This window comes from Acutalibacter muris, from assembly GCF_002201475.1.
In the GTDB taxonomy this organism is placed as follows: domain Bacteria; phylum Bacillota; class Clostridia; order Oscillospirales; family Acutalibacteraceae; genus Acutalibacter; species Acutalibacter muris.
The window spans coordinates 114402-169174 of record NZ_CP021422.1 but is presented as its reverse complement, the minus strand read 5'-3'; the positions used below and the strand labels follow the sequence as shown (position 1 = coordinate 169174).

At 58.5% G+C, this 54773-nt stretch carries 59 protein-coding genes (2 of these 59 cut by a window edge); 22 read left to right on the top strand and 37 right to left on the bottom strand.

The window, feature by feature from the left end:
• Both ADH66_RS00845 and ADH66_RS00840 read left to right on the top strand, forming a co-directional pair.
• Nucleotides 1-797: the 3' portion of a recombinase family protein gene (locus tag ADH66_RS00845; RefSeq protein ID WP_066536876.1), read on the top strand. 739 nt of this gene lie to the left of the window's left edge; the window shows 797 of its 1536 coding nt (coding positions 740-1536); the start codon falls outside the window, past its left edge; its stop codon occupies nt 795-797.
• Complete coding sequence (locus tag ADH66_RS00840; protein WP_084384326.1) at nt 790-933, top strand: sporulation transcriptional regulator SpoIIID; 144 nt, start codon at nt 790-792, stop codon at nt 931-933. Before ADH66_RS00845 ends, ADH66_RS00840 begins: the two co-directional genes overlap by 8 nt.
• 70 nt (nt 934-1003) lie before the next feature.
• Here ADH66_RS00840 and ADH66_RS00835 read toward each other — a convergent pair whose 3' ends face one another.
• Genes ADH66_RS00835 through ADH66_RS00825 form a run of 3 tightly spaced genes read right to left on the bottom strand, consistent with a single transcriptional unit; the run spans nt 1004 to nt 2934 of the window.
• Nucleotides 1004-1204 (bottom strand): hypothetical protein, encoded by a 201-nt coding sequence (locus tag ADH66_RS00835; RefSeq protein WP_066536879.1) that lies wholly within the window; start codon nt 1202-1204, stop codon nt 1004-1006.
• 47 nt (nt 1205-1251) lie between these two features.
• Nucleotides 1252-2454: an alanine racemase gene (gene alr, locus ADH66_RS00830; protein ID WP_066536884.1), complete on the bottom strand. Its 1203-nt coding sequence runs from the start codon at nt 2452-2454 to the stop codon at nt 1252-1254.
• 12 nt (nt 2455-2466) lie between these two features.
• Nucleotides 2467-2934, bottom strand: a complete 468-nt coding sequence (locus ADH66_RS00825; protein ID WP_066536885.1) for a methylated-DNA--[protein]-cysteine S-methyltransferase — start codon at nt 2932-2934, stop codon at nt 2467-2469.
• Nucleotides 2935-3027: 93 nt separating this feature from the next.
• Between ADH66_RS00825 and yfcE the strand changes: the two genes are divergently transcribed.
• Nucleotides 3028-3573, top strand: a complete 546-nt coding sequence (yfcE, locus tag ADH66_RS00820; protein WP_066536886.1) for a phosphodiesterase — start codon at nt 3028-3030, stop codon at nt 3571-3573.
• 2 nt (nt 3574-3575) lie between these two features.
• On the opposite strand, the gene ADH66_RS00815 is transcribed toward yfcE, so the two are convergent.
• Complete coding sequence (locus ADH66_RS00815; RefSeq protein WP_066541738.1) at nt 3576-4115, bottom strand: DUF6106 family protein; 540 nt, start codon at nt 4113-4115, stop codon at nt 3576-3578.
• Nucleotides 4116-4260: 145 nt separating this feature from the next.
• On the opposite strand from ADH66_RS00815, the gene ADH66_RS00810 reads away from it, so the two are divergent.
• The gene (locus tag ADH66_RS00810) at nt 4261-5613 is read left to right on the top strand and encodes a glycoside hydrolase family 32 protein (RefSeq protein ID WP_066536888.1); all 1353 of its coding nucleotides are present in this window, start codon (nt 4261-4263) and stop codon (nt 5611-5613) included.
• A 28-nt stretch (nt 5614-5641) separates the two neighbouring features.
• Nucleotides 5642-6637, top strand: a complete 996-nt coding sequence (locus ADH66_RS00805) for a carbohydrate kinase family protein (protein ID WP_066536891.1) — start codon at nt 5642-5644, stop codon at nt 6635-6637.
• 208 nt (nt 6638-6845) lie between these two features.
• Here the strand turns inward: ADH66_RS00805 and ADH66_RS00800 are convergent, their stop codons facing one another.
• From ADH66_RS00800 to ADH66_RS00780, 5 genes are all read right to left on the bottom strand, one after another.
• Complete coding sequence (locus ADH66_RS00800) at nt 6846-7787, bottom strand: CPBP family intramembrane glutamic endopeptidase (protein WP_066536894.1); 942 nt, start codon at nt 7785-7787, stop codon at nt 6846-6848.
• Nucleotides 7771-8421 (bottom strand): helix-turn-helix domain-containing protein, encoded by a 651-nt coding sequence (locus tag ADH66_RS00795; protein WP_066536897.1) that lies wholly within the window; start codon nt 8419-8421, stop codon nt 7771-7773. The genes ADH66_RS00800 and ADH66_RS00795 overlap by 17 nt, the downstream gene beginning before the upstream one ends.
• A 117-nt stretch (nt 8422-8538) precedes the next feature.
• Nucleotides 8539-9639, bottom strand: coding sequence for a radical SAM family heme chaperone HemW (hemW, locus tag ADH66_RS00790; protein WP_066536899.1), 1101 nt, complete (start codon nt 9637-9639; stop codon nt 8539-8541).
• Nucleotide 9640: 1 nt separating this feature from the next.
• Complete coding sequence (lepA, locus tag ADH66_RS00785) at nt 9641-11443, bottom strand: translation elongation factor 4 (RefSeq protein WP_066536901.1); 1803 nt, start codon at nt 11441-11443, stop codon at nt 9641-9643.
• 16 nt (nt 11444-11459) lie between these two features.
• The gene (locus ADH66_RS00780) at nt 11460-12257 is read right to left on the bottom strand and encodes an alpha/beta fold hydrolase (RefSeq protein WP_066536906.1); all 798 of its coding nucleotides are present in this window, start codon (nt 12255-12257) and stop codon (nt 11460-11462) included.
• 218 nt (nt 12258-12475) lie between these two features.
• Between ADH66_RS00780 and ADH66_RS00775 the strand changes: the two genes are divergently transcribed.
• Together ADH66_RS00775 and ADH66_RS00770 are read left to right on the top strand one after the other, a co-directional pair.
• Entirely contained in the window at nt 12476-13876 is a 1401-nt protein-coding gene (locus tag ADH66_RS00775) for a glycine--tRNA ligase (protein ID WP_066536908.1), read from the top strand.
• A 160-nt stretch (nt 13877-14036) separates the two neighbouring features.
• Entirely contained in the window at nt 14037-15287 is a 1251-nt protein-coding gene (locus ADH66_RS00770) for a hypothetical protein (protein ID WP_066536910.1), read from the top strand.
• A 140-nt stretch (nt 15288-15427) separates the two neighbouring features.
• Here ADH66_RS00770 and ADH66_RS00765 read toward each other — a convergent pair whose 3' ends face one another.
• The 7 genes from ADH66_RS00765 to pyk form a co-directional block, all read right to left on the bottom strand.
• Nucleotides 15428-15946 carry a Gx transporter family protein gene (locus ADH66_RS00765; RefSeq protein WP_236757152.1) on the bottom strand — a complete coding sequence of 173 codons (519 nt, stop codon included), beginning with the start codon at nt 15944-15946 and terminating at the stop codon, nt 15428-15430.
• A gap of 11 nt (nt 15947-15957) precedes the next feature.
• Nucleotides 15958-16347, bottom strand: coding sequence for a NusG domain II-containing protein (locus tag ADH66_RS00760; protein ID WP_066536917.1), 390 nt, complete (start codon nt 16345-16347; stop codon nt 15958-15960).
• Nucleotides 16347-17492 carry an FAD:protein FMN transferase gene (locus ADH66_RS00755; RefSeq protein WP_236757270.1) on the bottom strand — a complete coding sequence of 382 codons (1146 nt, stop codon included), beginning with the start codon at nt 17490-17492 and terminating at the stop codon, nt 16347-16349. Before ADH66_RS00755 ends, ADH66_RS00760 begins: the two co-directional genes overlap by 1 nt.
• Nucleotides 17493-17497: 5 nt before the next feature.
• Entirely contained in the window at nt 17498-18115 is a 618-nt protein-coding gene (locus ADH66_RS00750; RefSeq protein WP_066536922.1) for a cytidylate kinase-like family protein, read from the bottom strand.
• Nucleotides 18116-18323: 208 nt separating this feature from the next.
• Entirely contained in the window at nt 18324-20519 is a 2196-nt protein-coding gene (locus ADH66_RS00745; protein WP_066536924.1) for an alpha-galactosidase, read from the bottom strand.
• Between the two features lie 15 nt (nt 20520-20534).
• On the bottom strand, nt 20535-21107 hold the full coding sequence (locus tag ADH66_RS00740) for a DUF4364 family protein (RefSeq protein WP_066536926.1): 573 nt from the start codon (nt 21105-21107) through the stop codon (nt 20535-20537).
• Nucleotides 21108-21308: 201 nt separating this feature from the next.
• Nucleotides 21309-23054: a pyruvate kinase gene (pyk, locus tag ADH66_RS00735; RefSeq protein ID WP_066536928.1), complete on the bottom strand. Its 1746-nt coding sequence runs from the start codon at nt 23052-23054 to the stop codon at nt 21309-21311.
• A 129-nt stretch (nt 23055-23183) separates the two neighbouring features.
• On the opposite strand from pyk, the gene ADH66_RS00730 reads away from it, so the two are divergent.
• Together ADH66_RS00730 and ADH66_RS00725 are read left to right on the top strand one after the other, a co-directional pair.
• Nucleotides 23184-23753 carry a hypothetical protein gene (locus tag ADH66_RS00730; RefSeq protein WP_066536934.1) on the top strand — a complete coding sequence of 190 codons (570 nt, stop codon included), beginning with the start codon at nt 23184-23186 and terminating at the stop codon, nt 23751-23753.
• 32 nt (nt 23754-23785) lie between these two features.
• A complete protein-coding gene (locus tag ADH66_RS00725) occupies nt 23786-24028 on the top strand; it encodes a putative signal transducing protein (RefSeq protein WP_066536939.1) in 243 nt (80 codons plus the stop codon).
• Nucleotides 24029-24064: 36 nt separating this feature from the next.
• Here the strand turns inward: ADH66_RS00725 and ADH66_RS00720 are convergent, their stop codons facing one another.
• The 9 genes from ADH66_RS00720 to ADH66_RS00680 form a co-directional block, all read right to left on the bottom strand.
• Nucleotides 24065-24904 (bottom strand): Mrp/NBP35 family ATP-binding protein, encoded by an 840-nt coding sequence (locus ADH66_RS00720; protein WP_066536941.1) that lies wholly within the window; start codon nt 24902-24904, stop codon nt 24065-24067.
• A 32-nt stretch (nt 24905-24936) separates the two neighbouring features.
• Nucleotides 24937-25353 (bottom strand): hypothetical protein, encoded by a 417-nt coding sequence (locus ADH66_RS00715; RefSeq protein ID WP_066536947.1) that lies wholly within the window; start codon nt 25351-25353, stop codon nt 24937-24939.
• A 59-nt stretch (nt 25354-25412) separates the two neighbouring features.
• The gene (locus ADH66_RS00710; RefSeq protein WP_157767174.1) at nt 25413-26333 is read right to left on the bottom strand and encodes a S66 peptidase family protein; all 921 of its coding nucleotides are present in this window, start codon (nt 26331-26333) and stop codon (nt 25413-25415) included.
• Nucleotides 26311-27732, bottom strand: a complete 1422-nt coding sequence (locus ADH66_RS00705; RefSeq protein WP_066536970.1) for a sensor histidine kinase — start codon at nt 27730-27732, stop codon at nt 26311-26313. Before ADH66_RS00705 ends, ADH66_RS00710 begins: the two co-directional genes overlap by 23 nt.
• On the bottom strand, nt 27729-28415 hold the full coding sequence (locus ADH66_RS00700) for a response regulator transcription factor (protein WP_066536972.1): 687 nt from the start codon (nt 28413-28415) through the stop codon (nt 27729-27731). The genes ADH66_RS00705 and ADH66_RS00700 overlap by 4 nt, the downstream gene beginning before the upstream one ends.
• Before the next feature lie 5 nt (nt 28416-28420).
• Entirely contained in the window at nt 28421-29269 is an 849-nt protein-coding gene (locus ADH66_RS00695; RefSeq protein ID WP_066536975.1) for a phosphoribosylaminoimidazolesuccinocarboxamide synthase, read from the bottom strand.
• 139 nt (nt 29270-29408) lie between these two features.
• A complete protein-coding gene (locus ADH66_RS00690; protein WP_084384329.1) occupies nt 29409-30767 on the bottom strand; it encodes a PFL family protein in 1359 nt (452 codons plus the stop codon).
• 23 nt (nt 30768-30790) lie between these two features.
• The gene (locus tag ADH66_RS19740) at nt 30791-31918 is read right to left on the bottom strand and encodes a GNAT family N-acetyltransferase (RefSeq protein WP_084384330.1); all 1128 of its coding nucleotides are present in this window, start codon (nt 31916-31918) and stop codon (nt 30791-30793) included.
• A gap of 2 nt (nt 31919-31920) precedes the next feature.
• On the bottom strand, nt 31921-32202 hold the full coding sequence (locus ADH66_RS00680) for an ACT domain-containing protein (RefSeq protein WP_066536992.1): 282 nt from the start codon (nt 32200-32202) through the stop codon (nt 31921-31923).
• Between the two features lie 169 nt (nt 32203-32371).
• Between ADH66_RS00680 and ADH66_RS00675 the strand changes: the two genes are divergently transcribed.
• The 7 genes from ADH66_RS00675 to ADH66_RS00645 all read left to right on the top strand — a co-directional run bounded on the left by ADH66_RS00675 (nt 32372) and on the right by ADH66_RS00645 (nt 40485).
• Nucleotides 32372-32947: a GNAT family N-acetyltransferase gene (locus ADH66_RS00675; RefSeq protein WP_066536998.1), complete on the top strand. Its 576-nt coding sequence runs from the start codon at nt 32372-32374 to the stop codon at nt 32945-32947.
• 39 nt (nt 32948-32986) lie between these two features.
• Complete coding sequence (locus ADH66_RS21545) at nt 32987-34408, top strand: NUDIX domain-containing protein (protein ID WP_066537000.1); 1422 nt, start codon at nt 32987-32989, stop codon at nt 34406-34408.
• A 26-nt stretch (nt 34409-34434) separates the two neighbouring features.
• Nucleotides 34435-35709 (top strand): carboxylesterase/lipase family protein, encoded by a 1275-nt coding sequence (locus ADH66_RS00665; protein WP_066537002.1) that lies wholly within the window; start codon nt 34435-34437, stop codon nt 35707-35709.
• A gap of 139 nt (nt 35710-35848) precedes the next feature.
• Nucleotides 35849-36781 (top strand): cysteine synthase A, encoded by a 933-nt coding sequence (cysK, locus tag ADH66_RS00660; protein WP_066537007.1) that lies wholly within the window; start codon nt 35849-35851, stop codon nt 36779-36781.
• A gap of 217 nt (nt 36782-36998) precedes the next feature.
• Nucleotides 36999-38228, top strand: a complete 1230-nt coding sequence (locus ADH66_RS00655; RefSeq protein ID WP_157130621.1) for a hypothetical protein — start codon at nt 36999-37001, stop codon at nt 38226-38228.
• A gap of 32 nt (nt 38229-38260) precedes the next feature.
• The gene (locus ADH66_RS00650) at nt 38261-39349 is read left to right on the top strand and encodes a phosphotransferase enzyme family protein (RefSeq protein WP_088364347.1); all 1089 of its coding nucleotides are present in this window, start codon (nt 38261-38263) and stop codon (nt 39347-39349) included.
• 2 nt (nt 39350-39351) lie between these two features.
• Complete coding sequence (locus ADH66_RS00645; protein ID WP_066537013.1) at nt 39352-40485, top strand: hypothetical protein; 1134 nt, start codon at nt 39352-39354, stop codon at nt 40483-40485.
• On the opposite strand, the gene ADH66_RS00640 is transcribed toward ADH66_RS00645, so the two are convergent.
• The gene (locus tag ADH66_RS00640; protein ID WP_066537017.1) at nt 40435-40689 is read right to left on the bottom strand and encodes a hypothetical protein; all 255 of its coding nucleotides are present in this window, start codon (nt 40687-40689) and stop codon (nt 40435-40437) included. The genes ADH66_RS00645 and ADH66_RS00640 overlap by 51 nt on opposite strands.
• Nucleotides 40690-40774: 85 nt before the next feature.
• Between ADH66_RS00640 and ADH66_RS00635 the strand changes: the two genes are divergently transcribed.
• On the top strand, nt 40775-42052 hold the full coding sequence (locus tag ADH66_RS00635) for a LysM peptidoglycan-binding domain-containing protein (RefSeq protein ID WP_066537021.1): 1278 nt from the start codon (nt 40775-40777) through the stop codon (nt 42050-42052).
• On the opposite strand, the gene ADH66_RS00630 is transcribed toward ADH66_RS00635, so the two are convergent.
• Genes ADH66_RS00630 through ADH66_RS00620 form a run of 3 tightly spaced genes read right to left on the bottom strand, consistent with a single transcriptional unit; the run spans nt 42042 to nt 44224 of the window.
• Nucleotides 42042-42794, bottom strand: coding sequence for a hypothetical protein (locus ADH66_RS00630; RefSeq protein ID WP_084384331.1), 753 nt, complete (start codon nt 42792-42794; stop codon nt 42042-42044). The two genes, ADH66_RS00635 and ADH66_RS00630, sit on opposite strands and share 11 nt — an antisense overlap.
• Nucleotides 42760-43584: an amidohydrolase family protein gene (locus ADH66_RS00625; protein ID WP_157767173.1), complete on the bottom strand. Its 825-nt coding sequence runs from the start codon at nt 43582-43584 to the stop codon at nt 42760-42762. The genes ADH66_RS00630 and ADH66_RS00625 overlap by 35 nt, the downstream gene beginning before the upstream one ends.
• Nucleotides 43568-44224 (bottom strand): epoxyqueuosine reductase QueH, encoded by a 657-nt coding sequence (locus ADH66_RS00620; protein ID WP_066537027.1) that lies wholly within the window; start codon nt 44222-44224, stop codon nt 43568-43570. The genes ADH66_RS00625 and ADH66_RS00620 overlap by 17 nt, the downstream gene beginning before the upstream one ends.
• Before the next feature lie 135 nt (nt 44225-44359).
• Between ADH66_RS00620 and ADH66_RS00615 the strand changes: the two genes are divergently transcribed.
• On the top strand, nt 44360-44854 hold the full coding sequence (locus ADH66_RS00615) for a divergent PAP2 family protein (RefSeq protein WP_066537030.1): 495 nt from the start codon (nt 44360-44362) through the stop codon (nt 44852-44854).
• Nucleotides 44855-44934: 80 nt separating this feature from the next.
• Here ADH66_RS00615 and ADH66_RS00610 read toward each other — a convergent pair whose 3' ends face one another.
• Both ADH66_RS00610 and ADH66_RS00605 read right to left on the bottom strand, forming a co-directional pair.
• Nucleotides 44935-45849 (bottom strand): diguanylate cyclase, encoded by a 915-nt coding sequence (locus ADH66_RS00610; RefSeq protein ID WP_084384333.1) that lies wholly within the window; start codon nt 45847-45849, stop codon nt 44935-44937.
• 312 nt (nt 45850-46161) lie between these two features.
• On the bottom strand, nt 46162-46956 hold the full coding sequence (locus ADH66_RS00605; protein WP_066537032.1) for a M23 family metallopeptidase: 795 nt from the start codon (nt 46954-46956) through the stop codon (nt 46162-46164).
• Between the two features lie 469 nt (nt 46957-47425).
• Between ADH66_RS00605 and lexA the strand changes: the two genes are divergently transcribed.
• Nucleotides 47426-48007, top strand: a complete 582-nt coding sequence (gene lexA / locus ADH66_RS00595; RefSeq protein ID WP_066537036.1) for a transcriptional repressor LexA — start codon at nt 47426-47428, stop codon at nt 48005-48007.
• A 7-nt stretch (nt 48008-48014) separates the two neighbouring features.
• On the opposite strand, the gene ADH66_RS00590 is transcribed toward lexA, so the two are convergent.
• The 6 genes from ADH66_RS00590 to ADH66_RS00565 all read right to left on the bottom strand — a co-directional run bounded on the left by ADH66_RS00590 (nt 48015) and on the right by ADH66_RS00565 (nt 52715).
• Nucleotides 48015-48533: a flavodoxin domain-containing protein gene (locus tag ADH66_RS00590; protein ID WP_066537038.1), complete on the bottom strand. Its 519-nt coding sequence runs from the start codon at nt 48531-48533 to the stop codon at nt 48015-48017.
• A gap of 39 nt (nt 48534-48572) precedes the next feature.
• A complete protein-coding gene (locus tag ADH66_RS00585; protein WP_066537040.1) occupies nt 48573-49172 on the bottom strand; it encodes a TetR/AcrR family transcriptional regulator in 600 nt (199 codons plus the stop codon).
• Nucleotides 49173-49444: 272 nt separating this feature from the next.
• The gene (locus tag ADH66_RS00580) at nt 49445-50164 is read right to left on the bottom strand and encodes a hypothetical protein (protein WP_066537049.1); all 720 of its coding nucleotides are present in this window, start codon (nt 50162-50164) and stop codon (nt 49445-49447) included.
• Between the two features lie 16 nt (nt 50165-50180).
• Nucleotides 50181-50894, bottom strand: a complete 714-nt coding sequence (locus ADH66_RS00575; RefSeq protein ID WP_066537050.1) for a 5'-methylthioadenosine/adenosylhomocysteine nucleosidase — start codon at nt 50892-50894, stop codon at nt 50181-50183.
• A gap of 26 nt (nt 50895-50920) precedes the next feature.
• Entirely contained in the window at nt 50921-51370 is a 450-nt protein-coding gene (locus ADH66_RS00570) for a hypothetical protein (RefSeq protein ID WP_066537052.1), read from the bottom strand.
• A gap of 67 nt (nt 51371-51437) precedes the next feature.
• Nucleotides 51438-52715, bottom strand: a complete 1278-nt coding sequence (locus tag ADH66_RS00565; protein WP_066537054.1) for a YcxB family protein — start codon at nt 52713-52715, stop codon at nt 51438-51440.
• 177 nt (nt 52716-52892) lie between these two features.
• Between ADH66_RS00565 and ADH66_RS00560 the strand changes: the two genes are divergently transcribed.
• From ADH66_RS00560 to ADH66_RS00550, 3 genes are all read left to right on the top strand, one after another.
• Nucleotides 52893-53654: an SDR family NAD(P)-dependent oxidoreductase gene (locus ADH66_RS00560; RefSeq protein ID WP_066537064.1), complete on the top strand. Its 762-nt coding sequence runs from the start codon at nt 52893-52895 to the stop codon at nt 53652-53654.
• A gap of 1 nt (nt 53655) precedes the next feature.
• Nucleotides 53656-54189 carry a GNAT family N-acetyltransferase gene (locus ADH66_RS00555; protein WP_066537066.1) on the top strand — a complete coding sequence of 178 codons (534 nt, stop codon included), beginning with the start codon at nt 53656-53658 and terminating at the stop codon, nt 54187-54189.
• Nucleotides 54190-54401: 212 nt separating this feature from the next.
• Nucleotides 54402-54773, top strand: partial view of a hypothetical protein gene (locus ADH66_RS00550; RefSeq protein ID WP_066537068.1) — the 5' portion only. Its footprint extends 213 nt past the window's final position; 372 of the gene's 585 nt are visible here — the first part of the coding sequence; the start codon lies at nt 54402-54404; its stop codon lies off the right edge, out of view.

Below are 54773 nucleotides of genomic sequence, written 5' to 3'. Positions count from 1 at the left end.
AGCCCGAGGATGACTGGATTGTAGTAGACAGGCCCGAGCTGCAAATCATCTCCCCCGAAACCTTCCAGCAGGCCCAGGAAATTCTGGATTCCCGCCACAAAACCTTTCACACCGACCATGAGCGCCAGAGCAACAAGCACCTGTTCTCCACCCTCATCAAGTGTAAGGAGTGCGGCTGGTCCTTCTACCGGACGGTGCGCACCTATAAAAACACCTATGTACGCTGGGTCTGCTCCGGCCACACCGGGCGCGGCGCGGATAGCTGCCCCAACGCCACAACCGTGGACGAGGACGAGCTGATTGACACCTTACAGGAATACTTCGCCCAGGTGCTGAAATCCAAGAAGAATATCATCCCATACGTTGTCAAGGAGTTCCAGCGAGTCTACCGGGCTAAGGACGACAACCAGGAGTACGAGAAGGAACTGACCGCCCAGCTTGCCAGGCTGCAAAAGACCCGCCAGAAGTACATGGATATGTACACCGACGACCTTATCAGCCGGGAGGAACTGAACGAGAAGATAGGCGGTTCCAAGAAGAAAATCGAGCGCATCGAAAACGAACTGAAAATCGTGGGCTACAACATCACCAAAGGCGACCAGTTGGAGGGCATCCTGCAAAACACCTTCAAGACCATGGAGGACATCACCGACGTGCGCCAAATGTCCAACGCCCAGCTCAAGCGCGTCATTCAGAAGATAGAGGTGGACAAGGACGGCAACGTGGATATTTACCTACGGCTTCTAGGGGATTTGGGCTTAGACGAAACCGTTCTGATTAACGACAACCATACATAAGGACGTCTCCCAGCGTCTAAAGTATATAGACCGGGGCCTATACCGGGACGTGAAGAATGTGCTTGCCGTCAACAAGGCCCAGCGGCATATCCGCGGCGGCCTTGCCACAAAGAAAAAATACGAGTCGTTAAAATAAGTCAGGCAGGGCAGCCGCGTTTTGCCGGCACGCCATGTACATAGAAAGGAGCGGGTACCCCCGCTCCTTTCTATTTTTCAGGAGGCTTCCTTCTCGGTATCGCCATTGAGGAGAGCTCCTGATAGTTATCCCACTCCTCCTGGTCCCTGGGGGCCTTATACATCAGCCCGGTGCACTCGCTGGCCGAGGCCACGTCGGATATGTCCGGAAACTGCTCCGCCGGCGGCTCCTCGTGCTCCCTATAGTCTATCTTCTGTTTCGGCTTTTTCATAAACAGCACCTCCCTGGTGCTATTATGCCCGGGGAGGCTCATGTTATTTATTCGGTAAGCAGCTGGTTATAAATGCTCTCTACCCTCCCGCCCTTTAGGTAGACTCTCGGCACACGCTTTGACAGGGCGCAGACCACCTCGTAATTTATGGTGCCCTCCCAGCCGGCCACCTCCCCGGCGGTTATCTCCTCTGTGCCGTCCCGGCCGATAAGGGTCACCCGGTCGCCCATGGCCGCGCCCTCCACGCCGCTGACGTCTGCCATAAGCTGGTCCATACATATGCGCCCCAGCACCGGGCACCTCTGCCCCCTTATGAGCACCACGGCCCCGCCGGGGCCAAGAGCCCTGGGATAGCCGTCGGCATAGCCCACCGGCACCGTCGCTACACGCGTCTCCTGCTGTGCCGTAAACCTCCTGCCATAGCTGACGGTGGCCCCGGGCAACAGGGTCTTCACGTGGGACACCACCGACCGCAGGGAGAGCACCGGCCGAAGGTCAGGCCGGGCCCGAAGCTGCCCGGAGGGGTACAGACCGTACAGCACCACCCCCGCCCGGACCATGTCCAGGTGGGAGAGGGGATAGTCGAACACCGCCGCGGAGTTGGCGCAGTGCCGAAGAGGAGGCTTATCTCCGCCCACCCCGGCGCGCACCAGCGCCTCGGACATCTCCTTAAAGCAGCCGAACTGCCGCATGGTGAAAGCGTCCCCGGCTTTCCCCTCGTCGGACACGGCGAAGTGGGAGAATACCCCCTCTGGTATGAGCCCGGGCAGGGAACAGGCCTTTATAACCTCGTCTATGGCCCCCTCGTCCCTAAAGATGTCCTGGAAGTAGAAGCCAAGGCGGCTCATGCCTGTGTCAATCTTCGCGTGTATCTTCACTTTGACCCCAGCGACCTTGGCGCACAGGGACAGCTTCTCTGCATACTCCGCGGAGTACACGCACTGGGAGACGTCCCCCTCGCTGAGGGCGGCGGCCTCCTCCGGCGGGGTGAAGCCCAGCACAAGTATCGGCCTTTCTATTCCCCCCCGGCGCAGCTGAAGGGCCTCCTCCAGATTGGAGACCGCGAACCAGTCCGCGCCAAGGCTCTGGAGCTCGGCGGCTATGCGCAGGGCCCCATGGCCATAGCCGTCGGCCTTTACAACACAGCAGACTTTGGCCCTCTGGTCCGTGGCCTCCCGAACCCGGCGGTAATTGTGCGCAAGGGCGTCCAGGTCTATCTCTGCCCAGGTGCGGCGGATTATCTCAGTCATAGGCTCCTCCCATTATGAATATTTCCTCTCCAGACCCAGCAGGTACTCCTTTATGGGCAGCCCCCCGCCATAGCCGGTGAGCCCCCCGCCGCTGCCGATTACCCGGTGGCAAGGCACGATGATGGAGATGGGGTTGTTGTGGTTTGCCATGCCCACGGCCCTAAAGCCCCTTGGACAGCCGGCGGCGATGGCGATATCCTTATAGCTACGCGTCTCGCCGTAGGGTATATCCAGAAGCGCGGCCCAGACCCTCTGCTGGAACTCTGTACCCGAGGGCTCAAGGGGCAGGTCAAACTCTCGCCTTGCGCCCTCAAAATATTCCGAAAGCTCTGCTTCGGCCTTTTGGAGCAGCTCCGACTCTCCCTCTATATATTCCTTCGGCACTTCGCCGTTAAACAGCAGATGGGTCAGCGCGCCGTCATGCTCTGCAAGGGTCAGCGGCCCTATGGGCGAGGACATGACCTTAAATATTTTTCCCATTTTTATCCTTTTCTCCCCCAAACGGGCTTGCGCCCGGTGAACTTTTCAGATATACTTTATTTAAGTATATAATATTACGAAAGGCTGATGGATATGAAATGGCTCATAGCGTCCGACATACACGGCTCCGCGCTGTACTGCGGGGAGCTTATAAAGGCCTTTGGCCGTGAGGGAGCGGACCGCCTGCTGCTCCTTGGGGACCTGCTGTACCACGGGCCCCGAAACGACCTGCCCAAGGGCTATGCCCCAAAGGAGGTCATCGCCCAGCTCAGCGGCCTTAAAGATAAGATATTCTGCGTGCGTGGCAACTGCGAGGCCCAGGTGGACCAGATGGTGCTGCCCTTCCCGGTGATGGCGGAATACTGCCTGATAGAAACGGCGGACAGGCTGGTATTTGCCACCCACGGCCATGTGTATAATACGGACAACCCGCCCGCCCTCTTCGAGGGCGACGTGCTGCTCCACGGGCACACCCATATACCGGCAAAGACACAGGTCCCCGCCGGCTGGTGGTATTTAAACCCGGGCTCTGTCTCTATCCCAAAGGAGGGCAGCCCCCGGGGATATCTGACCCTGGAAAAGGGTCTGTTCCTCTGGAATACCCTGGAGGGCCGGGAGTACGATAGACTGGCCCTATAGGCTCATCCCCGGCCGAACTTCTCAAACTTTAAGGAGCGCGGGATAAACTTCTTGACAGCCTCCTGCATATCCTCGTCCGGGTCGAAAACCACCAGAGTCTTCCCGGTCTTGCCGCTGCGCACTATCATGAACCATGAATCCCGGCGGTCCGCGAACTGGGTGGCGAATACCCTGCTGTCAAAGGAGCGGGTCCGAAGCCGCGCCTCGGCCTCCTGGTATACCCCGATGTCCTCACAGGTGCTGCACTCGAAGGAGGTCATACGCTTTCTTGTGGCCCGGTTCATTATCTTGTCCACGGTGACAAAGCCGTTTGTAATGCTGTATTCATATTCCAGCATCCGCATGGAGATAAGCTTATACCCGCCGAACACGGCCCCGGCCATTATCAGCAGGGAGAGCATGGGAAACATCAGCATGAAGAACCCCACATATATCCCCACAAGGCTGAGCACGATTATGCCCAGGATAACCCCCAGGATCACCAGCATATCCGTGGTCTCAAACTTTTTCTTTACCATCCGTTCAACGAAAACGTCATTCATTTTATTTGCCCTTTCCCATAAATAGATTTTTACTATAACCGTATTATAGACCAAAGAAAGGGGAAAGTCAATCGCGGGCCGGAAGTATTTACTTTTCGGGTTTTTTGTGATAGAATGTACCCAAAAATATAAGGAGGCCTGCCCCATGAGCACCAAAGCCCCCCGGGACTTCCGTCCCGCACTGCACTATACCCCGAAAAAGGGCTGGATAAACGATCCCAACGGCCTGGTATACGCCAGAGGGAAGTACCACCTTTTCGCCCAGTACGGCCCAGAGCCCCATTGGGGCGATATACACTGGTCCCACGCCGAGAGCCCGGACCTTCTCCACTGGCGGGACCTGCCCAACGCCATAGCCCCGGACGGGCTGGGCATGGCCTTTTCCGGCAGCGCCGTGTATGACGAAGAGAACGTCTCTGGGCTGGGCACGCCCGATAACCCGCCCATAATCGCCATGTACACCTCCCACGGGGAGCAGGAACAGCAGAGCATAGCCTACAGCCTGGACGGCGAAAGTTTTATAAAGTACCCGGGGAACCCGGTGATACATAATACCAAAAAGCCCGACTTTAGGGACCCGAAGGTATTTAAAAATCCCAAAGGCGGCTGGACCGTTGTGCTGGCCGCGGGGGACCACGTGGAGTTTTACGGCTCAGAGGACCTTCTCCACTGGCAAAAGACCGGCAGCTTCGGGCCGGACGGTAACTACTCTAAAGGCGTATGGGAGTGCCCGGACCTGTTCCCCCTTACCCTTGGGGGCAGAGAGGTCTGGGTGCTGCTGGTAAGCATGGGAGCCTGTCCGGAGAACCTGGGCAGCCGCACCCAGTATTTCCTGGGTAACTTTGACGGGGAGACCTTCACCTGCGACGGCAGCTTTAATAAACCGGAGTTTATCGACAGCGGCTTTGACAACTACGCCGGAGTCACCTTCTTCGGCACACAGGAGCGCGTACTCATGGGCTGGGCGGCAAACTGGGTCTACGCGGGGGACCTGCCCACCGGAGAGTTCTGCGGCCAGATGACCCTGCCCCGGACCCTCTCCCTTGTGGACACGCCCCTGGGCGGGCCCAGGCTCTCCTGCGCCCCGGTAAGCGACAAGCTGTTCGGCGCGCCCGTCCCCATAGACGGCAGCCTGCCCGGCGAGGTGTTCAAACTGACGGTCTCCGGGGAGGGGGCGGCTGATATAACCCTGTCAAAGGGCGGGGGCGAGGCCTTCAGCTTCGGCGTAGACAGCAGCGGAGAGGTATATATAGACAGGAGCCGGGCGGGGCTCAGAAGCTTCAACGCCGACTTCGCAAAGCCCGAGTACGGCCGGATATCCGCTCCCCGCTTCTTCACCGGGCCCTGGACCCTGGAGCTGACCTTCGACCGTTCCATATGCGAGCTCTTTGCCGACAGGGGCACAAGGGTCTTCACCCAGCTCCTTTATCCGTCGGAGCCCTATAGGCACATTGACCTTGCGGGGAACGCAAAGGCTGAGATAAGCCTAATGATATAAATTAAAATCTTGAAAGGAAAGTGATACTATGCCTGACATCGTAACCACAGGAGAGCTCCTTATCGACTTCACCCCGGTAAAGGCCCCGGGGACGGAGAACGCTGTCTGTCCAAATCCCGGCGGCGCGCCGGGGAACGTGGCCGTCCAGCTGGCAAGGCTGGGGGTCCCGGCGGGATTTATCGGCAAGGTGGGCGACGACAGCTTCGGGCGCAGCTTAAAGAGCTGCCTTGAGGAAAACGGCGTGGACGTAGGCGGCGTGGTGGTGGACGAAAATGTGCGCACCACCCTGGCCTTTGTGCACCTGGACAAGGAGGGCGACCGCAGCTTCACCTTCTACCGGGACCCGGGGGCCGACACCCAGCTTCGAGAGGACGAGGTGGATAAGTCCGCATTAGAGGAGTGCAAGGCGCTGCACTTCGGCTCCCTCTCCCTTACCACCGAGCCCAGCAGGACCACCACTCTGAACCTGGTGAAGGAGGCCCGGGCCATGGGCAGGATGATCTCCTATGACCCCAACTGGCGGCCGGCCCTCTGGAGGGACGCGGAGAAGGGGGTACAGGCCATGGGGTTGGGCCTTGAGCTCTGCCATGTGTTGAAGATATCCGAGGAGGAGCTGGCGCTGCTTACCGGCACGGACAGCATTGCCGAGGGCGCAAGGGCTCTGCACGAAAAGGGCGTGGCCTTGGCCATAGTGACCCTGGGCCCGGACGGCTGCGTGTCCTCGTTAAAGGGGCAGCTGCGGCATCACCCCACCTACGACGTGAAGGTGGTGGACACCACCGGCTCCGGTGACAGCTTCTGGGGGGCTTTCCTGTCCCAGCTGATACAGAACGGCTATGACGCGCCGGAAAAGCTCCCGTCCCTTTCCCAGGAGGAGCTTGCGGGTTTCTGCCGCTTCGCCAACGCCGCCGGGTCCATGTGCGCCTCAAAGCCCGGGGGGATTCCGGCCATCGCCGGACGTGAGGACATACTGCGGTGTATGGAGGAAACAGATATACTGGAGACGGATTTCAGGCTGATATAAGCAAAAAAAGGGCGGGCCGAAAAAGGCCTGCCCTTTTTGACTTTCCTCAGTCCCACAGGACGAAAAGTGCCGCTGGTAGAACAGCCGCATTTTCTCCACCTCCTCGCACCTCTGTCCCGGCAGCAGATAAGGGCATAGCACCTGTCCTCTGTAAGATACGCGACCGTTTTACCCGAGGTATGGGACTTTGAGCTTGCCTTGATGGCTTTTAGTCCTCCCCTTGTTGTTCCGTGATACAGTATGCTGACCACCTGTTCTTTCCTTCGCTTTTTCCGGGACGCTTCTCCAGCCTAAACATAAGCAGAACCCCCATAATAATAAACCCCGCCATACCGATAAGCCCCGAGGGCTTTGGCCCCAACAGGGCGTCATACCCCGCCGCGCAGATAAGCAGCGGGGCCTCCCTTACGGCGTTGACCGCGCCGTGGGCGATACAGGCGGGCCATATGCTCCCCGAGCGCAGTGTAAGGTACGACATGAATATTCCCGAGACCGTGGCAAAGACCGTCATCATCAGTATGCCGGTAAAGGGTGCGCCGGGGTATTCCCCGGTATAGTTAAGCCCGAAGCATACCAGCGGCGCGTGGGCTATGCCCCACAAAACGCCGTCCAGCAGGACCGCCCTTCTCCCCCCAAGGCCCTCTATGAGCAGGGGCAGAAGATACCCCCGCCAGCCCAGCTCCTCGCCGAAGGCAGCTATGTGGTTCACTACGACCAGGGGCGCTATAAGCGTCAGGAGCAGCCCCGCGCCTATCAGCTGGGGAAGGGTCGCGGCGGGCACCTCCACCGCCTGGCCGCTAAGGGCCAGCAGTTCGGACATATACCCCATAGTCAGGTCCAGGTCCCCGGGGAACAGCAGGAAGTACAGCGCCGCGCCTGCCATGGTAAGCGCCCCGGGCAGAAAAGCCGCCATAAGGTACTGCTTTCTCGTCCCTCTGATATTGGGCCGTAGGAAAAGCCCGGAGCGGTCCCCGGAGAGCCGCCGGACTATCAGCGCCGAGAGGGCCGGAAGGAACATGAATACTACAGACACAACGAGCATAAGCGGACCCATGGGCTCCGCCTCCAGCAGGAAAAGAGGCAGAGTGCACACCGCCACCAGTACGTACTCAACGCCAATAAAGGCGAGTATCTTACCTCTCCTGCTCATCCGGCTCCTCCCTGCTCATCACATGCTTGCAGCCCGTGAACTTCCCGCATTTGGGGCAGCGGAACCAGCGCCGGGTGATGGTGTGCGGGCCCCAGATGTACGCCCGCCAGGTGGGCTTGAAGGTCTCGCCGCAGGACCGGCACTTGAAGTACCCCGCCTCCCGGTCCATTGACATGGTGACAAAGAGCCCCGCGGCGAACTGTAAACAGGCAAAGGCTATTATCAGCGCCTTCACCGGCAGGGATATCACCTCGGCGTAAAAGCCCACCAGCAGTATCAGCACCAAAAGCGTTGCCGTGCAGCTTATCCCGGTGAAAACCGAGAGCCGTATCTTTTTGATGCTTTCCTCCCGTTCTTTCATAAGTGACATGATATTTTCCTCCGCTTTTCTTTGGTAGTCGGCGGCGGACAGCCTCTGCCCGGACAGGAGTTCGTTGACGTTTATCCCCAGCTCCCGGCACAGGGGCATGAGTAAGGATATCTCCGGCAACCCGGAGCCGCACTCCCACTTGCTCACGGTCTTGTCGCTTATCATCAGCTTCTCCGCAAGCTGTCTCTGGGTCAGGCCCAGCTCCTTTCTTAGGGACTGTATGAACCTGCCTGTGCGTTCCTGGTCCAGGGACTCTAAGGCCATCTGACCGCCTCCTTCGTGCCAAAGTATAAAGCTCTTATTTCAAAAAGGGAACCCACGGGGCATAGAACCGCCTAAAATCAACGGTCTACGCTCCGTGGAGCTTATGAGCTCATGAGCTCAGTCTAAAAGCCTTGAGAGCAGCGCGTTCGACACCAAAAAGCCCTTCGGAGTGAAGCTGACCCTGTCGGGACAGATATTCAAGAGGGTATTGGGGCACCGGGCCGCCCGGCCCCTTACGAGGGCGAAAAGCTCCCGGCCCTCCTCGCCGAAGCGGTCGGCACATTCGCTCTCCATAAGCCCCCTTGAGAGCCGCAGGTTCAGCATGGCGAACTCGCCCGTGCCGCCCCCGGGGCCGTCCTCCGTGGGCCCCTCCCCCCGGAGATAAGCGGAGAGGTCCCGCCCCCACTGAAACCGCCGCCCATTGTAAAAGGAGTGGGCCGCCGGACCCAGGCCCAGGTATTCGTCACATCGCCAGTAGCAGAGGTTATGCTTACTCTCAAAGCCGGGCCTTGAAAAGTTGCTTATCTCATACTGGGCATAGCCCAGCTCTCTAAGACGTTCTACGGTGAATAAATATTGGTCGGCGGTGCTGTCGTCCTCGGGCAGTATAAGCCCCCGGGACGCGAAGGGGGTTCCGGGCTCTATCTTCAGAATATAGGCCGAGATGTGCTCCGGGAAGAGCCCCGCCGCAAAGCTTATGCTTCTCTCAAGGCTTTCTATAGTGCTCCCCGGCAAGGCCAGCATCAAATCAAGAGAGATATTTTTAAAGCCAGCGGTCCTTGCACCCTCCACCGCCTGCCGCACACCCTCCGGGCCGTGCTTTCTCCCCAACAGGCGCAGCTCCTCCGTATTGGCCGACTGCATACCCATGGAGAGCCTGTTGAACCCGGCGGCGGAAAGCTGCCGGAAAAAGCCCTCGCTTACCCCTGTAGGGTTTGCCTCGCAGGTTATCTCCGCGTCCCGGACAAGGTGGAAGTATCTTTTTGCGCCCTCCAAAAGTCTTCCAAGCCGCTCTGCCCCTATTATACTGGGTGTGCCGCCGCCAAAGTACACCGTACCGACTTCCCGGGCGCAGTCCGCTCCATACCCGGCCATCAGCTCCAGGGTTCGTTCCACGTACTTATCCACTGTCTCAGCCTTTGGGGCCAGGGAGTAAAAATCGCAGTACGGACATTTTCCTTCGCAGAAGGGCACGTGTATATAGAGCCCCAAGCCCATATTACTCCTCCAGCTTCAGCACGGCCATAAAGGCCTCCTGGGGCACCTCCACCGTGCCCAGCTGGCGCATACGCTTCTTGCCCTCCTTCTGCTTCTCCAAAAGCTTCTTCTTGCGGGTAATGTCGCCGCCGTAGCACTTGGCCAGCACGTCCTTGCGAAGGGCCTTCACCGTCTCCCGGGCGATTATCTTGCCGCCTATGCAGGCCTGGATGGGCACCTCGAAAAGCTGGCGGGGGATATTTTCCTTGAGCTTCTCGGTCATCCTCCGGGCCCGGGGATAGGCCTTGTCCGTGTGCAGTATAAAGGACAGGGCGTCCACGGTCTCGCCGTTTAAGAGTATGTCCAGCTTCACAAGCTTCGACTCCCTATAGCCAAGAAGCTCATAGTCGAAACTGGCGTAGCCCCTGGTGCGGGACTTTAAAGCGTCGAAGAAGTCGTAGATTATCTCGTTTAAGGGCAACTCGTAGTGTATGTCCACCCTGTCGGTGTCCAGGTACTTCATGTCCATAAAGGTCCCCCGCCGCTCCTGGCATAGTTCCATAATGCTGCCCACATACTCCGCGGGAGAGTAGATGTGCGCGTTGGTGATGGGCTCCTGGGCGCCGGCTATGGTGGCGGGGTCCGGGTAGTTGGTGGGGTTGTCTATTGTAAGCTCCTCGCCGTCGGTCTTTCTAATTTTATAGACCACGCTGGGGGCGGTGGTTATGATATCCAGATTGTACTCCCGCTCCAATCTCTCCTGGATTATCTCCATATGCAGAAGCCCCAGAAAGCCGCAGCGAAAGCCAAAGCCCAGAGCCACCGAGGTTTCGGGCTCGAAGGTTAAAGACGCGTCGTTTAGCTGAAGCTTCTCCAAAGCGTCCCGAAGGTCCGTATAATGTGCACCGTCGGCGGGATAAATACCGCAGTACACCATGGGCTGCACCGCGCGGTAGCCGGGTAAGGCCTCCGCCGCCGGGCGCTCCGAGAGGGTGACCGTGTCGCCGACCCTTGCCTGGCGCACGTCTTTTATGCTGGCGGCGATATAGCCCACCTCTCCGGCATATAGGGCCTCGGCGGGCTCAAGAGAGGTGGCCCTTAAAAAGCCGCACTCCACCACCTGGAATTCCCCGCCGGTGGCCATCATGCGTATGGAGTCCCCTGTCTTAACCGTACCGTCCTTCACCCGCACATAGACTATGACCCCCCGGTATGGGTCATAGTAGGAGTCGAAGATAAGAGCTTTAAGGGGCGCGTTCTCGTCGCCCTGGGGAGCCGGTATATCGCTGACTATCCGCTCCATGACCTCGTCAATATTTATCCCGTTCTTGGCGGAAATTCTCGGCGCGTCCATGGCGGGTATGCCTATCACGTCCTCTATCTCGCGGCATACCCGCTCGGGGTCGGCGCTGATAAGGTCTATCTTGTTCACAACGGGCACTATCTCCAGCCCCGCGTCCACGGCGAGATAGGTGTTGGCCAGAGTCTGGGCCTCTATCCCCTGGGAGGAGTCCACCACCAGCACCGCTCCCTCGCAGGCCGCCAGAGACCGGGAGACCTCATAGTTGAAGTCCACGTGCCCGGGGGTGTCTATCAGGTTGAAGACATAGTCCTTGCCGTCCCTGGCGGAATATACCAGGGTGACGGCGTGGGCCTTTATAGTTATGCCACGTTCCCGCTCCAGGTCCATATTGTCCAGAAGCTGGTCCTCCATCTCCCGAAGGGGCACGGCACTGGTCTGCTCCAGTATCCTGTCCGCAAGGGTGCTCTTGCCGTGGTCGATATGGGCCACTATGCTGAAATTGCGTATTCTGCTCTTGTCCATTCTCTATACTCTCCTTCTATAGCCGTCCTTCATTAAAGAACCGGCTTATCCTCTGGTTAAAGTCCTCTGCCTCCTCATAGGCGGCATGTCCCAGGCCCTCGTACATATAAAGCCCGCAGTCAAGGGCCCCTGCTATCTCCTCAGACGCTTCACCAGTAAGCACCCGGTCCTCGCTGCCGCCCAGCACCAGCGCGGGGCATTTTATCCTGTGAAGCTCCGGGTATGAGTTGCAGCTAAGGCAGGCCCCGGCCGAGCTTATAAAGCGCTCAGCCTCCCTCTCCCTGGGCCTTGTCAGTCTGGCGATTGCCGGGAACAGCCAGCCGCGCTTTTTGATATACTTTGCCGAGTACATCTTCATGAGTATGTCTTTTACAAAAGCGTCATAGTCCCCGGCTTTGGCCAGCCTTATCCAGGTGTTCACGGCCTCCTCCATCACCGGGTTCACCCTTGAAGCCGTGACCCCCAGCGCCAGCCTGCGCACAAGCTCCGGGTAGTATATGGCAAGGTACTGGGCAATCATGCCTCCCTGGGACACGCCGAACACGTCCGCGCCGGTGAGCCCAAGCCGCTCCATCACATATGCCGTGTCCTCCGCCATGTCCCGGAGCGTGTACCTCTCGGGGATATCCTCCTTCTTGTCTATCACATAGACCCTATGGGTTTTCCCGAACTCCCTGTACATATATTTCAGCCCCTGCGCAGCCCCCTTCACCCGCTGGAAACTGAGCCCGGGGAGCATCACCAGCGGCTTGCTGCCGGAGCCGAAGCTTACGCAGTCTATGGACGTGCCGTCCTTTGGGACAGTGTGGGTCATAGGCGGTCTCCTCCTTGAGTATGGGGCCGTCATTTGCCCCGAAAGCCCCGCGCTTTCCCGATGGAATGCGCAGGGGCTTTTTAATTATAACCGTTTGACCTGCCCGTGTCAACGCGCCCCCAGGGGGAAAATTGCAAAAACCTCACGTTTTCCTTGCAAATCACGCCGGAGTTTGGTAAAATACTGGTATGTTAAAGTAGAGAAAGGACGTATTGACTATGCAGCATACTGATAAGACCATGGACATGATAACCGGCCTTTGCAAGACCCGGGGCTTTATCTTCCCGGGAAGCGATATATACGGGGGATTAGCCAACACCTGGGACTACGGACCCCTGGGCTCCCGGCTCAAGAACAACATTAAAGACACCTGGCGCAAGCGCTTTATCCAGGAGCGCCGCAGCTCCTTCGAGGTGGACGCGGACATACTTATGCACCCCAGGGTCTGGGAGGCCAGCGGCCATGTCCAGAGCTTTTCCGACCCCCTTCTGGACTGTAAGGAGTGCAAGATGCGCCACAGGGCCGACAACCTCATCGACGACTTCGACCCCGAGGCCCACGCCGACGGCATGACCAAGGAGGAGATGTTCCAGTATATAAAGGACCACCATATCCCCTGCCCCAACTGCGGCAAGCACAACTTCACCGACATCCGGGAATTTAACCTGATGTTCCAGACCTTTCGGGGCGTGACTAACGACAATAAGTCCGTCATCTATCTGCGCCCCGAGAACGCCCAGGGGGAGTATGTGAACTTCCTCAATGTCCAGCGGACTATGCGGGCCAAGCTGCCCTTTAGCATCGGCCAGATAGGCAAGGCCTTCAGAAACGAGATAACCCCCGGCAACTTCACCTTCAGGACCATCGAGTTTGAGCAGATGGAGTTCCAGACCTTCTGCAAGAAGGGCGACGACGAGGAGCTCTATTCATACTTTAAGGAGTACGGCAGAAAATACTTCGAGGACCTGGGCCTCCCTGCGGAGCGCCTTAGGTTCCACGACCACGAGAAGCTGGCCCACTACGCCAAGGCCGCCTGCGACATCGAGTACCTGTTCCCCTTCGGCTGGGGGGAGATAAACGGCACCCATAACCGCACCGACTTCGACCTTACCCGCCACCAGGAGTACAGCGGTCAGAAGATGGACTACCTGGACCCGGAGACAAACGAGAAGTTTATCCCCTATATCATTGAGAGCACCTACGGCCTGGACCGCACCGTGCTGGCCGTCCTCTCGGAGGCCTACGACGTGGAGGTGCTGGACGAGGCGAAGAACGATTCGAGAGTTGTCCTGCACCTGAAGCCCTGCCTCGCCCCCTATAAGGCCGCGGTGCTGCCCCTTTCAAAGAAGCTCTCGCCCAAGGCCCTTGAGGTCTACGACCAGCTTAGTAAGCACACGATGGCCGACTTCGACGAGACCGGCTCCATCGGCAAGCGCTACCGCCGCCAGGACGAGATAGGCACGCCTCTTTGCGTCACCATCGACTTTGAGACCGTTGGGGACAGCGAAAAGCCCGCCGACAATTGCGTCACCGTCCGGGAGCGGGACAGCATGGCCCAGGAGCGGGTGCCCATTGAGGGATTGGAGAGGTATATAAAGGAAAAGATTGGGGAGTTCTAAGAGAGGAGCTGTACGGCGAGCCGGTCTACCCCGGGACTGAGAGCCTGAGTACAGCATACCGGCGGTCGTGGACGGCAGGCGGCTCTCCGGGGACGAGATGGCGGAGATGGTCAGAGAGGTACAGGAAAAGCGAAAGCAATAGCATAAAGAAGGAGCCCATATGAAAAAAACACGCGTATTATTAGCACTGCTTTTGGCCCTGCTGGTACTTGGGGGGCTGTTCATGGCCGCGGCCGACGACGTGCCCGGCAGCATGGATGTGAGCCCCGGAGATGGAGAAGAGGAGCCGCCCGTGGTCATCGACCCGACAGAGCCGCCCATAGAGCCCACGGCTCCGCCCATAGACCCGACGGCTCCTCCCGGCCCCACGGACACACCTACGGATAACCCGGGTCCCACAGACAATCCGGGCCCTACGGACGCACCAACTGATGAGCCCACCACTGAGCCCACTGATGAGCCTACCGCGGCGCCTAGTGAAGAGCCCACGCCCGAGCCGCCCCAACCCAACAACAATACCAACGGCGGGGGCACGAACCAGGGCTCGGCCACCAGTCCCAGCGTCAATATGGGCGGCGGCATACGCCAGCCCAGCACCAGCTCCCGGCGACCCATAAGCGGCAGCTCCTCTCAGGGCGGCGGCAGCCAGGGCAGCTCCACCGGCGCCCAGGCCCCGGTGGACGACGGACCCCAATACGTGACCTTTGCCCGGGTGACCCAGAAGAGCAACGCCATGTCCAGGACCCTGTTTTACAGCGGGGCGGCCTGCGTGGGTACAGGGGTGCTGGGGCTGATCGTCCTTGTAGTGTTCATCGTCCGGGGCCGCAATGTTGACGACCGGGAGGAGATATTTGCCGAGATAGAGCAGGCGGCGGTCCGCCAACCCCTCCGGCCCCGTCAGCCCCAGCAGCAGGCGCGGACGTATGAGGACGACCCATATGCCCAGTATGACCGGCAGGATTATGGCTATGACAGGCCCGAGCCCCAGCTGTATAGGCCCGAGCCCGAGGACCTGGCTGTGCCGGTAAACGGCAGCGTATACACCGAGGAGTTTGATGTTCCCCCCCAGCCAATGGATTACCAGGAGCCTATGGTGCCGTCGGAGGCCTCTATGTACACCGAGGAATTCGAGCCTCCGCGCCAGACGCCGCCGGACAGGGGGCCCATCATGCCCACTCAGGCATCTGTTTACACCGAGGAGTTCTCACTGCCCGAGGAGATGTCCCAGCCGCCTGTTGCACAGCAATATGCCCCACAGACGCAAGCTGTTCCTCCGCCGGTCCGGCGCCGCCCCCAGGCTCCCGCCCCAAACCCGGCGCCCCAGCCGCGTCCGGCCTCCAAGGTGCCGCCGGACCAGATGGACACCACGGAGCTGCTTCGAGAGATACTTTACGGTGACGATAGTAAGTGATATTTAGAAAGACGTATAAGGGCATTTTATAACGGATACGGAGCAATCCCTTTTGGGGCTGCTCCGTACCCTTTTTTATACTGAAATTTTGGCGGTTCCTGTAAACATCAGTTTTCTTCGTGATCTGCGGTATGATCTTATCACTTTTTCCCGCCTGTCAGAAACCCTCCTGCCTTCTCAAGCAGCGGAAGGCTTGCCCTCAGTACCGCCCCGGTCAGCAGGCCGGTTATAACCGACGCCGCCATCAGCACCGGCGCGTATGCGGCCACTGCCTGTCCCATCAGCGCGAAAGCCGTCAGCAGTTGCCCGGAGTTGTGCGCAAGGGCCCCGCAGACGCCCGTAAGGGATAGGCTTGCCCGGGTCCTTTTCAGCAGTACCCAGGCGCAGAGGGTGCTCAGTATTCCGCCTGACAAACTCATCGCCCCTGCCGTAACTCCCCTGGTCAGCAGGGCAAAGCCGCCCTTTATCACCGCCAGCGCCATGGCAAAGGGCAGCCCCAGGGTCCCGGCGGCGTACATCATGACCACATTCGACAGCCCCAGCTTTGCCCCCGGGGGCATACCGGGAAGGGGGGGCAGCATCCCCTCCAGCAGGGAAAGGGTCAGCGCCAGCGCCGCCAGCAGCCCCGAAAGCGCCGCAAATCCAGCTTTTTTTCTCACTTTTTCCTCCGCTAATATGTCTCTGCGTCCAGATTTTGGCCTGTCCTTGGACCCTCCAGGCGCAACACTATCCTGCCGGGCAGACACACGGCGCTCTCCCCGGCCCGGGTGAGGAGCCCCGCACGCCGGCAGGTCTTGTCGGGGCAGCTGGCCTCTAGTACCCGGGCGCCCTCCCTTGAGAACTCCAGCGTAAGCGTAATGCCGTTCTTCCCCGCTATCTCCACCAGCTCCGGGGCTTTAAGTCCGCCCAGCTCCTTTGTAAGTATCGTCTCGCCGTCCCGCTCAACTATTGCTCTTGTGCCTTCGGGCCCTATCCGGGAGAGGACAAGCCATAGGGCCGCCGCCAGGACCATAAGCAGAAGTATGGGCAGCTCCCGCCTGTTGAAAAGCCGCCGCTCCATCAGCCGTCCCCCTCAAGGGAATAGCCCCCGGCGGTCAGAGTGAACCTGTCTTTAAGGCCTTCGGTGACCGTTATCACATCGTTCTCATCAATAAAGAGCCCCTCGGCCCCATAGCTCTCCAAAAGCTCCAGGCCGTCCTCTGTGCCCAGCACAAAGCAAGCTGTCGCCAGCCCGTCGCTTAAAGCCCCGGGCCACCACGCGTCCACCCCCGGCGGGCACCACACCGTCACGGACACCAGGCCGCTCTCGGCAGGGTAGCCGGTGCGGGGATCCAGGAGATGACAGTACCTTTTGCCGTCCTGTTCAAAATACTTCTCATAGCTGCCGGAGGTAGATATGTACCCGCCGTCCAGCTCCAGAACCCCCAGGCTCCCGGTCTGGTCCTCTTTAGGGTTCCGCACGCTGACACGGAAGGGCCCGCCGTCGGGCTTTTCTCCCCGGAGGCATACGCTGCCCCCCACGGAGGCGACCATGCCGGAGATCCCCTCCCGATAGATAAGCTCCGCCGCCTCGTCACAGGCCGCGCCCTTGCCCACGGCCCCCAGGTCCAGGGCCATGCCGGGCTCTATGAGGGACACACGATATCTTGTGCCCAGGCAGTCCAAATGGCTGCCGTCCTCGTTGGGAACCGCATACAAATACTCCTCGCTGTCCATGGACAGCTTTCTGTAGTCCACCAGAGCCAGGGCTTTCTCCAGCTCTTTTTCGTCGGGCAGACGGGGCTCGCCGTCAAAGTCCCAGAGCCTTGTCACCGGCCCCAGGGTTATGTCCAGGGCCCCGCCGCTCCTTTCGCAGAGCTCCAGCAGCTCCTCCAGCAGTTCCCCGGTGGCCGTGCTCTCGTCCACAGTCACCGGCTCCCCGCCGGCCTGACTGTTCATTTTCGCAACGTCTCCGTCCCTCCGCCAGGATATCTCCCGCTCAAGCTCCCCTATCCTCTGCACGGTTTCCGCCGCGGCCTTTTCCGGCTCCCTGCCCCAGACCGTCTGCCGCACATAGCTGCCCATGGCGAAGGAGTCGAGCTGATATTCCCGCTCCCTATGGGCGAACTGCCATATGGCCAGCCCCGCCAGCACCAGCGCCAGGGGCAGCAGAATAAGTATGGCCCGCTTACCCTTGGGCAGGCGGGCCTTGCTTTTCTCTGTCACAGGCTTCAACGGTCCAGCCGCTTGGCCGCGTCCATCAGGATATCCACGGCCTCGTCCACCGTGAAGCGGGAGGTGTCAAGGGTGATGTCGTAGTTCTGCAGGTCGTCCCAGCGCTTGTTGGAGTAGAAGTTGTAGTAGTTGGCCCGCTGTTTGTCCTTCTTGGTGACGAAGTCCGAGGCCTTGCGCTCTTCACAGTCCTTCTTGGCGATGGAACGGCGGACGCGTTCCTCCTTAGAGGCGTGCACAAACACGTTCAGGCAGTTCTCGTGCTCCCGGAGGATGTAGTCCGCGCAGCGCCCGATTATCACGCAAGGGCCGTCTGCCGCAGCCTTTTTGATGATGTCGGACTGGATTATAAACAGCTTGTCGTTGATGGGCATCTCGTTGATGCCGGGCACCCTTGCCCCGAAGGAGTAGCTGCCCATGACCATGGAGTACAGAAGGCTGCTGGTGGCCTTCTCGTCGGCGTTGGCAAAGACCTCCTCTGACAGACCGCTCTGCTTTGCGGCCATGGCGATAAGGGCCTTGTCATAGAAGGGAACATCCAGCTGGCGAGCCAGCTTCTCCCCGACTTCGTGGCCTCCGCTGCCGAACTGGCGGGAAATGGTAATGACTGGTAACATATTGGAACCCCCTTTACGTGGATTTGTTGGTATGCTCCAGGAATCGACTATATTTCAGTTGAAATCTGGATAGTTTCTCTATATATAATATAGCGCATTTTATTCTAAAAGTCAATAGTTTTTGGAGTATGTTTATGGCCTTCGGCAAGACCTTGGGCTCCTCGCCCAAACCTCGCCAGCGCCCTGGGCGCGCCGGATCGCCCTCGTTTTACTCCGCCGTCAGGTGCACGGTGACGCTGGAGCCGTCCTCCGGCCCCGGCCACGGCTGGGACAGGTCAAGGCCAGCCGCCATCAGCAACGCGCCGGAGCAGACCTGCTCTGTTCCCTCAACACGGTACATCTTCTCAGGGTCAAGACCCCGCAGGCGCTTCATCTGATAGTAGTTCTCCGGCTTGCGCATGACCACCCTGGTGAACAGCGCCTCCTCCTTGTCCGGGCTCACCAGCTCCCAGTCGCAGAAGAAGGGGTCCACCGCCGGGTCCGTCAGCCGGTATAGGTCACCGTAATGGGTCAGGTCATAGTATTTATGGTAGTCTGCTACCTGCTTCTTAGCCCACTCCTTCTCCTCCTCGGTCATCTTTAAGGGGTCCAGCTCAAAGCCGTGGGTACCCATTATGGCCACGTTCCCCTTGGTCTCAAAGCCCGTGCGTGGGTTCGCGGACACGTGGGCTCCCATGCAGGCCGGGGGATAGCACAGGCTTGCCCCCATCTGTATGGTAAGCCGCTCGATGGGGTCGGTGTTGTCGCTGGTCCATATCTGTGGCGAGTAGTAGAGCATACCAGGGTCAAACCGCCCGCCGCCGGAGGAGCAGTTCTCAAGAAGGATATGGGGCCAGGTGCTGGTGACCCGCTCCATCAGTTCATAGACCCCCAGCACGTACCTGTGGAAGAATTCCCCCTGGCGCTCCTTCGGCAGCACGGCGTTGCCGGCCTCGGAGATATTGCGGTTGCAGTCCCATTTTATATACTGTATGTTGTTGTTCCCGATGACCTCAGCCATCTGGTCAAAGATATTGTCCCGGACCTCCTTGCGGGTCATGTCCAGCACGCACTGGTTGCGGCTGAGACTTTCCTCCCGGCCCTGGGCCTTTATTATCCAGTCCGGGTGGGCCCTGTAGAGGTCGCTGTTGGGGTTCACCATCTCCGGCTCGTACCATATGCCGAAGCTGAGCCCCTCTGCGTTCACCCGCTCTATAAGACTCTTGATGCCGCCCCTTAGCTTATTCTCGTTCACCTGCCAGTCCCCAAGGGCCTGGGTGTCGTCGTTCCGGGTGCCGAACCAGCCGTCGTCCATCACCAGCATATCCACGCCCAGTTTCTTTGCCTCCCGGGCGAAGTCCACCAGCAGGTTATCGTCGAAGTCGAACACCGCCGCCTCCCAGCTGTTTATGAGCAGGGGGCGTTTTTTATGGGTCCACTGGCTGCGCATGAGGTTGTTCATAAACAGCCTGTGGAGGCTTCTGCTCATGCCGCCAAGCCCCTCGGTGCTGAAAACGGTCAGAACCTCGGGTGTCTGGAATATTTCCCCCGGCTCCAGATGCCAGCTGAAGCTGCCGGGGTCTATGCCCGCCAGGACCCTTGGGCAGCCCAGGGTATCCACCTCGGTCTCAATGGAAAAGTTTCCGCTGTAGACTATGCTGATGCCGATGGCCTCCCCCTGATCCTCGTCCGCGCCTTTTCTCAAAAGGGCCATAAAGGGGTTATGGTTTGGGCCGGTCATGCCCCTTTTCGAGCGTATGCTCTGTATGCCGTGCATCAGGGGGTGCCGGGTAACTGTGTTCTCCTTGGCCCAGCGGCCGTACATATGCACCATATCGTAGTCCATAGTTGGCAGCTCCAGGCACATACTGTAGGCCCGCCGGAGCTGTACGGCGCTGCCGCCGGTATTCTCCACGCGCATACTCCTGGCCATTGCGCCGTTTTTGGCAAAGACGGTATAGCTTAGATAAGCTTTCAGCCCGGTAACTTTATCCAGCATTTCTATCTCCAGGGTCTCGGCCTCGTCCTCTCCCGCAAAGGCGGCGGGCAGCTTAAAGCCCTCCACGGCGTACAGCTCCGGCTTGCCGGGGTAAATCCTATGCCCCATGTAGCGCAGGTCCGTGACACAGTCCCCCGCCGTGGCCTGGGCCTCTATGGCGGATATCCTGAAGTCGCCGGTGCTGTTCCCGGGGAGCTCCTGGGGTATGGAGTCCAGGGAGAAGCGCCTGTCCCGGACCTTGGGGTTCCTGGGGGACAGGGAGTCGTACCAGCCCCTGTACATCAGGTGGGACAGGTCCTCGTCCGGGACTTTGGGGCCATAGTAGAGGTGCACAAGATAGCCCTGCTCATAGGCCATGAAGGCGTAGGTGGAAACGTCCGTGTCCAGCTTGAAGATGTTGGTTTTTTGGTCGAATTGAATTGACATTTTTACACTCCCTTTTTAACTGAAATATTCCCTGGCGAATTCCCTGTCGCCGGTCAGGGCAGCCAGCAGAAGCTGGTAGACCCCCTCCGGGTCCTTATAGAAATTCTCCTCTATCACCCGGGCCTGGGCCCGGTCGGCCACGTACAGCCCCAGCTCCATCAGGTCCCCGCCGTCCCCGCCGGAGATAACGCACCGCACCCGGCAGCCGTTTTCCAGGTCCTCTGTCTCCACGCGGTTCTCCCTCTTGGCCCGGGCCCTTGCCAGCAGAGACACCGCCGCCGCCAGGGCCTTATCCCTCACTGCCAGCGGCAGGCCGGTATCAAGACTAAGAGCTATCTCCCGGCCTGTGGGCTCTATCACATAGCCCTCGGGGGTGCTGCTGATATGCCCCAGCCCCTCAAGGCCAGCCAAAGCGTCACCGGTCTCGAAATAGTTTGCTAGGGCCTTGCCCTGCATAATGCCTGATATGTCCTCCCCCGTAAGGGGCGCGTTGACGCTTGCGAGGATATAGCAGATGAGTATGCGTATATCGTTCTTCGTCCAGAGCCCGCCGGGGTCAACACCACCGGTAAATGCGTCCTTGTCCATGGGATACTCCTTATCTATCCACTCACTTCATCAAACTTCTTTTCCAAAACGGTTACCCTAGCTTCAAGTTTGTCATACTTAGATTTGAGGTCTTTGCAGTCAGCTATTATGGTCTCCGCGTCCTGACACCAAAGCGCCAGAGCATTATCTGATCGTTATGCCGCTCGATATCCTGCCGTCTCCACTCATACCAGTCCGTATTCAGCACACGCTTACCCTCCCGGTCTTGGCGTCCAGCGTCACCACCGCGCCGCCCTTTAGTATGCGCGTGGCGTGCTCCGCGCCGGTTATCACCGGCTTATCCATGGCAAGGCCGGATATGGCCGCGTGGGTGTTGAGTCCCTCCTGTTCGGTAATGATGCCCGAGGCGCGGCGCAGGTACTCTACTATGGTGTTGTCCGTTTCGGGCACCACCAGAATGTCGCCGTCCCTGAACCGCCCCGGGATATCCTCCAGGTGCCTGCATACGCAGAGTCTGGCTGAAACTGACTTTTCGGTAACTCCCGTGCCGGTAAGCAGCACATGGCCCACCACGTGGACCTTCATCATGTTGGTGGTGCCGGAAACCCCCAGGGGCATACCGGCGGTGATAACAACAATGTCGCCGTTCTGCACAACCCCGGCCTGCTGGGCGGCGTCCACCGCGTGGTCAAAGAGCGTGTCGGTGTCGCTCTCCTCGGCGATGAGCAGAGGGGTAACGCCCCAGGAGAGGTTAAGCTGGCGGCAGACATGCTCCTCGGTGGTGCAGCCCACGATGGGATAGAGGGGACGGAACTTCGAGAGCTGCCGGGCGGTCACGCCGGACTTTGTGACGGTGATGATGGCCCGGGCCCCCAGGTCGTGGGCGGTGGTGCAGGTGGCGTGGGAGATGGCGTTGGTCACGTCGAAGGCGATGTCGCTGTTGTCCCGGGAGTTGAAGCGGTGGATATAGTCGATGCTCTCTTCGGCCTTCTCGGCGATGCGCACCATGGTCTCAAGGGCCTCCACCGGGTAATCCCCCGCGGCGGTCTCGCCGGAGAGCATTATGCAGCTGGTGCCGTCGTAGATGGCGTTTGCCACGTCCGTGGCCTCGGCCCGTGTGGGGCGTGGGTTCTTCATCATGGAGTCCAGCATCTGGGTAGCGGTGACCACCTGCCTGCCCGCAAGGTAGGACTTCTGTATAAGCTGCTTTTGCAGCACGGGCACATCCTCGAAGGGTATCTCCACGCCCATGTCGCCCCGGGCGACCATTATGCCGTCGGCGACCCGCAGTATCTCGTCAATATTCTCAACGCCCTCCATGTTCTCAATTTTCGCTATAATATTTATTTTGTGGCACTTATATTCTTTCAGTATCCGGCGTATCTCCAGTATGTCCTCGGCCGTGCGGGTGAAGGAGGCGGCAATGAAGTCGAAGCCGTTCTCTATGCCGAAGATGATATCCGCCCGGTCCCTCTCGCTGATAAAGGGCATGGAGAGCTTTGTCCCCGGCACGTTTATGCCCTTGTGGTTTGAGACCCTCCCGCCGTTTATGACGGTGCAGACTATGTCCGTGTCGCTGACCTTCTGGGCCTTCATCTCTACAAGGCCGTCGTCGATGAGGACCCTCGCGCCGGGGACAAGGTCCTTCGGAAGGTCCTTATAGGTTATTGAGACGATATCTGCGGTGCCGGGCACGTCGCGGGTGGTGAGGGTGAAGGTGTCCCCGGCGTGAAGCTGTATGGGACCGTCCTGGAAGTTGCCCACCCTTATCTCCGGGCCCTTGGTGTCGAGGAGGGTGGCGATGGGCAGGTGCAGCTCCTCTCTAAGGCGCTCCACCATGTCCAGCTTCTTCCGCGCATCCTGATGGTCCAGGTGTGAGAAGTTGAAGCGGGCGGCGTTCATGCCGGAGAGCATAAGCCTGCGCAGTACGGCTTCCTCCTCTGTGGCGGGGCCAAGCGTGCAGATTATTTTGGTTTTTCTGGTCATGGCGGGAGCTCCTCTCTTACTTGCTTCAATATTTTCTCCATTATACCACACTTGCCCGATATTTTAAATCCCTCTTTTGCTTAATTTATGGTTTCTTTTGCCGATTATATAATTAAAGGGGGTTGTATTATGACGATGAAGATTGACGGAATACAGAGAAGCGTCCCGACGGCACAGACCGCGGCGGAGCAGAAGCGCACGGAGCCCGAGAATAAGGACACGCGGCAGGCGCGGGAGGACACGGTGGAGATTGGGGTCCGCGTGAGGGAGGAGCTCTCGCCGGAGGACAAGAAGCTTCAGGATAAACTGAGCGCCGTGCGGTCCATGCGGCAGATGCTCGAGAGTGTGCGGCAGCAGAGCGCCCAGATGGCCGAGCAGTCCGAGAAGCAGGCCAAGGCCATGAAGGAGTCCCTGGACAAGATGAAGCGGTGTTCGAAGATAGCGAAGAATATTCAGAAAGGGCATAAGGTGCCGCCGAAGGATGAGAAGTATCTTTTGGAGAACGACCCGAAGCTCTATATGATGGCGATGGCCCTTCGGATGCTGGAGGACCCGGACAATAAAAAGGTGAAGTCTGAACTCAAGAAGGAAGAGGAGGAGCAGCAGAAGGAGGCCGCCGCTCCCGGCGTTGAGGGCGTGGAGGGCGCTGTGTCCTCTGATGTGGCCGTTGAGATGGGCGCGGACGTTAGTGTTGAGTGAATAAATCCCTTTTACCATGAGAGGAGTTTACAATGGAAAATTTAAATTCACAGGAGACCGGTTTTGAGCTTCTTGCGGAGAAGGACGCTATGTGGGCCGAAATGCTCATGCAGGCTTTGAAGGACAACGACGTTCCCTGTGCTGCCGTGCCTGTGCATGGAGCGGGGCTTGTCATGAAGACCGGCATGAGGGAGCGGCTGAAGGTCTATGTGGCAGCCGATAAGGCGGCCCAGGCCGGGGAGATATTGGAGGAGCTTTTTGGGGGGACAGAGTAAAAGTTTCGTCCACCTTTGAAAAGGTGGACGAAACTTTTACCCCTGCTCCTCGATAGCGTCTGCGGCGCCCTCCAGCCAGTCGCCGCCGAACAGCTCGATTATTCCTCGGTCACAGGCGCTAGCCAGCGTCGGGTCTATGGGCAGCTTGCCCATGACCTTGAGGCCGTATTTGGCCGCGACCTCGTCAATATGGCTCTCGCCGAACAGCTTTATCTCCTTGCCGCAGTCCGGGCACTTGAAATAGCTCATGTTCTCCACAAGCCCCAGCACAGGCACCTCCATCAGCTTCGCCATCTCCACGGCCTTGGAAACTATCATCCCCACCAGTTCCTGGGGCGAAGCCACAATAATGATACCCGCCAGCGGCAGGGACTGGAACACCGTCAGCGGCACGTCCCCGGTCCCGGGGGGCATATCCACGAACATATAATCCACGTCCCCCCACACAACGTCCGTCCAGAACTGCTTGATGGCCCCGGCTATAACCGGCCCCCGCCATACCACCGGCGCGGTCTCCTCCTCCAAAAGCAGGTTTATGCTCATGACCTTTATCCCGGTCTTGGTGATGATGGGGTACATACCGTTCTCATCCGCCGTGGCCCGGCCCTTTAAGCCGAAGCACTTTGGTATGCTGGGCCCGGTGATGTCCGCGTCCAGTATACCCACCGAGCACTCCCGCCGCCGCAGGGTGGTGGCCAGCATAGAAGTCACCAGGGACTTGCCCACACCCCCCTTGCCGCTGACAACGCCGATAACCTTCTTCACGTTGCTCAATGCGTTCTGGGGCTCGATCAGGCTCTCCGGGTCCTGACGGGAGGGGCAGTCCGCCCCGCAGGAGGAACAGTCGTGTGTGCAGTTTTCGATGTTTTCGCTCATGGTTTTTGATTCTCCTTATTTTCGATAATATTTTATAGTATAATACCGTGTGCCTTTTTATATTCCTCTATAAGCTTATCCACCACGCTGTTGGCGTATGCCCGCGCGTTTTCCTGGATGCTCTCGGTGGGGACCTTTTCTCCCGCACCTATGCTCTCAAGCTGGGTACTCATGGACTCAAAGTACGCCTTGCTGTAGGCGCTGCCGTCCGGGTCCACAGTGGCGTTCCAGTTTATCTCCAGGGGGTGCTGGGCCTGCCATTTATCCCTCCAGGCGGTCACCTCCTCCTTGGTGGTGCCTTGCAGGGCCTTCTCTATAGGGGAGAGCCCGCCTTCCGGCTCCTTTCCGGGAGCATCGGGAGCTTCCGAAGTCTCGCCCTTTGGCTTTGCCCAGCGCATGGTCTTCATCGGGGAAATTTTGTTGATATTATTATTAACATTCATAGCCATAGAAAATTACCTCGCTAAAAAATGGTCTCATATATACTTCGGCAATATCACGGAAAAGTTTACAGATAGCAAAGTTCTCCCCTGTCCGCGTCCAGCCGCGCCCTTCTCCCAATGGGCAGTATGGCGTGGTTCTCCCCGTGGCCAAAGTCATCGCAGTACACCGTGGGTATATGGTGCCGCTCCCCAAGCACCTTTAGGCGGGCGCACAGCTCCGGGCAGGGCCTGTCGCAAAAGTTTCCGAAGATTAGCCCTTTGACGGACCTCATGAAATCGCTCTGCTCGATATATCCCAGCAGGGCGCTCACATGGTCCGGCCCGCCGAACTTCTCGTGGTCCTCAAGGAACAGTATATGGGGCTCGGTATTGTCCACCGGGAAATATTCTGTGCCCAGCAGCAGCGCAAAGTTCATGGTGTAGCCGCCCACCAAGACGCCCTCCCCGGCCCCGCCGGTGCAGGTTATCCACTCTGAGTTCTTCTCGTGGGCGGTCATGTTGTCGCTTAAAATATGCCCCTCAAAGTGGCGCTTATTGTAGTCCGTCCAGCCGGTGAACACGGCGGGGTTCTGGCCGTAGTAGGTCTCAAGGCCGGTGTTGGCCCAGATGGCGTTGAGTATGCTGGTGCCGTCGCTGTAGCTGCATATGCGCTTGGGGTTCGCCTTGAACAGCCCGAAGTCCAGGTACGGCAGCACCTCCGGCGCGCCCTCGCCGCCGCCGAACAGGATATACTCAATCCTCTTGTCAGCGGCAAGCTGGTTGAAATCAGCGCCCCGTTCCTCGTCGGAGGCCAGGAAGCCCCAGGTGTCCTTGTACATATTTTTGGCCTGGACCACGGAGAAGCCCTCCGCCTCCATGCCCGCAATCATATTCTTGTACTCCCGGGACCAGGGTATTTCCTGACCGGGCGCAGCTTCATACAGCGGCACATGGCTCGGGGAGCACAGGCCTATAACACCGTTTTTACTCAGCGGTTTTGCTCTCATTTTCATCATTCCTTTCCTTATCTATGGGCAGCTGGAACCAGAAGGTGCTGCCCTTCCCCAGCTCGCTTATGACCCCATAGCTGCCGCCGTGCAGGTCCAGCACGTTTTTCACGATGGACAGCCCCAGTCCGGTGCCTACCTGAGCCCTTCTGTGCTCCTGGTCCACCTTGTAGTAGCGGTCCCAGATGTCCCGGAGCTTGTCCTGTGGTATGCCCTCGCCGGTGTCCGTCACCGAGATGCGCACATCATTCCCTATGACCTCCTGGGTGAGGGCCACGGTCTTGTCCGCCCCGGCATAGTTCACGGCGTTGTTCACGAGATTATACACCACCTGGGATATCTTTAGCTTGTCCGCCATAACATATATATTTTCCTCCGGCTCAAAGGGGAAACTAAAGTCCGCCAGCTTGTCATAGCGGGTCAGTATCTCCTTTATACTGCCTGTCAGGTCAAAGCGCTCCCTTGAGATCTCCAGGACCCCGGCCTGCAGCCGGGACAGGTCCAGAAGGTCGTTTACAAGGTCGTTGAGCCGTCCCGCCTCGTCGATGATTATCTGCACGTTCTCCGGGGTGTTCTCCCCGGGCAGGTCCCGCATGACCTCGGCATAGCCCTTTATCATGGTCAGCGGCGTGCGCAGGTCGTGGGAGACGTTGGCCAAGAGTTCCCGGCGAAGGCCGTCGGTCTTTGAAAGTTCCTCCGCCGCAAAGTTCAGGGTGTCGGCAAGCTCCCCCACCTCCCGGGAGCCCCTGCCGCCGAAGCGCACGGAATAATCCCCCTCGCCCAGCCGCTTTGCGGATTCGTTTATCTCGGTGATGGGCTTTGCTATGCGCCGGGATATCGCCACGGCCAGCGCTATCCCCAGAGGCAGGAGTATCAGCGTCAGGCAGATAAGCTGCACCGTGAGGGTCTCCACCGTGGAGTCCAGGGGGGTTATCTCCGTCTCTATCACCACCAGCCTATGGTTTTCCGCCGGGGTGCGCACGGTCACCGCGTAGAGCAGGAGCCGGTCGCTGAATATCCTAGTGTACTCCCCGCCCATGAGGTTCACCTCCTCAAAGAGCGCGGCCCGCTCCCGGCGGGTCAGGTCATAGGCAAGGCTCTCGGAAAAGCCGTACTTATAGCCCACATACTCCCGCCCCAGCTCGTCGCTGACAAAGATGCTGGCCCCGGTCCTGGCGCAGAGGGCATAGGCCGCAGGGGCCAGCTCCCCGCCGTCCAGCTCTTTTATCACCTGCCGGGATATGCGCCCGGCCTCCTGGGTCTTGATGGCCTGATAGAAGGGGGTCAGGAGGAATATCTGGAACACCCACAGAAGGGTCACGGTGCAGAGGGCGAATATGCCGAAGCCCGCCGCCATCTGGGTGCGTATGCCTGTCCGCTTTCGCGTGCGCCACCTCATACGTCCGGGGCCTCGAACCTGTACCCCACTCCCCTAAGGGTGACGATAAAGCCGCTGTAAGGGCCCAGCCGCTTGCGCAGGAGCTTAATGTGGGTGTCCAGGGTACGGTCGTCGCCATAGAAGTCATAGCCCCAGACGTTTGTCAGCAGCTGCTCCCTGGTGAGGGCCAGCCCCTTATTCTTCATCAGGTACGTCAAAAGGTCATACTCCTTTGGGGAGAGCTCCACACGCTGGCCGTCCACCGAGACCGTCCGGGCCCCGAGGTCCACCGTCAGACCCCCGAAGCTCTCTGTCTGCCGGGGCTGGGCTATAGAGGGGCGCACCCTGTTCATTATGGCGTTTATGCGCAGCATAAGCTCCTTGGGGGAGAAGGGCTTTACCACGTAGTCATCCGCCCCCAGCTCGAAGCCGTGTATCTTGTCGTATTCCTCCCCCCGGGCCGAGAGCATAAGCACGGGTGCTTGGCAGGTCTTTTTTATCTCCGCGGCGGCGGAGAAGCCGTCAAGCTCCGGCATCATCACGTCCATGATAATTATGTCAAAGGCTCCGGGGTCTCTCCGGCACAGCTCCACGGCCTGCATACCGTTCTCGGCCTCCGTTATCTTGTGGCCCTCGAACTCTGCATATTTGCGGATAAGGGCGCGGATTTTTTCCTCGTCGTCTACTACTAGTATGCGGTACATGGGGCTTATCCCTTCGGCACCAGCCGCTCCCGGCACTCCAGGTACTTCTCCCGGGTTCTCTGCACCACCTCCTCCGGCAGCTCCGGGGGCGGGGTCTTGCCGTCAAGGCCGTTTTCTGTGAGCCAGTCGCGGAGGTATTGCTTGTCGAAGCTCTCTGGGGAAACGCCCACCTTATACGCCTCCCGGCTCCAGAAGCGGCTGCTGTCCGGGGTCAGGACCTCGTCGCCCACCACCAGCTCGCCGTTCTCGTCCAGGCCGAACTCGAACTTGGTGTCGGCGATTATTATGCCCCGCTCAAAGGCGTAGTCATAGCAGCGCTTATAGAGGCTGAGGGCCGTATCGCAGACCTTTTGGGCCATTTCCTCCCCCAGCTTCTCCGCCATATACTCAAAGGACACGTTCACGTCGTGGCCCTCCTCGGCCTTGATGGAGGGGGTAAGGAGGGGCTCGGGGAGCTTTTCGGCCTGCTTCATGCCCTCGGGGAGCTTTGTGCCGCAGAAGCCGCCGGTCTTCTGGTACTCCTTCCACATGGAGCCGAAAAGATAACCGCGCACGATGAACTCGAAGGGGAGCATTTTAAGCTTCTTCACAAGTATCGTGCGGCCCTCGAACTCCGGGCCCCGAAGCTCCTCCGGCATATCCGCCTGGTCCTCGGAGACCATGTGGTTCTTCACGATATCCTTCGTATAGCTGAACCAGAAGGAGGACAGGGAGTTTAATACCTTCCCCTTGTCGGTGATGGGTGTGGGGAGTATCACGTCGAAGGCCGAGATACGGTCGGTGGTGACAATGGCAAGCCGGTCCTCCGATACCTCATAAACCTCGCGCACCTTGCCGCTGATAATCTTTTTCATATATAAGCCGCCCTTTCAGTTTTTTTATCAAGTATAGCGCAAACTCGGGAGTTTTGCAAGCCCCATTGGTTTTTCACAGGGGTATGAAAAAAGCTCCCCGGCGGGACAGCCGGGGCACTTTTCTTTGCGCTTAAAAGCCCTAATTCTTCAAACTCTGCAGCGGCGCGGGTATCCGCCCGCCCCGGGAAATAAACTCCGCCGGGCTCGCCATGTTCACCGGCATCACCGGTCCCCGGCCCAGCAGCCCGCCGAAGTCCAGCTCCTCCCCGGCGGACTTGCCCACGGCGGGTATCACCCGCACGGCGGTGGTCTTGCTGTTCACCATGCCGATAGCCGCCTCGTCCGCTATAATACCCGAGATTATCTCCGGGGTCACGTCCCCGGGTATCACTATCATGTCAAGGCCCACCGAGCACACCGCCGTCATAGCCTCCAGCTTGTTGAGGGTCAGGCAGCCGCTTCTGGCCGCGTCTATCATGCCCGCATCCTCGGTCACCGGGATAAACGCCCCAGAGAGCCCGCCGACGCTGGAGGAGGCCATCACGCCGCCCTTCTTCACCGCGTCGTTTAAGAGGGCCAGGGCCGCCGTGGTGCCGAAGGCCCCGCACTGCTCAAGGCCCATGCCCTCTAAAATGTGGGCCACACTGTCGCCAATAGCAGGGGTGGGGGCCAAAGACAGGTCCACTATGCCGAAGGGCACGTTGAGCCGCCGGGAGGCCTCCTGCGCCACCAGCTGGCCCATGCGGGTTATTTTGAAGGCCGTGCGCTTTATGAGCTCCGCTATCTCCGCAAGGCTCCTTCCCCCGCCCTCTTTCTCTATGGCTGCCCGGACCACGCCTGGGCCCGAGACCCCCACATTTATCACGCAGTCCGGCTCCCCGGGCCCGTGGAAGGCCCCGGCCATGAAGGGGTTGTCCTCGGGGGCGTTGCAGAAGACCACCAGCTTTGCCGCGCCTATGCACTCCCTATCCGCCGTAAACTCCGCTGTGCGCTTGACTATTTTGCCCATCTTCGCCACGGCGTCCATATTTATCCCGGCCTTTGTGCTGCCTATGTTCACCGAGGAGCAGACCAGCTCCGTCTCCGACAGGGCCTGGGGTATGCTCTCCATAAGGGCGTAGTCCCCGGGGCCGAAACCCTTTTGCACCAGGGCCGAGTACCCGCCGATAAAATTGACCCCAACGGTGTGGGCGGCCTTATCCAGGGCCTTTGCAAAACGCAGGGGCGAAGCACCGGGGCAGGCCCCCGCCACCATGGCGACAGGCGTGACGGAGATGCGCTTATTGATGATGGGTATGCCGTACTGCCTGCTTATGTCCTCGCCGGTCTTCACCAGGTCCTGAGCGTACCGGCATATCTTGTCATATACCTTAGTGGCCGCAGCGTCCGGGTCCGGGCCCGCGCAGTCCAGAAGGGAGATACCCATGGTGATGGTGCGCACGTCCAGGTTCTCGTTGTCTATCATGTTTATGGTCTCTAATATCTCATTTGTATTCAAAGCTTATTCCCCCTTTAAGGTGGCTAAAATTCTGACTGCTCGCTGGATAGCGCCGCGTTGTGCAGCGCGCCGTCAGTCTCTGTAAACCGAAGGCGCTCATAATCGGCCCCGGCCATGACCCGGCGCAGAAGGGGCAGGCTCAGGTCCAGGTCGTTCCTCCTGTGGCCTATCGCCGGGCCGGTAATGAACCGGAACCCGAAATCCGAATAGAGTTTTATGGCCCGCACCGACGTGGGCTGGGTATGCAGGTAAACGGGCATATCCGCCCCGCGCAGTATCTTAGTAAGCAGGGCCCGCCCAAGACCCTTTCCCTCATGCTCCGGCAGAACCCGGAACCAGCCCAGGGTATTCACCCTTCCATAGGCGGGCCAGGTAAGGCAGGTACCCGCAGGCCTGCCGCTTTCGTCCCAAAGGAGCAGGCAGCGGCGGAAAAACTCCTCCTCGTTTTTGGCGTATACCCTCTTATAGTAATCCAAGACATAGGTCGCGTACTGCTTCTCTGCGGCGGTCTCGGCCCAGAGGTCAACTTCGTCTCGCCAGCAGGGCCTTATGGAATATCCCTCCGGGAGCTCCCGGAAAGCGCCAGGGTCAGGCTCCTCGCAGGACATGAACAGGTTGTAATTTCCGATGGGCCCGTAGAGGTCCGCAAGTCCGGCTTTGCAGAAGGAGTCAAAGTCCCCGCAGAGATTGGCGGACCCCCAGGGCTTTTCCATAACGTCCCAGCAGAGCACGTCTCCGTGCTCTGTGGTCTCGGTGAGCGCGTCCACCACCCTATAGCCCCGTTTCCAGTATAGCACCGCCGCTGGAAGAGAGGCCTCCAGCCTTATTTTTCCGTACCTCTCCCCGATAGACCTCTCCGCAAAGTCCAGCAGCGCCCGGCCATACCCCCGGCCCTGGAGCCCGGGCTGCACATACAGCCGGGTAATCTCCTCCCCGTGGAGAGTGACCGTGCCCGCCGCCATGCCGCCGTCGAACAGCAGGTACACCTCCTCCCGCTCTATGTCGGGCAGTATGCTTTTGTCCTTATGCCAGTCAAGGAAGAATTCCACCGCGCCCCGGGGGTAGTAGTGTGGGTACACCTCCTGTATGGTCCGCCGGGTTATGAAGCCCACCATGGGCAGGTCGGCGGGGCTTGCTTTTCTTATTTCCATAGTTATACCCTGTGCATTGAATGGAAGATATCCTCGTGCATGACGTGTATCTTCAGTCCCATCTTGTCCCCGAGCCTGTCCATCTCGGAGGACAGCGCCGCCACGTCCACGGACGCCCCGCCCATGTCCACCAGCATGACCATGGCGAACATATCCTGCAAAATGGACTGGGTGACCTCCAAAACGTTCACTCCGCTTTTTGCGCATATCTCGGTAACCTTGGCGAGTATGCCCACCATATCCTTGCCGATGACGGTGATGACCGCCTTTTCTGAGCTTTTCATTTAAGTTGTCCCCTCTCTCTTATGAGTAGTTATGCAATAGTAATATTATGCGGCAGAGGGGGGGCGCTTGTCAAGCCCGGATATTTCATAAAGCAACTTGAAAGGAGGGTTATCGTATGCTATAATTAGAAAACAAAATTTGAACATCTAATGTAATGGAGCGCTGAACATGGAAATCACCTTTGACGATATCACCTTACGGGATTACCGGCTTTCAGATGTGGAGGACGAAGTTCGCTGGACCAATGAGGATACCGCATGGTTTTACTCTGACACTCCTTGGGGAAAGCTGGAGCCGGCAGATCCCGGAGAGCTGCGTGAGGATATGCTGCAAATTATTTCCGAGCTGCCGGATATCCGGTGGAGGTTTGAGATAGAAACGGCTGGGAGGCATATCGGTATGGTATCGTCCTATTACCTGGACGAAAACTTTGAGCCTACGCCCTGGGCGTCAATCGACCAGCATAAAAACGCGCAGGAGAACTCTTCGGTGCGTGGGCTCGGCGTTGAGATATGCGAGATGGATTTCTGGGGCAGGGGGATAGGCGGAAAGGCCCTGAAAGCTTTAATGGAGTATTACCGTGGATGGGGTGAACATAGGTTTATTTTGGAGACATGGAGCGGCAACACGCGTATGCTGGGGTGCGCAAGAAAACTGGGTTTCACGCAAGTGAAGCGGAGGAAGGGCGCTTATACCGTAGACGGTAAGAAATATGATGGGCTGGTGCTGGAAAAGTGTATATAGCCAGCAGATAGGCTGTGTCATGGATAAGGGAGGTACAAAATGGCTAAGAAGGAAAAGCAAAAGCTCACAAAGGAGGAGCGCGCCCTGCGCAGGCGGGAAGATGCTCAGAGGGTGAAGAAGGAGGCCCGGGAGCACCCGGTGCTGTTCACGGTATATGTGGTGCTTCGGGTGCTGGTGCTCCTGGTGTTGATATTGCAGCTTATGAACGGCGAGTATTACGACGTGTTCCTCTGCTCGCTGACGCTGGTGTTGTTTATGATACCCAGCTTTGTAGAGCGAAGGCTGCATATCGACGTGCCCAACACCCTTGAGGTGATAATCCTTCTGTTCATCTTCTCCGCCGAGATACTTGGAGAGATACAGGAGTATTACCTGATATTCCCCTTCTGGGACACCATGCTGCACACCATCAACGGCTTTTTGATGGCTGCCATAGGCATAGCCATGGTGGACATCCTCAACCGCTCCCGCCGCTTTCGGGTGCGGCTGTCGCCGGTGTTCGTGGCGGTGGTGGCCTTCTGCTTCTCCATGACCATCGGCGTCTTGTGGGAGTTTTTCGAGTACGGCATGGACTACTTCTTCCAGATGGATATGCAGAAGGACACCTGGGTGAACGTTGTGAACACCGTCAGCCTTAACCCCCAGGGGAAGAACTCCCCTGTGCATATACCCATAGAGAACGTGGTCGTAAACGGCGAGAGCTGGCCGGGGTATCTGGACATCGGCCTGCACGACACTATGAAGGACCTGTTCGTGAACTTCATCGGCGCGGTGGTGTTCTCCGTTATCGGCATGATATATATCATGGGCCGGGGCACCGGGCGCTTTGCCCCGCGGTTCATCCCACGGCTCAAGGAGAACGAGCTGCCCGCCCCGGAGAAGGGGAACAAAAAAGAGGAGCGGCCAAGCCTTCTGGAGCCCATCGCCCTTGAGGGCCCCGAGAGCCAGGGCGGCCCGGAGCTCCAGGACCTCTATACCCGGGACGGCAAGTTCACCGGGGAGACCATAGAGCGGGACAGCGGCGGCAAGGGGGAGTTCTTCACCCTGGGCGTGCACGCCTATATATATGACGGCAATGGCCGCTTCCTTCTGCAAAAGCGCTCGGAAAACAAGAAATTCCGGCCCGGACAGTGGGAGATAACCATGGGCCATGCCCTAGCCGGGGAGACCGCCATAGAATGTCTTAACCGCGAGATAAAGGAGGAGCTGGGCGTGCAGCTGCCCATGGAGGACTATATAAAAGTATACCGCTGGATAGAGACCGGCGGCCACAGCTTCGCCGACGTTTTCTTCGTCCGCGCGGACCTGGACGAGAGCGCCCTTACTCTGCAAAAGGAGGAGGTCACCGGCCTTCAGTGGGTCACAAAGGACGAGGTCCTAGAGTTTGTGGGAAAGATGGACTATAGGACAGAGAGCTATAGGGCCGTGGTTTCTGAGTATATCAGGAACTGTATAGAATAAAAAATAACCCGAAGGAGAGATTAAAAATGGAAACAGCTGTCAGCACAAAGCAGGGTAAGGTGGAGGGCTTCCTGTCCGGCGGGGCCGTGGTGTTCAAGGGCATACCCTACGCCGCGCCGCCGGTGGGGGAGCTGCGCTTTCGCCGCCCCCAGGAGCATGAGCCCTGGGAGGGGGTGTTAAGCTGTAAGGAGTTCGGCTGCTCCTGCCCCCAGGCGGACCTGAGCGGCATGGACCTTTACGGCAGGGAGTTCTACGACCAGCCCATGCCCGCCCTCAGTGAGGACTGCCTGTACCTGAACGTCTGGACGCCGGAGAGCGCCGCGCCTGACGCGAAGCTTCCAGTGATGTTCTGGATACACGGCGGGGCCTTCATGCACGGCACCGGCAGCGAGAAGGAGTTCGACGGTGAGGACATGGCCCGGCGGGGAGTCCTTCTTGTCACCATCAACTATAGGGTGAACGCCTTTGGCTTTTTTGCCCACCCGGGGCTGGAAAAGGAAAACGAGGAGCAGGTCTCCGGCAACTACGGCATACTGGACCAGATAGCCGCCCTCAAGTGGGTGCGGGAGAATATAGCCGGCTTCGGCGGCGACCCGGAGAACATCACCATCTTCGGCCAGTCCGCAGGCTGCATGAGCGTGCAGGCCATCATCTCCTCGAAGCTCGCAGAGGGTATGTGCCGCCGCGCAATATTGCAAAGCGGCGGCGGTCTGCACAGCCTGCACGAGACCCCCTCCAGAGAGCAGGCCCATGAGAGCGGGAGAAAGCTTATGGAGCACCTGGGGGTCTCCACCATAGCGGAGCTACGGGAGGTCCCAGCAGAAAAGCTTCGGGACGCGGCCTACGCCGTCTCCGGCCAGAGCCTCTCCTGGACCCCCCACGTGGACGGCTGGCTGCTGGAGGACACCACCGACAGCGCGGCTCTTGATGGAAAGATACACGACATACAGTACATGATAGGCTCCCTGGCCGACGATATCGGCGGCGACGACCTGCTGCAAAGGGCCGGGGCCGAGTTCTGCCAGAACCAGCTGAAGCTGGGCCGCGCCCCCGCCTATATGTACTACTTCACCAGAAGGCTCCCCGGCGACAGCGCCGGAGCCTTCCACTCGGCGGAACTCTGGTACGTGTTTAACACCCTCTCCCGCTGCTGGCGGCCCTGGGAGGACAGGGACCGGGAGCTGGCGGACCGTGTGGCCGGGTACTGGACCAACTTCGCGAAGAACGGCGACCCCAACGCCCCCGCCCTTCCCCGCTGGGAGCCATATACCGCAGAGGGACAGAAGTGCATACTTGAATAAGAAAAGGTGGAGCGCCGTGCGACGCTCCGCCTATGTTTTTGCGATTTAGCTTGACAAACCTATCAGCTTAGTGGTATTATAATCATAGCGAAGCGCATATGCTGAAGGGACAGCGAATCTACAGAATTGGAGGGGTATTATGAGCAGGATATTTACCTCGGCCGACCAACTTATCGGCCACACACCTTTACTGGAGCTTAGAAGGCTCGAGGAAAAGCTTGGGCTTCAGGCAAGGCTTATCGCAAAGCTGGAGGCCATGAACCCCGCCGGCAGCGTAAAGGACCGGGTGGCAAGGGCCCTGCTGGACGACGCGGAGAAGCGCGGGATTTTGAAGCCGGGTTCCGTCATAATAGAGCCTACTTCGGGCAACACCGGCATCGGCCTGTGCGCAGTGGCGGCAGCCAGAGGGTACCGGGTGATTATTGTCATGCCCGAGACCATGAGCGCGGAGCGGCGGCTCCTCATGAAGGCCTACGGCGCGGAGCTGGTGCTCACCGAGGGCGGAGCCGGTATGGCAGGGGCCATAGCTAAGGCGGGGGAGCTCCACAAGGATATGCCGGGCAGCTTCATACCCGGGCAGTTTGTGAACCCCTCTAACCCCGCCGCCCACTTTATGACCACAGGGCCGGAGATATGGGAGGACACCGAGGGGAACATAGACGTATTTGTGGCCGGCGTGGGCACCGGCGGCACCATCACCGGCACGGGCAAATACCTCAAAGGGCTGAACCCCCGCATCAAAATAGTCGGCGTGGAGCCCGACGACTCCCCCGTGCTCAGCGGCGGGCAGGCGGGCCCCCACAAGATACAGGGCATAGGGGCCGGGTTTATCCCCGAGACGCTGGACGCTTCCGTTATGGATGAAGTGGTCCGGGTAAAGGACAAGGACGCTTTTGAGCTCTCCCGGCTCATGGGCAGGACCGAGGGTTTCCTGGTGGGTATCTCCTCCGGGGCAGCCCTCTGGGCCGCTGTGGAGCAGGCGAGGCTGCCGGAGAACAGGGGAAAAACCCTTGTGGCGCTGCTGCCCGACGGTGGGGACAGATATCTTTCTACGGAACTTTATGGGGAATAGCCCCAGATATCCCCTATATCTATATAAATCCTTGCAGGAATTTTGGATTAGGTCTGGTATTAAATGTAAAAGTATGCTACAATGGGCTTACGACTTTCGCTGCGCGAAGTCGCAGCCTATTTGCTTTTTAAGGAGTGTTCGGCACATGGTATATTTCCCCGTCCTACTTTTCTGCACAGCCGGCCTATTTATGGCCCTTTTGCAGGAGCGCTATCGAATGCTTGCCACCGTGGGCATAATGGCGGGGGCGTATATCATAGCCGCTGTGGCCGCGTCCCTTCTCGGCGGCAAATTTGAGGGGCCTGTAATCTCCATACACGGCCCGGCCCTGGCGGGGACCTTGATACTGCTGGCCGCTTCGGTATTCGTGCACCAGAACAATATACTCCAGCAGCTTTTTGTGGCCCTGCTCTCCATGGCGAACCTCAGCTTTCTGATGCTTTTCCTTCCGCTGCTTCTGGGGGCAATGCCCTTTGGCGTGGCCGGGGCCCCGGGCGGGGTGATATCCGTTCTGGCAACCCTGCTCTTTTTCCTGCTCATGGGGCTTTGCCTCTACCGGCCCATGGAGCGCTTCGGCCAGAGAGGGCCCTCCCTGTTCCTATGCGGCATGACGGTCCTGTCCCTTATTCTGTACCTTTTATGTATAGGGAAGCTGGACATGGTCTTTGGCCTTGAGAGCCCTGGCCGCCGGCTTTTCCTGGCGGCGCTTGTCTACTGCGCGCTCATCTTCTGCTTTCGGAGCATCTATCAGGCGGGCCGCTGGCAGTCCCAGGCCGCCCGGCAGGAGTCCCGGGAGAAGATGATAGCGCTCCAGTCCGCCGACTACCTGGATATACTGGCGGCGGTGCGGCAGGTGCGCGCCGCCCATAAAAACGGCGAGTACGCTTTAGATACCGTGGCCCAGCTTTTAAGGGACGGCCAGGAGGGTGAGGTGCCGGACTATATCGCCTCCTATAAGCGCACGGCCCTTGGCAACCCCATTCTGGGCCGGTACAACGAGAACCCCTACCTGAACGCGGTCATAGCCACAAAGGCGGCCTTTGCCGCCCAGAACCGGATAGACTTCGAGTGCAACGCCGCTGCAATGGAGGTGCCGGTCAGAACCGCCGAGCTCTGCATTATGACCGACGAGCTGCTGACTCGGGCGGCAAACGACGCGGCCGCCTGGGAAGGCCCCCGGCGGCTGCGGTTCACGGCCATCCCTGGGGAGGACACGCTGAGGCTTGAGGTGGTCTTTACCGGGGAGCTCCCTAAAAGGGAAAAGTTCTCCATAAAGGGCAGGCAGTTCAGGGATCTTCTTAACTGGCTGTTTGACGACCCGGCCCCGGAGGAGACAGAGCTCAAGGGGCTTGATAACTCCGCTGAGATCGTCCTGTCCTACAGCGGCAGCCTTACAGTATCCGAAGCGGAGGACGGCGTAATTATCCGGGCCGCACTGAGATTCTAAAGCATGAGAATATAGTTATGGGAGGAAAACATATGAGCAGCAACACCGCACTGACCGAGCAGGTACTCCTGGCCTTTGGCTGGCCGAAGGACGCGCGGGTACGCGTCCTTTCCGGCGGGCATATCAACGACACATATCTGGTGAACGAAAGGTTCGTCCTGCAGAGGATAAACCACTTCGTCTTCCCAAACCCCGGCGACATCATGGACAATATGCTGGGCGTCACAAGGTTCCTCCGGGAGAAAGTGCTGGCCCGGGGCGGCGACCCCGACAGGGAGATACTCCAGATCGTACCCACCGCCGCCGGAGAGCCCATGTACATCGACGAAGCCGGCAACTACTGGCGCTGCACCCTGCATATAGACGGCACGGCCTCCTATGAGACCCCGGACAGCACCGAGATGCTCTATGAGGCCGGCCGGGCCTTCGGGGACTTTCAGGCCCAGCTCTCCGGCTATCCCGCCGGGACCCTGCACGAGATAATCCCCGATTTCCACAACACGCCGGTACGCCTGCAGCAGCTAAGGGACGCCGCCAAGGCCGACCGAAAGGGCCGCCTTTCCGAGGTACAGGCGGAGCTGGATTTTGCCCTTGCCCGGGAGGAGCGCGCGGGGCTTCTGATGGGCCTGTTGAAGCAGGGCGCGCTCCCGCTGAGGGTCACCCATAACGATACGAAGATGAGCAATATTCTCTTTGACAGCGAGACCAAAAAGGCCGTCTGCGTCATAGACCTGGACACGGTGATGCCGGGGCTTACGGCCTTTGACTTCGGCGACTCTATCCGCGCTGGGGCCTCCACCGCCGCCGAGGACGAGACCGACCTCGGTAAGGTTAAATTTGACCTGGAGCTCTACAAGGCCTATACCCGGGGGTTCCTGTCCTCGGCGGGCTCCGCCCTCACTGAAAAGGAACTCCTGACCCTCCCCGACGGAGCCTGGGCCATGACCTTCGAGGTGGGCACAAGGTTCCTTGCGGACTATCTGAACGGCGACGTGTACTTCCGCGTGAAGCACCCCCGGCAGAACCTGGACCGGGCCCGCAACCAGTTCCACCTGGCTTTGCAGATGGAGCGGCAGCGGGAGGAGATGGGGCGGATAGTACGGGAGGCTGTGGGGAAATAACCATGCCGAAGCGCTCTGTTATCAAGATGATCATACTGTCCCTGGTCTCCTTGGGGACAGTTATCACATGCACCGTCCTCTACGCGGCGGATATCCACCGGCTGGGGGAGGCCGGGACCCCCGGCGTGCCAAGGGTACTGGTCCTTGCCTATTTCATCATCTACCCCGCGCTCTGCGTCTGCGTGGGGTCTGTAAGCGGCACAGAGGGGCGCTATATGGGCTTTCTCCCGGCGGCGGTCGCGCTTTTGATATCCCTATGCGTGTTCAACCTCGGCATAGTATTTCCCTATGCCGCCCTCGGCTACGCGTCCTTCGCCATCTCGTATTTTATGAGCGCCCACGGCGGGCTTGAGCGTTGCGTTCAGGACACGCTCTCAAAGCCCCTGGGGATTTTCATTCTTACAACAGCCTACGCCCTCGCCGCCGCGCTCCTCCTCTGCCCCCTGGACGCACTGGACACGTTCGAGAAGTATGAAGCCCCCCTGTTCTTCACTGTGCCCCTGGGCCTTATCTACTACCCCCTCATCTTCATCATCACCGGCGCGGCGGCGGGCCGGTTCCCCAAAAAGCTCTGGCCCGTGCCCCTGGCGGTACTGGCCATACTGTTCGCTGTGTCCAACTGCTATGGGAGCGGCATTTTCGCTCTTGGGTACTGGAACGACGCGGACTACTATATGCGGCAGGTCGTGCCCATCATGCTGGTCTATCTGGGGCTTGGCTATTTCGCCCTGCTCCTCTCGCGGGTATTCTTCTGGAACCGCCCCGAGCTCCTTATCCCCCGGTTCTGGGTGGCGCTGGGGTCCCTGGCGGCGGGGCCGCTGATATTCGGCGTGGCCTATATCCCCGGCTTCTGCTGGGGCCATCCCCTCTGGGGAGAGCTGCTATGGTACCTCCTGCACCTGGGGCTTGCGGTCACGGTGGGGATACTCTCCGGCAGGAACATCAAACGATACGTTCTCATGCCGTTTTTCCCGCTGCTCGTGACATACATACAGATATACCCGCCGGTGATCCCGGGGACCGAGCCGAAGCTGCCCCTGGACCTGGGCGAGAAGTGGTGCGTGATCTGCTTTTTCGCCTGCGCCCTATGTATGCTCCTCAAACCTCTCCTGAAGCCAAAGAACAAGCGCGTCTAAGCCCTCCTGAGTCAGAGGAAAGCTCTCCTCTGACTTTTCCTTTGCCCGCTCAAAGCATAGGTCCTCGTGCCAGCACCAGGCCAAAAGCTTCTCGTTCTCCCTGTCCGGCTCCACTCTGTACCGTATTAGCCCTCCCCCTTCGCTATGGCTCCCGGCAAAGCGGTTGCCCTCGGTAAAATACACCAGCTTCTGCATATCAAACATAATATTACCCTCCTGAAATCAGTCTTTTTCGTATCTTTTCCGCATATAATTGACCCCATATCTCTATAGAGAAAGAGGCGGTCATATGGTCATATACACCGTTCAGCCCGGCGATACCCTCTATCAGATCTCCCAGCGCTTTGGGGTCTCCCCCCAGCGTGCCATTATCGACAACTCCATCTCCGACCCCAGGGCCCTGCCCCCGGGCCAGGGCCTTTTACTGCTGACCCCGGCGGTCACCTACACGGTAAGGCAGGGGGACACCCTCTCGTCCATAGCCGGCCGATACGGCGTGACGGTCCAGGTTCTGCTGCAAAACAACCCCCAGCTGGCCCTCCTGCCCACCCTTCACGTGGGGCAGGAGGTGGTCATACACTTCACAGCCGGCAAGCGCCGCCGTGTCACTGTCAACGGCTACGCCTATGACTATATAAGCACGGACATACTGCGCCGGGCTCTGCCGTACCTTACATACCTTACCATCTTCGGCTACGGCTTCACCCCCGAGGGCCGGCTGCTCACTCCAGACGACCAGCCCTTGATAGCACTGGCCCGGGAGTATGGGGCGGTCCCGGTGATGCTTCTCTCCTCCATAACCGAGGACGGCAACTTCAACTCCCAGCGGGCCAGCCAGCTCTTTAACGACAGGGCACTCCAGGACCGGGTGCTTTTGAATATTCTTGCCGTCATGGACCAGAAGGGCTATGAGGGGCTTGACGTCGACTTCGAGTTCATAGAGCCCCAGGACAGCGCCGCCTATCTGAGCTTTCTTGAGAACGCCGCCGGAAAGCTGCACGGCGCCGGACATTTTCTGCACGTGGACCTGGCTCCCAAGGCCTCCGACGCCCAGCAAGGGCTGCTGTATGAGTCCCACAACTATAGAGCCCTCGGGGAGATTGCCGACTCCGTCCTGCTGATGACCTATGAGTGGGGCTATACCTACGGCCCGCCCATGGCTGTGGCCCCCTTAAACCAGATGCGCCGGGTGGTGGAGTACGGCGCTTCGGTCATAGACCCCGCCAAGATACAGATGGGTCTGCCCAACTACGGCTACGACTGGATACTTCCCTTTGAACGGGGGGTGACCCGGGCCACAGCCATAGGCAACGAGTACGCCATAGATATCGCCCGCAGGCAGGGGGCCTTTATACAGTTCGACTCCACTGCCCAATCGCCGTATTTCAACTACTACCGTGACGGCCTCTCCCACGTGGTCTGGTTCGAGGATGTGCGCAGTATAGAGCAGAAGTATAACCTGATGGACGAATTCAGCCTTGTGGGCGGCGGCTACTGGAACCTTATGCGCCCCTTCCAGCAGAACTGGTCCTTCGTGGCGGCGCGGTACAATATCCTCAAGCTCTGACCTGCCTGTAGAGATACGCCCGGCCCTTCTTCCCAATCATTTCCACCGCCCCCAGCGCCCGGGCGGCAGAAAGGGCCAGGGAGCCCTGCATATTGGAAAAGCCCCCGCAGGTGCGGAACTCCTTTGCGGTAAACTCCCCCGGCAGACCCGGCGGCATCAGCAGAGGAAGGTCCTTCGGCCCCCTCACCCATATTTCCTCCATCAGCCTTATGGGCATCCGCTCAAAGCGCGTATAGCCCCTGCGTCCTTTCCCGTCTCTCAGGCGGTACTCCTCCACCTCCAGCACCGGCACGCAGAAGCTGAGCCCGGGGATTTGCAGGTGCTCCCTGATACTGTAAAGCTCTATAAGAAGCTCCCAGGCTCCCCCGGCCTTGGGGCTTTTCCTTCTTTTGGAGAGCTCCCCCTCCCCACTCATGCTTATGAGCCACTTTAGCCCCGCCACAGGGTATACAACAGTGACCGGGTAGTGCTCTAAGAAAAAGCTCAGCTTCTCCCGCAGCCGCCCGAAGCCGGCGGTTTGTATCTCTATAATGCCGCCAGGGCTCATTATATCCGCCACGTACCTTCCCACTGCCACCTCCCGGAAATGCTCATCGGGCTCAAAGTAGCGCTTCAGTGCGGCGTGTAAGGTCTTTTCTCCAAGGGTCCCGATCCCGGCCCGCCGGTTATCCTCCAGGGCCTGTCCGCAGGCCGCCAGAAACCTTGCTTCATCCATCTTTATCAAGCTTATAGAGCCGGGCAAAATTGCCGTACAATATGGCCCTGTTCTCGCTTTCTGAGAGACCCAGCCCGAAGAAGCGTTCAAGCTCCTCCGAGGCCCTCCACATGGGGAAGTCCGTGCCGAACATGACCCTGTCTATACCAAAGCGGTATATGCTCTTAAGAGCTTCATCACGGCCTATAAAGGCTATGGAGCTGGAGGTGTCCACATATACGTTGGGTGCTTTCAGGCACTCCCTGGCCGCCTCCCACTCGGTATAGCCCCCCAGGTGTGCCGCGATACAGCAGAGCTCCGGCAGTCTGTCCAGCAGCCTTGCAAGCCGCCTGGGCGAGGAGAAGTCCTTGCGCTTGTCCCCGGTATGGAACAGTATGGGCAGGCCCCGCCTGTGGGCGGCGCGGTAGAAGGGCATAAGCTTCGGGTCGTCTATCTGAAACTCCTGGAAGTCCGGGTGCAGCTTTATGCCCCGGAGCCCCCGGCGCTCTATGTCGTCCATCTCCCCCTCTATGTCCTCTATATCCTGGTGCCAGGCGGCAAGGCCCACGAACTCCGGGTGCTTTTTACATTCGCCCTCGATAAAGCCGTTTATAGAGCGTACCTGCTCCACCTTCGTGGCCACCGAGCAGACGGCGAACCTGTCTATGCCGGCCCCCTCCCCCTGCTCCAGAAGTACGGCGGGCAGGCCTACATTGTCCATATTTAAATCGTAGAAGGCCCCCACCGACGCGGTCGCCTTCTCGGCTATCTTCTCATGGTAGATATGGGCGTGGGCGTCGGCCGCCCGGTACTCTGCGCCCTTATGGATTACCGGCAAGCTTATCAGTCCTCTCCTTATTTCTTCTGTCCCGCTCCCTTTTGGAGTACACACACCCGCAATAGTCCTGCCTGTACAGCCCGTACTCCTTCGACAGCTCAATGGAGCGTTTATAGCCGTCCTTCTTTTTAAAATCTGAGGGCAGGTGCTTTACCCCGTACTTTTCGGCCAGCTCCTCGCCTATCCTGTTGATGGCCGCGGCGTTCTTCAGCGGGCTTATGGTCAGAGTGGTGGTAAAGTATTCAAGGCCGCGCTCTTTAGCGGCCCGGGCGGCCTCCTCCAGCCGCAGCCTATAGCAGGCCCTGCATCTCCTGCCACCCTCGGCCTCGCCCTCCAGGCCCCTTGCCATACGCACAAAATCCTCCCCCCGGTATTCGCAGGGGACAAGGCTGACAGTATGCTCTACAGACAGCTCCCGAACCAGCCGCCGCAGCTCATAAAGCCGCTTTTCATACTCCTCTATAGGCGAGATATTCGGGTTATAATAAAGTAAGCTTATTGAAAAATGCTTTGCGAGATATTCCAGCGAAGCGCTGGAGCAGGGCGCGCAGCAGGCGTGCAGAAGCAGGGTAGGGGTCCTGCCGCCCAGCCCCTCTATCAGTCTTTCCAACTCCTTTGCGTAGTTCCTTTTATTTGTCATGGCCGCCCCCGTCAAGATATTCTTATACGTTAAATTTTAGCACATCCCATGAATGTATGCAAGCCTGTGTTGACACGGGGGTATAAAAAGGGGTATACTTAATGCGTACCGAACCTATCTGAAAGGAACCTCCAAATGGACCTCTCTTTTCTCGTTTCCAATCCCCTTATAAACGTCGCCGTCATCTCCTGGGCTGCGGCCCAGCTCTTGAAGGCTTTGATAGACGCCATAAAACACAAGCAGTTCGACCGGCACCGCCTTGCCGGGGCAGGGGGAATGCCCAGCTCACACTCGGCGCTAACCTGCTCGGTACTGCTGACCTCGTACTATCTGTACGGCTTCAACTCCCCCGTCTTCGCCCTTTCCTTCATACTGGCGATGATAGTCATGTATGACGCCACAGGCGTGCGCTGGGCGGCGGGGCTCCATGCCAAGGCCATAAACCACATAGTGGAATTTCTTGAGAAGGAGGACGATCCCGAGGGCAAGCGGGCTCTGGGGGAGCTGATACCCAAGCTCAACGAGTCCCTTGGGCACCGTATCAGGGAGGCTGTCTGCGGGGCGGCCCTTGGCTTCCTGATAGCCATAATCGCCCACCTCGCCCGTCAGGGCGGCACCCGCCTGTTCTAAACGCATTATAGAGCGCAAAAACGCCTGTGCCCTCGAAAAGCACAGGCGTTTATTATAGTCCTTCACCCGCCATACGGACCTCATTCGGAAAATTGCCGCATATTCTCGTCATTCCAAACCACCCGGTTGCGTCCGAACCGCTTGGCGTCATACAGCATGGTGTCCGCTATCTTTAAAAAGGTGTCAAAGGAATCTCCCCGTTTCGGCAGTACGGTTGTCCCGCCCGCACTGATGGTAACCCACTCTGAAACCGAACCTGAGTGGGGTATATGCAGCTCCTCCACAGCCCGACGCACGCGGCACATCTGCTCGAAAGCTTGTCTGGAGCTGTCCCCCATCATAAACACCACAAACTCCTCACCGCCATACCTGGCAAGGAAGTCCGTGTTCCTGCGGAGATACCTGCCCGCCGTGGCGGACACGGCGGTGATCACCGTATCGCCGGCCGGATGGCCAAAGGTATCGTTGTACTTTTTAAAGTGGTCTATATCCATCATGCAGATGGAAAAGGGCACCCGGAGCCTGATGGCCTCCTGCCATTTCTGTTCGCTGACGCGCTCATACCGCCGCCTATTGGCTATGCCCGTGAGCTGGTCGGTCATGGACTGGTACTCCACCTGCTTGCGGTACTGATAGAGCTTTATGTGGGTGTTTACCCTGGCCTTAACTATCATCGGGTGGAAAGGCTTATATATATAGTCCACTGCCCCCAGGGTCAGGCCCCGCTGCTCGTTCTCGATATCTGAGAGCGCGGTTATGAGTATTACCGGGATATGCCTGGTGGCAACCTCCTCCTGGAGCTTTTTCAGCAGCACGAAGCCGTCCATGCCGGGCATGACCACATCCAGCAGTATGAGCGAAAAGTCCTGCTCCCTGGCGTAGCTAAGCCCCATCTGTGGTTCCTGTACTGTGGTGATCTGATAGTCGCTCTCCAGTATGTTCTTCAGATGCGCGGCCTGCACCGGGCTGTCATCGATTATCATTATCTTTTCCAAATGATCACTCCCCCAGTGCCCAGAAGTCTCAACTTTATTATTATCTCAATATAACACAATTAGGGCTTTCTGTCAAGAAGGAAACCAATGTTTCGGACTTGTTCCGCACTGGTTTCGCAATCCGGCTCCCTATACCAGTATACGCGGCAAAGCCAGGATTGTCCAACATTTCTCCGAATAATTTTCCGGTGCCTATGTTATATTTGGCATCCATTAATGACACTGCCAAGCCGCGCGCAATATACCTCACTCACTTTTAGCCCTCAAAAAAGCAAACCCCGGAGGGTTCCGGGGTTTACAGCATTAAGTTTATCAGTCCTTGCCCTCAATAACCGACTGTGGGTCCAGATAGGCCGAATCCTTCCTGACCTCCAGGTGCAGGTGGGGCTGGTCCGCCGACTCGCCGGGCACGGCGGTCACCGTGCCTATGGCCTGTCCCATGGTCACAACGTCGTCAGGCTTCACAAGGAAGTTTTCCCCAAGGCCGCAGTAGGAGAAAATATAGTCCCCGTGCTCAATGACCACCACATTACCCAGCATACTGTCGGTGTAGGTCTCCTTTACAATGCCGTTGCCGCAGGCCAGCACCTGCTCGCCGCTCTGGGCCCCAAAGTCCGCGCCCGCGTGTACGCGCCAGTCCTTCATGGTCTCGGAGTACACCGGGGCCCCGGCGCTGTAGGCCTTCTGTATGGTCTCGCCGCTCACAGGGCAGATCATTTCGCCGCTTATCTCATACATAGGGGCGTTTGCCGGGACCTGGGGCTCCTCGGGTTCAGTATCTGCGGGCTCAGGGCTCTCCGCTGCCGGAGGGTCGCTGGGTTTTGGCACATAGGTGGGCTTTGGCTTGGGCGTGGCTGTAGGCGCCGCAGAGGGCTTTGCCGCCCCCGCGGAGGGCTGTGGACTTGGAGCCGGTGACTTCTGTGCCTGGGGGTCGTCGCTCCTGCTGGAAGCACTGCTGCTCTCCAGCTCCTCTGTGGCGGAGATGTAGCCCTGCACCGCGTCAAAGGTGCTCCAGGCCGCTATGCCCACCGCCACCAGGCACACAGCCAGCGCCAGGTAGAAGCCGTTGCGCCTTGCCTTATTTTCCGAAAAGCGTTTGCCGTTCATAAATTCGCTTCCTTTCAGTGGTAATCTGGACGGTCAACACACCGTGTCAGCCGTTCTGTAACAGTATTTTAGCCTGAAAGCAGCGGGTTTATACGGCCAGCGAAAAAAGGCAGGAAGGGCCGGCATAAGCCGGCCCTTCCTTTTTGCTTGAGGGGTATTATTGAGGAGGGTAGAACATGTACAGAAAGAGATATTCGGTACCTCTTTCTTACAAGCTTATTATACTCTCCGGCGGACAAGGAGTTGTTAAAGAGCTGTGAATAATCCTTAAAGAATTTCCGGGTGAATTTTAAATAAAAAAATCCAAACATTCGTTTTGCATTTTCAGATAAACCATGTTATAATATACGCAAAGCATTCCTTCGGAGAAGTTCTGAAGCGCGAAGCGTTTCTCTTTCGCTTTGCAAAAGCGCCGGCTTTCTCCAAACAGATTTATATATTTGAAAAGACGTGCAAAGGAGGCTGCCTAATGGACGGCTTAACGAAAAGCCAGCAAAAGGTGTACGACTATCTCGTTAAAACCATGCCCGGCGGGGTCCCGCCCACGGTCCGGGAGATATGCAACGCCACGGGCCTTCGCTCCACCTCCACGGTGCACGCCCACCTAAAGACCCTGGAGCGCCTGGGCTATATCACCCGGGACGCCGGGCTCAACCGCTCCATTCGTATCGAGGGGGCGGAGCCTGCCGCCCAGGTGCCCATCCTGGGCCGGGTCACGGCGGGTATGCCCATACTGGCTATAGAGGACATAGAGGGCTATGTGCCCTTCCCCCAGAAGAGCGGTAAGGAACTGTTCGCCCTGCACGTGGTGGGGCTCAGTATGCGGGACGCGGGGATCCTTGACGGCGATTACGTCATAGTGGAGCGCACCCCCACGGCAGATGACGGGGAGATAGTTGTGGCCATGATAGACGACGAGGCCACTGTAAAGCGCCTGTACCGGGAGCCGGGCGGTGTGCGCCTGCAGCCCGAGAACCCGGACTTTGAGCCCATCTACTCCGACCATGTGTCCCTTTTGGGCAGGGTCATAGCGGTGCTGCGGTACTATTAAAGTGTTATTACTGTTTTAAATACTCCTCAAGAGGCCTCAGGCTCTCCCTGTCGGTCTTGTCAAAGGACTCCTGGAGGTTCTGGAGCATGACCCTTTCTTTCGCCGAGTCCGCGTGGGCCCTGAGCATTTTGTGGAAGCCCGCCATCAGGAACCTGTCTATGGGGTTCATGGCGGCATAGTTCAGCCCGCCCTGGAGGTAAAAGGGCCTTATGCGCTCCAGCTCTCCCGGGGTGAAGTTCTCTCGCTCCAAACGCCGCACGTCCGGGGCGTCGGGCTCCATAGCCCCGGTGAAAAACACCGCTATTTTCTTTCCCCGAAGCCTTGGCAGCTGCTTTTTCAGCCATGAAAGCTTATTTATCTTTCCGATGTAGCATCCGCTGCCGAAAGCTATAGTCTGGTACTTCTCGAAGTCTACTGTTCCCCTCTCCTCATAGGGCACACAGTCACAGGCAAGGTCCTCCTTCAGCCATAAGGCGTACTTTTTAGTGAAGCCTGTTTTTGATCTGTAAATAATTATTGTGTTCATTCTTGACCTCCCTGCCGCGCAAAACGCGCGGCTTTCTGTTTATTTATAGGTTTTATGGTCTCCTATAAACTGCCGCACCTGGGCAGTGATTTTAGGTCGGACCTCCTCCCAGCTCTCCCCGGCCGAAAGCAGCAGGAATACCCCGCCATAGAACTGCTCCGCCAGCACCCTAGGGTCCCCGGTCCTGAAAATGCCCCTTTCCATGAGACCGGTGAATATTTTTTCCTGGACCTCCACAGGATACTGGCAGTAAAGCCGCCTATAAAGCTCGCCGGAGCGGCTGTCGTCGAACTGGCAGACGGTGAGCAGCCTTCTAAACCGTGTGTTCCACGGATCCTCAAAGAAGAACCGAAACACCTCCAGCACGGTCTCCTCCAGCTCCTGGCCGCCACCTTGGAACACGGACAGGTCATCTTTGCTTGAAAAGGGAAGTCCGTGAGAATGATAGTATTCTTCCGCTTTAGCCCAGCAGATATCCACAATACCGTCGAATATCGCGCGCTTATTGGGAAAATGGTTGTATAGCGAGCTCTCCCTGATACCCACTGCGGCGGCGATGTCCCGTACGGACACTGCCCCATAGCCCCGGGTGGAGAATAGCTTCAGGGCCTCCCATACGATTTTTTCTTTGGTATCCATATCTGACCCCTTTCTGCTAACATTCGTTAGTTCGTTTATTATACTATCGGTCGTTCGTTTTGTCAAGCAGAGAAATAGCACTTTTTCTTTGAAAAAGTGCTACATATTCTTCGGGCTTTTTTACTTTTTGGCCGACTTGGCTTGCAGCCAAGTCAACGGCAACAGACCTTGGGGACTTCTCGTCCCCAAACCCCTAGCAAGCGTAGAAGGCCAAGAGTTTGCAAAGCAAACTCTTGGCCTTCGCTATGCGAAGTCGGCTTGACCGGCCTCGCTTAGCCCAGCCAGTACATATTCTTCTCGCAGACCGTGTACCCCGCCTGTTCATAAACCGAAAGCAGCAGTCCGTCCTCCACCGGGATATGTACAAATGGCGCAAGGCACTTATCAAGGCACCAGCCGGTAATATAGGCCACAAGGCCTCCCAGCAGCTCCATTGCCGCCTGCTCCCCTAAATCCTGCCGCACTGCCAGCATTCCGACGCCTCCCTCCGGGTAGACGCCCACTATGCCCTCGGGCTCCCTCCGATGGAGGACTCCGTAGACCGCCCGGGCCGCGAGCCGTTCTCTAAGCTCGTCCCGATCAAATTCCCCGGGGAAGCTCTCCATAAGCGCCTCCTCCTGCTCCGGTCCCAGGGGCTTCACCTGTAGCAGGTCAAAGCCTCTGCTCCCCGGCGGAAACGGGTTCACGTATGCCGCCGCACGGCACTCCATCAGGGCTGTGAAGCCCAGCTCGTCCCTCAGGAGCTGGGCGTTATCTTTGTCATGCACCGCCAGCTGTCTGGCTCCCCGGATAAGTCCTCCCAGGGCCTCGGCTGCCGCCGTATCCCCCGCCGCCAGCAGGTACGCTCCGCTTCTGGGTATGCTTATCAGCACCCCGTCCGTGCGCACGGCACTTACCACGCCGTCCCCCCGGCGCAGGGCCTCCACCATGTCCATACAGAGTATAGGATTCCGCCCCAGGTATGACAGGGCCATCTGTTCCATCTCTCTCATAATGCCCTACCCTCGCTCAGAGCTTCCGCACCGCTCTTATAAGGAGCTCCGCGCTCTTCTCAGCCGTCTCCTTGGCAAAGGAGGGAAAGTCTACCGGCGAGTCATCGTTGGCGCTGTCGGAGATGGCCCTCAGCACCGCGCAGGGGACCTTGTTCATATAACACACCTGGGCAATACTGCCGCCCTCCATCTCCACGGCCCTGGCTCCGAACTTCTCCCCCAGCCAGCGGTTCTTCTCCTTGTCCGCCACGAAAATATCCCCTGTGGCGATAACGCCGGCATGGGCCCCGCCGTATATGCTCCGGGCCTCCTCAAGGAGCACCTCCCTGGCCCCGCTGTCGCAGGGCAGCTTAAGGATATCCTCGCTGTCACCGCCCCGCCGGAGGAACAGCGTACCCAGAGGGTCACCCATGGCGGTAGTGTCAAAGTCATGCTGCACGCAGCACTCGGCGGCCACCAGATCTCCTATCTTCACGCCCACGCCCCCTGCCACCCCGGTGTTTATTATGAGCCTTGGGCTATACTTCAGTATCATTATCTGGGCGCAGACTGCCGAGTTTACCTTTCCGGGCCCGCACTCGGCCACCACCACCGGGACGCCCTCAAGCTCACCTCTGTGGAACAGCAGCCCCGCTATAGAATCGCTCTCCTCCCCGCTCAGCTTTGCTATTATGCTGTTGACCTCCACCTCCATTGCTCCTATAATGCCGATGGGTGATTTTTTCTCCATTTCTATCTTCCTTTCCTTCAGTATTATTACTTCCCTCCGCTGTCCTCCGGCAGCCCCAGCAAAAGCCCCCGGAGGTAGTCCATATTAAAGATCTCCCCGCCCAGGAGGTTGAAGCACTGGTCCCCCCGGAACACCGTGCCCACGCGGCTTATTTCCACCAGGGCCTGGCTCTCCCCCTCGCGGGAAAGCCACTCGAGGGTCCAGTCCCGCATATGCTCGGGAAAGTCCTCGTTAAGGTCCACCATAACGCCGTTTTCCTCGGACAGGGTGCTCAAGGTTTCGCTCAGCCGCCCAATGTCCTCCGGGTCCTCCACCCGCACCCTGCGGCCCATGGACCGGCTCTCCAGCAGCACCGCTCCCACCGAATCCACTGGCGGGGCCGCCGCCTCGTCGGGTTTCATGCCGTCCTTTGTGCAGAACCATAGGGCAAACACCAGGGCTGTAACTATCACCGCGTAAAATCCCAGCTTTTTCATCTGTCTCAGCTCCTTTATATAATAGGAAGGCTCTCCTATAGTAAAGTCGCAAAGGCCCCGGGAAAATTTATTGCTTCTGCATCTTTCCCCGGATAAACTTTTCAAATTCCCCGCTCTCGCCCAGCTTGAAGCCGTAAGTGTCCACCAGGTAGGCGTTGTCGGGGCCATAGTACAGATAGAGGTACTGGCCGCATTTTCTGACGTCCATTATCTGGAAATAGGGCACCACGTTGGCGGACTGTATCCCCGACACCCGGAACACGTCGGGATAGAAGGTATAGTGGGCAGTCTGGCTGGTGCCCTGGCTGTGGACCTTTATCTGTATCTTCTCAACGGCCCCCTGCATACCTATGAGTTTATAGGCATAGTACACCGTCACGGCCACCGCCGCCAGCTTTATCCACCAGACCGAGTCTATCAGGAACGCGGCGCAGACGGTCACCACGCACAGCAGCGCCCCGAAGACCACCTCGCCCACATTCTTCACATAGGCTTGATAGAAGCTGAAGCGCCGTATTGCCTCCCTGGTGCAGTCGGTTTCGTTGATAAAGGCGGCCTCGCCGTGGGCGGTATCCCTGCCGTTTACCTTGTGGAACTCCGAGAGCTGCTCGGCAAGCTTCGCCTTTTTCTTCTTGTCCCGCTTGCTCTTGATAGGCACATAGATAAGAGGCCCGGCCACCGCCGCCAGCATCAGCACCATCAAAAGCAGAGTGTTGACGGCCTTGCTGTAGTCCTCCGGCGGCTTCTCCAAAATGTTGGTGAACACCATGGAGTCGGCCATCTGCCGCACCAGCTCCTCCTGCTCCGGGGTCATGGCCGCGTCTATGGTGTGTATGTCAAGGTTCAGCGAGTAGCCGTTCATGATGGTGCCGTATATGAGCTCGTGCATCTCCTGCTCTCCGGCCACGTCTATCTTTATCCGATAGAATAAAAGCCCCGCCTTATTCTCAAACCAGCCCTTGTCTATGGTCACGTTCTCGTCCCCGGCCTTGGCAAGGCCGTCCAGAAACTTGGCCTTGTCGCCCTCCTCCATAAGCCGCAGGTCGAATATCCGCTGGCCCTCCTCGGACTCCTTCCTCATGACGGAGATATCCGTGGCGCCGTCCTCTGAAAGGAAGTTCACCAGCACCCCCATTTCCCTGTACTCCTCCAGCTTGCCCGCCGCGTCCCCGATTCCGGCCAGGGCCCAGGCGGGGTCGGTCTCCTCAAGGCTCGGCCCCAGCTGGTAAAGGTTCTCCGGGGCCTCGAGGGTAAAGTCCACCCCGGTCCAGGCCTCGGCCTGCGCCCCTATGGGCAGGGCCGCTATGAGAAGCAGGGCCGCTATAAAACACATGGTTTTTTTCAAAATTAAAACATCCTCTCTGCATTTTTACGTTGTTTTTTCTATTATATCACAGCTTTGCCCCCAAAAGAAAGATATATTTGTAAATATTCTTCCCCATTCTTCTACTTGACGGCGGGCCCGGGATGTCGTACAATTTATATATTAGTACAAAAGCGGTCCATGAAAGGAGAGACAGCAATGGTAACAGCAGTGATAACCGGGGCCTCCGGCGGCCTTGGGAGGGAGTATATAAACGCGGTGATCGCGGAGTATCCCAGCGTGGACGCGTTCTGGCTCATAGCACGGCGCAAGGAGCTTTTAAAGGAGATTGCCGGGGAGCACCCGGACAAGACCATCGCCGCCATCTCCCTGGACCTCTCAGAGGAGGAGAGCCTGGACATCTTCGAGCAGCTTCTTAAAGAGAATACCCCGGAGATAAAGGTGCTTATAAACAACGCGGGTTTTGGCAAGTGTGAGGACTTCTTCTCCTCCAACCGCCGGGCCCAGACGGACATGGTGGACCTTAACTGCCGGGCCCTTATGGGGATGACCCGTCTTTGCCTGCCCTATATGCTGGACGACAGCCTTATCATAAACGTCTCCTCCATCGCGGCCTTTGCCCCCACCCCCCGTATGTCCGTCTATGCCGCCACAAAGTCCTTCGTGCTCTCCCTGTCAAAGGCCCTGCATGACGAGCTGCGGCCCCGGGGCATAAAGGTGCTGGCCGTGTGCCCGGGCCCAATGGACACCGAGTTCTGGAGGGTGGCAAACGTCCCCGAGGGCCGCTCACGGCTTATAGACAAGCTGCCCCGGGTCAGCGCCCCGGAGGTGGCCGCCCGCTCCCTAAAGGCCGCAAAGCGCGGCAAGCTGGTCTATACCAACAGCTTCTTCTATAAGCTCTACCGCCTCATAGGAAAGCTTTTGCCCCACGGCTTTCTTATGCAGTTTACGGAAATATAATATGGTCACCCTGCGCTTATTAGAGCCGTCCGACGCGCCCCTGCTCCTTCGCTGGCTTAAAGACCCCCGTGTGCTGGAATACTGGGAGGGCTCCCACGAGGTATTCACCCCCGGGCGCATACGGGAGGAGTTCTACGAGGACGCCGACCCCACCACCCGGTGCATAGTACAATACGGCGGGCGGGATATAGGCTATCTCCAGTTCTACCCCTTAGACAGCGAGGGCTTTACCGAGTACGGCTATGACCGCCGGGACCTTAAGACCTTCGGCATAGACCAGTTCATCGGCGAGCCGGAGCTCTGGGGAAAGGGCATAGGCCGCCGGTTTATTAAGCTTATCTGCGGCTACCTAAGGGAGGCCCGCGGCGCACAGGCCGTCGTCCTTGACCCCCACGCCGATAACCCCCGGGCCATACGCTGCTATGAGGCCTGCGGGTTTAAAAAAGTGAAGCTGCTGCCCGCCCACGAACTGCACGACGGCAAAAGGGTGGACTGCTGGCTTATGGCCCTGGAGTTTCCGGATTTTGGGACTTAGACCTCTAAAAGAAAAAAATTTTAAAAAAACTGGAAACACATCTTATTTTTTCTCATTTCCCGCCGAAGTAATTAGTGTAAGAATTAAAGAAGCGCCAGCTGGCGCTTCTTGCAAGTAACCCCTAGAGGTTACTTGCAAGAAGCGCCAGCTGGCGCTTCTTGCAAGTAACCCCTAGAGGTTACGCCCCAATATCTTAGGAGGATAATTTCTGAATGGCAGAAGAAACAAAAACAGCTAATAATCAAAAACGGATCATTCTACTCCTGGTCCTGGTGATAATCGTCCTGGTGGCCGCGGGCGGCGCGCTGGCGTTCCACTTCCTTAATCAGGAACAGCCAACAGAGGACGGTGGGGACGCGCCGGAGCTCGGCTATGCCGAGGGCACGACGGTGGTCCGGGACGAGAACGCCTTGCAGAAGGCCCTGGACGACATGGCCGCCAAGGTGGCAAAGGGCAGCATGGTCCTTGAGTATGAAGCGGACGCTTACAGCGTCAACGGCAAGGATTTCAAGTGTTACCTTGCCAACGCCCCGGAGAATACATACGATATGTACTTTGATATGTATAACGGCAGCAACATTGAC

What these genes read in the sequence shown, in the direction of transcription:
- ADH66_RS00835 (WP_066536879.1), bottom strand. Translation starts at nt 1,204, where the DNA reads ATGAAAAAGCCGAAACAGAAGATAGACTATAGGGAGCACGAGGAGCCG.
- alr (WP_066536884.1), bottom strand. Translation starts at nt 2,454, where the DNA reads ATGACTGAGATAATCCGCCGCACCTGGGCAGAGATAGACCTGGACGCC.
- ADH66_RS00825 (WP_066536885.1), bottom strand. Translation starts at nt 2,934, where the DNA reads ATGGGAAAAATATTTAAGGTCATGTCCTCGCCCATAGGGCCGCTGACC.
- yfcE (WP_066536886.1), top strand. Translation starts at nt 3,028, where the DNA reads ATGAAATGGCTCATAGCGTCCGACATACACGGCTCCGCGCTGTACTGC.
- ADH66_RS00815 (WP_066541738.1), bottom strand. Translation starts at nt 4,115, where the DNA reads ATGAATGACGTTTTCGTTGAACGGATGGTAAAGAAAAAGTTTGAGACC.
- ADH66_RS00810 (WP_066536888.1), top strand. Translation starts at nt 4,261, where the DNA reads ATGAGCACCAAAGCCCCCCGGGACTTCCGTCCCGCACTGCACTATACC.
- ADH66_RS00805 (WP_066536891.1), top strand. Translation starts at nt 5,642, where the DNA reads ATGCCTGACATCGTAACCACAGGAGAGCTCCTTATCGACTTCACCCCG.
- ADH66_RS00800 (WP_066536894.1), bottom strand. Translation starts at nt 7,787, where the DNA reads ATGAGCAGGAGAGGTAAGATACTCGCCTTTATTGGCGTTGAGTACGTA.
- ADH66_RS00795 (WP_066536897.1), bottom strand. Translation starts at nt 8,421, where the DNA reads ATGGCCTTAGAGTCCCTGGACCAGGAACGCACAGGCAGGTTCATACAG.
- hemW (WP_066536899.1), bottom strand. Translation starts at nt 9,639, where the DNA reads ATGGGCTTGGGGCTCTATATACACGTGCCCTTCTGCGAAGGAAAATGT.
- lepA (WP_066536901.1), bottom strand. Translation starts at nt 11,443, where the DNA reads ATGGACAAGAGCAGAATACGCAATTTCAGCATAGTGGCCCATATCGAC.
- ADH66_RS00780 (WP_066536906.1), bottom strand. Translation starts at nt 12,257, where the DNA reads ATGACCCACACTGTCCCAAAGGACGGCACGTCCATAGACTGCGTAAGC.
- ADH66_RS00775 (WP_066536908.1), top strand. Translation starts at nt 12,476, where the DNA reads ATGCAGCATACTGATAAGACCATGGACATGATAACCGGCCTTTGCAAG.
- ADH66_RS00770 (WP_066536910.1), top strand. Translation starts at nt 14,037, where the DNA reads ATGAAAAAAACACGCGTATTATTAGCACTGCTTTTGGCCCTGCTGGTA.
- ADH66_RS00760 (WP_066536917.1), bottom strand. Translation starts at nt 16,347, where the DNA reads ATGGAGCGGCGGCTTTTCAACAGGCGGGAGCTGCCCATACTTCTGCTT.
- ADH66_RS00750 (WP_066536922.1), bottom strand. Translation starts at nt 18,115, where the DNA reads ATGTTACCAGTCATTACCATTTCCCGCCAGTTCGGCAGCGGAGGCCAC.
- ADH66_RS00745 (WP_066536924.1), bottom strand. Translation starts at nt 20,519, where the DNA reads ATGTCAATTCAATTCGACCAAAAAACCAACATCTTCAAGCTGGACACG.
- ADH66_RS00740 (WP_066536926.1), bottom strand. Translation starts at nt 21,107, where the DNA reads ATGGACAAGGACGCATTTACCGGTGGTGTTGACCCCGGCGGGCTCTGG.
- pyk (WP_066536928.1), bottom strand. Translation starts at nt 23,054, where the DNA reads ATGACCAGAAAAACCAAAATAATCTGCACGCTTGGCCCCGCCACAGAG.
- ADH66_RS00730 (WP_066536934.1), top strand. Translation starts at nt 23,184, where the DNA reads ATGACGATGAAGATTGACGGAATACAGAGAAGCGTCCCGACGGCACAG.
- ADH66_RS00725 (WP_066536939.1), top strand. Translation starts at nt 23,786, where the DNA reads ATGGAAAATTTAAATTCACAGGAGACCGGTTTTGAGCTTCTTGCGGAG.
- ADH66_RS00720 (WP_066536941.1), bottom strand. Translation starts at nt 24,904, where the DNA reads ATGAGCGAAAACATCGAAAACTGCACACACGACTGTTCCTCCTGCGGG.
- ADH66_RS00715 (WP_066536947.1), bottom strand. Translation starts at nt 25,353, where the DNA reads ATGGCTATGAATGTTAATAATAATATCAACAAAATTTCCCCGATGAAG.
- ADH66_RS00710 (WP_157767174.1), bottom strand. Translation starts at nt 26,333, where the DNA reads ATGAGAGCAAAACCGCTGAGTAAAAACGGTGTTATAGGCCTGTGCTCC.
- ADH66_RS00705 (WP_066536970.1), bottom strand. Translation starts at nt 27,732, where the DNA reads ATGAGGTGGCGCACGCGAAAGCGGACAGGCATACGCACCCAGATGGCG.
- ADH66_RS00700 (WP_066536972.1), bottom strand. Translation starts at nt 28,415, where the DNA reads ATGTACCGCATACTAGTAGTAGACGACGAGGAAAAAATCCGCGCCCTT.
- ADH66_RS00695 (WP_066536975.1), bottom strand. Translation starts at nt 29,269, where the DNA reads ATGAAAAAGATTATCAGCGGCAAGGTGCGCGAGGTTTATGAGGTATCG.
- ADH66_RS19740 (WP_084384330.1), bottom strand. Translation starts at nt 31,918, where the DNA reads ATGGAAATAAGAAAAGCAAGCCCCGCCGACCTGCCCATGGTGGGCTTC.
- ADH66_RS00680 (WP_066536992.1), bottom strand. Translation starts at nt 32,202, where the DNA reads ATGAAAAGCTCAGAAAAGGCGGTCATCACCGTCATCGGCAAGGATATG.
- ADH66_RS00675 (WP_066536998.1), top strand. Translation starts at nt 32,372, where the DNA reads ATGGAAATCACCTTTGACGATATCACCTTACGGGATTACCGGCTTTCA.
- ADH66_RS21545 (WP_066537000.1), top strand. Translation starts at nt 32,987, where the DNA reads ATGGCTAAGAAGGAAAAGCAAAAGCTCACAAAGGAGGAGCGCGCCCTG.
- ADH66_RS00665 (WP_066537002.1), top strand. Translation starts at nt 34,435, where the DNA reads ATGGAAACAGCTGTCAGCACAAAGCAGGGTAAGGTGGAGGGCTTCCTG.
- cysK (WP_066537007.1), top strand. Translation starts at nt 35,849, where the DNA reads ATGAGCAGGATATTTACCTCGGCCGACCAACTTATCGGCCACACACCT.
- ADH66_RS00655 (WP_157130621.1), top strand. Translation starts at nt 36,999, where the DNA reads ATGCTTGCCACCGTGGGCATAATGGCGGGGGCGTATATCATAGCCGCT.
- ADH66_RS00650 (WP_088364347.1), top strand. Translation starts at nt 38,261, where the DNA reads ATGAGCAGCAACACCGCACTGACCGAGCAGGTACTCCTGGCCTTTGGC.
- ADH66_RS00645 (WP_066537013.1), top strand. Translation starts at nt 39,352, where the DNA reads ATGCCGAAGCGCTCTGTTATCAAGATGATCATACTGTCCCTGGTCTCC.
- ADH66_RS00640 (WP_066537017.1), bottom strand. Translation starts at nt 40,689, where the DNA reads ATGTTTGATATGCAGAAGCTGGTGTATTTTACCGAGGGCAACCGCTTT.
- ADH66_RS00635 (WP_066537021.1), top strand. Translation starts at nt 40,775, where the DNA reads ATGGTCATATACACCGTTCAGCCCGGCGATACCCTCTATCAGATCTCC.
- ADH66_RS00620 (WP_066537027.1), bottom strand. Translation starts at nt 44,224, where the DNA reads ATGACAAATAAAAGGAACTACGCAAAGGAGTTGGAAAGACTGATAGAG.
- ADH66_RS00615 (WP_066537030.1), top strand. Translation starts at nt 44,360, where the DNA reads ATGGACCTCTCTTTTCTCGTTTCCAATCCCCTTATAAACGTCGCCGTC.
- ADH66_RS00605 (WP_066537032.1), bottom strand. Translation starts at nt 46,956, where the DNA reads ATGAACGGCAAACGCTTTTCGGAAAATAAGGCAAGGCGCAACGGCTTC.
- lexA (WP_066537036.1), top strand. Translation starts at nt 47,426, where the DNA reads ATGGACGGCTTAACGAAAAGCCAGCAAAAGGTGTACGACTATCTCGTT.
- ADH66_RS00590 (WP_066537038.1), bottom strand. Translation starts at nt 48,533, where the DNA reads ATGAACACAATAATTATTTACAGATCAAAAACAGGCTTCACTAAAAAG.
- ADH66_RS00585 (WP_066537040.1), bottom strand. Translation starts at nt 49,172, where the DNA reads ATGGATACCAAAGAAAAAATCGTATGGGAGGCCCTGAAGCTATTCTCC.
- ADH66_RS00580 (WP_066537049.1), bottom strand. Translation starts at nt 50,164, where the DNA reads ATGAGAGAGATGGAACAGATGGCCCTGTCATACCTGGGGCGGAATCCT.
- ADH66_RS00575 (WP_066537050.1), bottom strand. Translation starts at nt 50,894, where the DNA reads ATGGAGAAAAAATCACCCATCGGCATTATAGGAGCAATGGAGGTGGAG.
- ADH66_RS00570 (WP_066537052.1), bottom strand. Translation starts at nt 51,370, where the DNA reads ATGAAAAAGCTGGGATTTTACGCGGTGATAGTTACAGCCCTGGTGTTT.
- ADH66_RS00560 (WP_066537064.1), top strand. Translation starts at nt 52,893, where the DNA reads ATGGTAACAGCAGTGATAACCGGGGCCTCCGGCGGCCTTGGGAGGGAG.
- ADH66_RS00555 (WP_066537066.1), top strand. Translation starts at nt 53,656, where the DNA reads ATGGTCACCCTGCGCTTATTAGAGCCGTCCGACGCGCCCCTGCTCCTT.